At 37.5% G+C, this 56,936-nt stretch carries 58 protein-coding genes, 1 tRNA gene and 1 pseudogene (2 of these 60 cut by a window edge); 36 read left to right on the forward strand and 24 right to left on the reverse strand.

Annotated features, from left to right (window positions below; translation table 11 throughout):
* The 3 genes from SHI21_RS10545 to SHI21_RS10555 all read left to right on the forward strand — a co-directional run.
* On the forward strand, positions 1-724 hold the end of the coding sequence (locus SHI21_RS10545) for a polysaccharide biosynthesis protein (protein ID WP_323576454.1). It extends 1,172 nt beyond the left edge of the window; 724 of the gene's 1,896 nt are visible here — the last part of the coding sequence; its start codon lies beyond the left edge, outside the window; it ends in the stop codon at positions 722-724.
* A gap of 87 nt (positions 725-811) precedes the next feature.
* Positions 812-1,315 carry a hypothetical protein gene (locus SHI21_RS10550; RefSeq protein WP_323576455.1) on the forward strand — a complete coding sequence of 168 codons (504 nt, stop codon included), beginning with the start codon at positions 812-814 and terminating at the stop codon, positions 1,313-1,315.
* 584 nt (positions 1,316-1,899) lie between these two features.
* Positions 1,900-2,169 (forward strand): XRE family transcriptional regulator, encoded by a 270-nt coding sequence (locus SHI21_RS10555; protein WP_323576456.1) that lies wholly within the window; start codon positions 1,900-1,902, stop codon positions 2,167-2,169.
* Between the two features lie 54 nt (positions 2,170-2,223).
* On the opposite strand, the gene SHI21_RS10560 is transcribed toward SHI21_RS10555, so the two are convergent.
* Positions 2,224-2,421 (reverse strand): hypothetical protein, encoded by a 198-nt coding sequence (locus tag SHI21_RS10560; protein WP_323576457.1) that lies wholly within the window; start codon positions 2,419-2,421, stop codon positions 2,224-2,226.
* A gap of 47 nt (positions 2,422-2,468) precedes the next feature.
* Between SHI21_RS10560 and SHI21_RS10565 the strand changes: the two genes are divergently transcribed.
* From SHI21_RS10565 to SHI21_RS10615, 11 genes are all read left to right on the forward strand, one after another.
* Positions 2,469-2,987, forward strand: coding sequence for a TlpA disulfide reductase family protein (locus tag SHI21_RS10565; RefSeq protein ID WP_323576459.1), 519 nt, complete (start codon positions 2,469-2,471; stop codon positions 2,985-2,987).
* Between the two features lie 144 nt (positions 2,988-3,131).
* A complete protein-coding gene (locus SHI21_RS10570) occupies positions 3,132-3,743 on the forward strand; it encodes a transposase (RefSeq protein ID WP_323576461.1) in 612 nt (203 codons plus the stop codon).
* Between the two features lie 126 nt (positions 3,744-3,869).
* Positions 3,870-4,187 (forward strand): toxin-antitoxin system TumE family protein, encoded by a 318-nt coding sequence (locus SHI21_RS10575; protein WP_323576463.1) that lies wholly within the window; start codon positions 3,870-3,872, stop codon positions 4,185-4,187.
* Complete coding sequence (locus SHI21_RS10580) at positions 4,168-4,542, forward strand: HVO_A0114 family putative DNA-binding protein (protein WP_323576465.1); 375 nt, start codon at positions 4,168-4,170, stop codon at positions 4,540-4,542. The genes SHI21_RS10575 and SHI21_RS10580 overlap by 20 nt, the downstream gene beginning before the upstream one ends.
* A gap of 75 nt (positions 4,543-4,617) precedes the next feature.
* Positions 4,618-6,009 carry a twitch domain-containing radical SAM protein gene (locus SHI21_RS10585; RefSeq protein ID WP_323576468.1) on the forward strand — a complete coding sequence of 464 codons (1,392 nt, stop codon included), beginning with the start codon at positions 4,618-4,620 and terminating at the stop codon, positions 6,007-6,009.
* Positions 6,006-7,115, forward strand: a complete 1,110-nt coding sequence (locus SHI21_RS10590) for a radical SAM protein (RefSeq protein WP_323576470.1) — start codon at positions 6,006-6,008, stop codon at positions 7,113-7,115. The genes SHI21_RS10585 and SHI21_RS10590 overlap by 4 nt, the downstream gene beginning before the upstream one ends.
* Positions 7,116-7,118: 3 nt before the next feature.
* Positions 7,119-7,796 (forward strand): glycosyltransferase family A protein, encoded by a 678-nt coding sequence (locus SHI21_RS10595; protein ID WP_323576471.1) that lies wholly within the window; start codon positions 7,119-7,121, stop codon positions 7,794-7,796.
* On the forward strand, positions 7,793-8,380 hold the full coding sequence (locus SHI21_RS10600; protein WP_323576472.1) for a hypothetical protein: 588 nt from the start codon (positions 7,793-7,795) through the stop codon (positions 8,378-8,380). The genes SHI21_RS10595 and SHI21_RS10600 overlap by 4 nt, the downstream gene beginning before the upstream one ends.
* Positions 8,381-8,388: 8 nt before the next feature.
* A complete protein-coding gene (locus SHI21_RS10605) occupies positions 8,389-9,282 on the forward strand; it encodes a hypothetical protein (protein WP_323576473.1) in 894 nt (297 codons plus the stop codon).
* A complete protein-coding gene (locus tag SHI21_RS10610; protein ID WP_323576475.1) occupies positions 9,279-10,403 on the forward strand; it encodes a radical SAM protein in 1,125 nt (374 codons plus the stop codon). Before SHI21_RS10605 ends, SHI21_RS10610 begins: the two co-directional genes overlap by 4 nt.
* A gap of 1 nt (position 10,404) precedes the next feature.
* Positions 10,405-10,974, forward strand: coding sequence for a hypothetical protein (locus SHI21_RS10615; RefSeq protein ID WP_323576477.1), 570 nt, complete (start codon positions 10,405-10,407; stop codon positions 10,972-10,974).
* On the opposite strand, the gene SHI21_RS10620 is transcribed toward SHI21_RS10615, so the two are convergent.
* Both SHI21_RS10620 and SHI21_RS10625 read right to left on the reverse strand, forming a co-directional pair.
* Positions 10,971-11,723, reverse strand: coding sequence for a heparin lyase I family protein (locus tag SHI21_RS10620; protein WP_323576479.1), 753 nt, complete (start codon positions 11,721-11,723; stop codon positions 10,971-10,973). The genes SHI21_RS10615 and SHI21_RS10620 overlap by 4 nt on opposite strands.
* Positions 11,720-12,898 carry a twitch domain-containing radical SAM protein gene (locus tag SHI21_RS10625; protein ID WP_323576481.1) on the reverse strand — a complete coding sequence of 393 codons (1,179 nt, stop codon included), beginning with the start codon at positions 12,896-12,898 and terminating at the stop codon, positions 11,720-11,722. Before SHI21_RS10625 ends, SHI21_RS10620 begins: the two co-directional genes overlap by 4 nt.
* Before the next feature lie 255 nt (positions 12,899-13,153).
* Here SHI21_RS10625 and SHI21_RS10630 point away from each other — a divergent pair, with 255 nt between their 5' ends.
* From SHI21_RS10630 to SHI21_RS10645, 4 genes are read left to right on the forward strand one after another with little or no spacing between them, the layout of a single operon-like run.
* Positions 13,154-15,718, forward strand: coding sequence for a CRTAC1 family protein (locus SHI21_RS10630; protein ID WP_323576483.1), 2,565 nt, complete (start codon positions 13,154-13,156; stop codon positions 15,716-15,718).
* 55 nt (positions 15,719-15,773) lie between these two features.
* Entirely contained in the window at positions 15,774-17,879 is a 2,106-nt protein-coding gene (locus tag SHI21_RS10635) for an FG-GAP repeat domain-containing protein (protein ID WP_323576485.1), read from the forward strand.
* 2 nt (positions 17,880-17,881) lie between these two features.
* The gene (locus SHI21_RS10640) at positions 17,882-18,727 is read left to right on the forward strand and encodes a sterol desaturase family protein (protein WP_323576487.1); all 846 of its coding nucleotides are present in this window, start codon (positions 17,882-17,884) and stop codon (positions 18,725-18,727) included.
* On the forward strand, positions 18,728-20,074 hold the full coding sequence (locus SHI21_RS10645; protein WP_323576490.1) for a twitch domain-containing radical SAM protein: 1,347 nt from the start codon (positions 18,728-18,730) through the stop codon (positions 20,072-20,074).
* Here the strand turns inward: SHI21_RS10645 and SHI21_RS10650 are convergent.
* Positions 20,059-20,952, reverse strand: coding sequence for a hypothetical protein (locus SHI21_RS10650; RefSeq protein ID WP_323576492.1), 894 nt, complete (start codon positions 20,950-20,952; stop codon positions 20,059-20,061). The two genes, SHI21_RS10645 and SHI21_RS10650, sit on opposite strands and share 16 nt — an antisense overlap.
* A gap of 134 nt (positions 20,953-21,086) precedes the next feature.
* Here SHI21_RS10650 and SHI21_RS10655 point away from each other — a divergent pair, with 134 nt between their 5' ends.
* Both SHI21_RS10655 and ung read left to right on the forward strand, forming a co-directional pair.
* Positions 21,087-21,437 carry a hypothetical protein gene (locus SHI21_RS10655; RefSeq protein WP_323576494.1) on the forward strand — a complete coding sequence of 117 codons (351 nt, stop codon included), beginning with the start codon at positions 21,087-21,089 and terminating at the stop codon, positions 21,435-21,437.
* Positions 21,438-21,523: 86 nt separating this feature from the next.
* Positions 21,524-22,204 carry a uracil-DNA glycosylase gene (ung, locus tag SHI21_RS10660; protein WP_323576495.1) on the forward strand — a complete coding sequence of 227 codons (681 nt, stop codon included), beginning with the start codon at positions 21,524-21,526 and terminating at the stop codon, positions 22,202-22,204.
* 45 nt (positions 22,205-22,249) lie between these two features.
* Here ung and SHI21_RS10665 read toward each other — a convergent pair whose 3' ends face one another.
* Positions 22,250-22,516 carry a hypothetical protein gene (locus SHI21_RS10665; protein ID WP_323576497.1) on the reverse strand — a complete coding sequence of 89 codons (267 nt, stop codon included), beginning with the start codon at positions 22,514-22,516 and terminating at the stop codon, positions 22,250-22,252.
* 107 nt (positions 22,517-22,623) lie between these two features.
* Here SHI21_RS10665 and SHI21_RS10670 point away from each other — a divergent pair, with 107 nt between their 5' ends.
* Positions 22,624-23,301, forward strand: coding sequence for a hypothetical protein (locus SHI21_RS10670; RefSeq protein ID WP_323576499.1), 678 nt, complete (start codon positions 22,624-22,626; stop codon positions 23,299-23,301).
* On the opposite strand, the gene SHI21_RS10675 is transcribed toward SHI21_RS10670, so the two are convergent.
* The gene (locus SHI21_RS10675) at positions 23,298-26,450 is read right to left on the reverse strand and encodes a DEAD/DEAH box helicase (RefSeq protein WP_323576500.1); all 3,153 of its coding nucleotides are present in this window, start codon (positions 26,448-26,450) and stop codon (positions 23,298-23,300) included. The genes SHI21_RS10670 and SHI21_RS10675 overlap by 4 nt on opposite strands.
* 252 nt (positions 26,451-26,702) lie before the next feature.
* On the opposite strand from SHI21_RS10675, the gene SHI21_RS10680 reads away from it, so the two are divergent.
* Positions 26,703-27,989 carry a sensor histidine kinase gene (locus SHI21_RS10680; RefSeq protein WP_323576502.1) on the forward strand — a complete coding sequence of 429 codons (1,287 nt, stop codon included), beginning with the start codon at positions 26,703-26,705 and terminating at the stop codon, positions 27,987-27,989.
* Between the two features lie 39 nt (positions 27,990-28,028).
* Here the strand turns inward: SHI21_RS10680 and rpoD are convergent, their stop codons facing one another.
* The 4 genes and pseudogenes from rpoD to trmB all read right to left on the reverse strand — a co-directional run bounded on the left by rpoD (position 28,029) and on the right by trmB (position 32,418).
* Positions 28,029-29,459 carry an RNA polymerase sigma factor RpoD gene (rpoD, locus tag SHI21_RS10685; protein WP_410198825.1) on the reverse strand — a complete coding sequence of 477 codons (1,431 nt, stop codon included), beginning with the start codon at positions 29,457-29,459 and terminating at the stop codon, positions 28,029-28,031.
* Positions 29,433-29,795: pseudogene (locus SHI21_RS20680) on the reverse strand (RNA polymerase sigma factor region1.1 domain-containing protein); the annotation flags it as partial. The gene rpoD and the pseudogene SHI21_RS20680, both read right to left, overlap by 27 nt.
* Positions 29,796-29,809: 14 nt before the next feature.
* Entirely contained in the window at positions 29,810-31,729 is a 1,920-nt protein-coding gene (dnaG, locus tag SHI21_RS10690; protein WP_323576505.1) for a DNA primase, read from the reverse strand.
* On the reverse strand, positions 31,729-32,418 hold the full coding sequence (gene trmB, locus SHI21_RS10695; protein ID WP_323576506.1) for a tRNA (guanosine(46)-N7)-methyltransferase TrmB: 690 nt from the start codon (positions 32,416-32,418) through the stop codon (positions 31,729-31,731). Before trmB ends, dnaG begins: the two co-directional genes overlap by 1 nt.
* A 142-nt stretch (positions 32,419-32,560) precedes the next feature.
* On the opposite strand from trmB, the gene SHI21_RS10700 reads away from it, so the two are divergent.
* On the forward strand, positions 32,561-33,409 hold the full coding sequence (locus SHI21_RS10700) for a hypothetical protein (protein ID WP_323576508.1): 849 nt from the start codon (positions 32,561-32,563) through the stop codon (positions 33,407-33,409).
* A gap of 38 nt (positions 33,410-33,447) precedes the next feature.
* On the opposite strand, the gene SHI21_RS10705 is transcribed toward SHI21_RS10700, so the two are convergent.
* The 6 genes from SHI21_RS10705 to SHI21_RS10730 form a co-directional block, all read right to left on the reverse strand.
* Positions 33,448-34,572 (reverse strand): DegT/DnrJ/EryC1/StrS aminotransferase family protein, encoded by a 1,125-nt coding sequence (locus tag SHI21_RS10705; protein ID WP_323576510.1) that lies wholly within the window; start codon positions 34,570-34,572, stop codon positions 33,448-33,450.
* 139 nt (positions 34,573-34,711) lie between these two features.
* Positions 34,712-34,921 carry a hypothetical protein gene (locus tag SHI21_RS10710; RefSeq protein WP_323576512.1) on the reverse strand — a complete coding sequence of 70 codons (210 nt, stop codon included), beginning with the start codon at positions 34,919-34,921 and terminating at the stop codon, positions 34,712-34,714.
* 5 nt (positions 34,922-34,926) lie between these two features.
* Positions 34,927-35,154, reverse strand: coding sequence for a hypothetical protein (locus tag SHI21_RS10715; RefSeq protein ID WP_323576517.1), 228 nt, complete (start codon positions 35,152-35,154; stop codon positions 34,927-34,929).
* A 143-nt stretch (positions 35,155-35,297) separates the two neighbouring features.
* A complete protein-coding gene (locus SHI21_RS10720; protein ID WP_323576519.1) occupies positions 35,298-36,281 on the reverse strand; it encodes a hypothetical protein in 984 nt (327 codons plus the stop codon).
* Positions 36,278-37,162: a hypothetical protein gene (locus SHI21_RS10725; protein WP_323576521.1), complete on the reverse strand. Its 885-nt coding sequence runs from the start codon at positions 37,160-37,162 to the stop codon at positions 36,278-36,280. The genes SHI21_RS10720 and SHI21_RS10725 overlap by 4 nt, the downstream gene beginning before the upstream one ends.
* Entirely contained in the window at positions 37,159-37,587 is a 429-nt protein-coding gene (locus SHI21_RS10730) for an NUDIX domain-containing protein (RefSeq protein ID WP_323576522.1), read from the reverse strand. The genes SHI21_RS10725 and SHI21_RS10730 overlap by 4 nt, the downstream gene beginning before the upstream one ends.
* Before the next feature lie 134 nt (positions 37,588-37,721).
* Here SHI21_RS10730 and SHI21_RS10735 point away from each other — a divergent pair, with 134 nt between their 5' ends.
* The 4 genes from SHI21_RS10735 (at position 37,722) to SHI21_RS10750 (ending at position 42,186) form a co-directional block, all read left to right on the forward strand.
* Entirely contained in the window at positions 37,722-38,381 is a 660-nt protein-coding gene (locus SHI21_RS10735) for a site-2 protease family protein (RefSeq protein ID WP_323576523.1), read from the forward strand.
* A complete protein-coding gene (locus SHI21_RS10740; RefSeq protein WP_323576524.1) occupies positions 38,381-39,403 on the forward strand; it encodes a segregation and condensation protein A in 1,023 nt (340 codons plus the stop codon). The genes SHI21_RS10735 and SHI21_RS10740 overlap by 1 nt, the downstream gene beginning before the upstream one ends.
* A gap of 8 nt (positions 39,404-39,411) precedes the next feature.
* Entirely contained in the window at positions 39,412-40,941 is a 1,530-nt protein-coding gene (gene scpB / locus SHI21_RS10745; protein WP_323576526.1) for an SMC-Scp complex subunit ScpB, read from the forward strand.
* 114 nt (positions 40,942-41,055) lie between these two features.
* The gene (locus SHI21_RS10750) at positions 41,056-42,186 is read left to right on the forward strand and encodes a pseudouridine synthase (RefSeq protein ID WP_323576528.1); all 1,131 of its coding nucleotides are present in this window, start codon (positions 41,056-41,058) and stop codon (positions 42,184-42,186) included.
* 61 nt (positions 42,187-42,247) lie between these two features.
* Here the strand turns inward: SHI21_RS10750 and SHI21_RS10755 are convergent, their stop codons facing one another.
* The gene (locus SHI21_RS10755) at positions 42,248-42,568 is read right to left on the reverse strand and encodes a hypothetical protein (protein WP_323576529.1); all 321 of its coding nucleotides are present in this window, start codon (positions 42,566-42,568) and stop codon (positions 42,248-42,250) included.
* A 143-nt stretch (positions 42,569-42,711) separates the two neighbouring features.
* On the opposite strand from SHI21_RS10755, the gene SHI21_RS10760 reads away from it, so the two are divergent.
* Positions 42,712-42,788 (forward strand) — tRNA-Met (locus SHI21_RS10760).
* Between the two features lie 320 nt (positions 42,789-43,108).
* On the opposite strand, the gene SHI21_RS10765 is transcribed toward SHI21_RS10760, so the two are convergent.
* Both SHI21_RS10765 and SHI21_RS10770 read right to left on the reverse strand, forming a co-directional pair.
* Positions 43,109-43,399 carry a hypothetical protein gene (locus SHI21_RS10765; RefSeq protein WP_323576531.1) on the reverse strand — a complete coding sequence of 97 codons (291 nt, stop codon included), beginning with the start codon at positions 43,397-43,399 and terminating at the stop codon, positions 43,109-43,111.
* 105 nt (positions 43,400-43,504) lie between these two features.
* Positions 43,505-44,938 carry a hypothetical protein gene (locus SHI21_RS10770; protein WP_323576533.1) on the reverse strand — a complete coding sequence of 478 codons (1,434 nt, stop codon included), beginning with the start codon at positions 44,936-44,938 and terminating at the stop codon, positions 43,505-43,507.
* Between the two features lie 130 nt (positions 44,939-45,068).
* Between SHI21_RS10770 and SHI21_RS10775 the strand changes: the two genes are divergently transcribed.
* The 5 genes from SHI21_RS10775 to SHI21_RS10795 are packed head-to-tail and all read left to right on the forward strand — an operon-like array spanning position 45,069 to position 49,573.
* Positions 45,069-46,304 (forward strand): hypothetical protein, encoded by a 1,236-nt coding sequence (locus SHI21_RS10775; RefSeq protein ID WP_323576535.1) that lies wholly within the window; start codon positions 45,069-45,071, stop codon positions 46,302-46,304.
* Between the two features lie 28 nt (positions 46,305-46,332).
* A complete protein-coding gene (locus SHI21_RS10780) occupies positions 46,333-47,187 on the forward strand; it encodes a glycosyltransferase family 2 protein (protein ID WP_323576537.1) in 855 nt (284 codons plus the stop codon).
* The gene (locus SHI21_RS10785; protein ID WP_323576539.1) at positions 47,184-48,122 is read left to right on the forward strand and encodes a phosphoglycerate dehydrogenase; all 939 of its coding nucleotides are present in this window, start codon (positions 47,184-47,186) and stop codon (positions 48,120-48,122) included. The genes SHI21_RS10780 and SHI21_RS10785 overlap by 4 nt, the downstream gene beginning before the upstream one ends.
* A complete protein-coding gene (locus SHI21_RS10790) occupies positions 48,123-48,857 on the forward strand; it encodes an SDR family NAD(P)-dependent oxidoreductase (RefSeq protein ID WP_323576541.1) in 735 nt (244 codons plus the stop codon).
* Positions 48,858-48,901: 44 nt separating this feature from the next.
* Positions 48,902-49,573, forward strand: a complete 672-nt coding sequence (locus SHI21_RS10795) for an acylneuraminate cytidylyltransferase family protein (protein ID WP_323576543.1) — start codon at positions 48,902-48,904, stop codon at positions 49,571-49,573.
* On the opposite strand, the gene SHI21_RS10800 is transcribed toward SHI21_RS10795, so the two are convergent.
* Positions 49,509-50,723, reverse strand: coding sequence for an aminotransferase class I/II-fold pyridoxal phosphate-dependent enzyme (locus tag SHI21_RS10800; RefSeq protein ID WP_323576545.1), 1,215 nt, complete (start codon positions 50,721-50,723; stop codon positions 49,509-49,511). The genes SHI21_RS10795 and SHI21_RS10800 overlap by 65 nt on opposite strands.
* Positions 50,720-51,712, reverse strand: a complete 993-nt coding sequence (locus SHI21_RS10805) for a radical SAM protein (protein WP_323576547.1) — start codon at positions 51,710-51,712, stop codon at positions 50,720-50,722. The genes SHI21_RS10800 and SHI21_RS10805 overlap by 4 nt, the downstream gene beginning before the upstream one ends.
* Positions 51,713-51,782: 70 nt before the next feature.
* On the opposite strand from SHI21_RS10805, the gene SHI21_RS10810 reads away from it, so the two are divergent.
* Positions 51,783-52,928, forward strand: coding sequence for a twitch domain-containing radical SAM protein (locus SHI21_RS10810; protein ID WP_323576549.1), 1,146 nt, complete (start codon positions 51,783-51,785; stop codon positions 52,926-52,928).
* Here the strand turns inward: SHI21_RS10810 and SHI21_RS10815 are convergent.
* The gene (locus tag SHI21_RS10815) at positions 52,876-54,015 is read right to left on the reverse strand and encodes a DegT/DnrJ/EryC1/StrS family aminotransferase (protein ID WP_323576551.1); all 1,140 of its coding nucleotides are present in this window, start codon (positions 54,013-54,015) and stop codon (positions 52,876-52,878) included. The two genes, SHI21_RS10810 and SHI21_RS10815, sit on opposite strands and share 53 nt — an antisense overlap.
* A 138-nt stretch (positions 54,016-54,153) precedes the next feature.
* On the opposite strand from SHI21_RS10815, the gene SHI21_RS10820 reads away from it, so the two are divergent.
* Both SHI21_RS10820 and SHI21_RS10825 read left to right on the forward strand, forming a co-directional pair.
* The gene (locus SHI21_RS10820; protein ID WP_323576553.1) at positions 54,154-54,921 is read left to right on the forward strand and encodes a fumarylacetoacetate hydrolase family protein; all 768 of its coding nucleotides are present in this window, start codon (positions 54,154-54,156) and stop codon (positions 54,919-54,921) included.
* Positions 54,918-55,592, forward strand: coding sequence for an acylneuraminate cytidylyltransferase family protein (locus SHI21_RS10825; RefSeq protein WP_323576556.1), 675 nt, complete (start codon positions 54,918-54,920; stop codon positions 55,590-55,592). The genes SHI21_RS10820 and SHI21_RS10825 overlap by 4 nt, the downstream gene beginning before the upstream one ends.
* Here the strand turns inward: SHI21_RS10825 and SHI21_RS10830 are convergent.
* On the reverse strand, positions 55,589-56,182 hold the full coding sequence (locus tag SHI21_RS10830) for a D-sedoheptulose-7-phosphate isomerase (RefSeq protein WP_323576557.1): 594 nt from the start codon (positions 56,180-56,182) through the stop codon (positions 55,589-55,591). The two genes, SHI21_RS10825 and SHI21_RS10830, sit on opposite strands and share 4 nt — an antisense overlap.
* A 30-nt stretch (positions 56,183-56,212) precedes the next feature.
* Positions 56,213-56,936 carry the 3' portion of a glycosyltransferase gene (locus SHI21_RS10835; protein WP_323576558.1) on the reverse strand. Its footprint extends 506 nt past the window's final position, so the window shows 724 of its 1,230 coding nt (coding positions 507-1,230); the start codon falls outside the window, past its right edge; the stop codon is at positions 56,213-56,215.

Here is a 56,936-nt window from a genome sequence, read left to right on the forward strand (position 1 = left end):
AGAAACAAACATCAAAGGGACTAAAACTGTTGCTGAAACGGCACTAAAATATGCTGCTGAAAAATTTATCATGATTTCAACAGATAAAGCTGTTAACCCAACAAACGTGATGGGAGCTAGTAAGCGAATCGCTGAAATGGTCATTACTGATATCTCTAAAAAAAGCACCACAACTAAGTTTATCTCAGTCCGTTTCGGAAATGTTCTCGGAAGTAACGGTTCAGTAATCCCACTTTTCAGAAAGCAAATCGAAGATAGAAAAGACATCACAGTTACACATCCAGATATCATCCGTTATTTCATGTCTATCCCAGAAGCTTGCCAGCTTGTACTTCAGGCCGGTTCAATGGGCGAAGGCGGAGAAATTTTCGTATTAGATATGGGAGAGCCAGTTAAGATTGTAGATCTAGCTCGTGAAATGATTCGTCTTGCAGGAATGATAGAAGGTCGTGACATCAATATCGTTTTCTCAGGTCTTCGTCCTGGTGAGAAACTTTATGAAGAATTATTCAGCGACAAAGAAGCTTACGAGTTCACTCACCACGGAAAAATTCGTAAGGCATTGTTCAGAACTTTAGATGATACATTTCATACTAATTTAAATAATCTTTTATCTCTAGAATCAGCTGAACCAGACACAGTCGTTTATTTAATTAAAGACCTTGTTCCAGAGTTCACGCACTTTAGATTAAAAAATTCATCGGACATCGAAGCCCAACAGTAGAATGTAAGACCAAGATATTTTTTGTAAGCTTTACGTCGTATTTTTTTCCATATAGCCTTATGGCTTATTTATTCATGGAGATTTAATATGAAAATTTGTCTTACAATCCTAGTATCTTTATTCGCAGCTACTACTTCTTTTGCAGCACCACTTTCAGATGTTCTAACTGGAAGTACAAACGCAAACCTTGTTCTTGCTCAAGATTCAAACGATGACTATAAAGCATCTTTCAACGCAGCTTTTGGTTATGACCATGTTTATGCAAATGGTTTACAAGTAGGAGCTACTATCGGTGGAAGCTTCAGCGATGATTACAATACTTTCACAGCGCTAGTTGGACCTGGTTACAACTGCAGCCCAGAAGATATCGGAAACTCTTTCAACGCTGACGTTAAAGTTGGATTCGTTAGAACGAACATCGGTAACCACACTGAAACAGAATTCGCTGCTACAGTACAAGGTGGAAAAAGATTTAAACTAGCTGAATCAGTTAGCTACGCTCCAGGTATTGAAGTTTCTAAGATCTTCGCTGATAACGCTAAAGATCCAACGATCACTTTCAATATCTTTAAATTCGCATTCCTTTTCTAATTTAAGATTTCATAGCGCTCAAGCTTAAACTTGAGTGCTTCTCTAAAGGTGCCAGCAGACTTGTGGTAGAGCAATTGTCAAAAAATGAAATAAGCTATTAATCTATTTCCCTTGAACACCTTTCATTCATTAAAAAATCAATAAGTTAAATTTTTATATTTTATAGGAAATCTGCATTTCTAATCTTTATTAAGCCATTGTTGGCAAATTTGCCAACAGGGTATATAGTGGAGTTAGAAGGTGATTAAGCGACCATTAGGGCTAATTTTTTGTGAAACCAACTTAATCTTTAACTATAGTTATTACTTAAAGTTCGAAGTAGATCTCGATCATATTAAGTTAGGTAAAAGCCAAACTAGATCATCACCCTTAACACTCGCTACTGTTATGGAAATTTCGGAGTTATTTATAAATAATCAATTCCTTTATCCTGAAAGTGAAACTAAGTATGGGAGTGATCTTTGTGAGTATTTTTCTATAATAAATAATTATAAAACAAAAAAATATAAACTAGTGTTTTGCATTTGCACAGATCGTCCTCATGCTATTGGCATTTTAACATTACATCGTATTTGAGGTAAAAAATGAATCCTTACAAAGTAGATTATAGCAAATTCAAAGGCTCTAAAAAAATCACAGATCAACGAGACTTATTAAAGTTGCGCTTGATGGCCCAGCTTAAAGAAGTAATGGCCGGAATGGAAACGCAGGAAATTTTAAGTATAACTGGATTAGATAAGTCAGACCTATCGAGATTAAGAGTCTCAAGCTTTGAAAGGTTTTCGATAGATAGATTGATTAAAATTTTTGACCAACTGGGATTTCAAGCAAATTTCTCAGTTACTAAAAAGTAGATAGGTGGCAGACTTGTGGTAGAGCAGTTTGCTAAACCACAAGCCTTGCCGAAATTACTTTTTAACTTCTTCAGTCTTTGTTTCTTTAGATTCGTCTTTCTTCATCGCACATTGACCTTTATCGCTACAACATTCCTTTTTCCCATCTTTCATAGAACACTGAGACTTATCATCATGACATTTTCCATGGTGAGCACATGACGTTACTGTTAAAAGAATAGCAAGTGCCGAAAGCTTTAAAATCGATTTCATCCAAACTCCATTTTTGTATTATTTGATTTTTAAATTATACTAGAGGGATGAAACCTTTCAAGCGCCAAACATTTTTGCCTTATGTTTTAAGCCTATTATTGGTCATTTTCATGACAATCGTTAGTTTCACAGCTTCCGCAGCTGAAAATGCTGATTATGCTCGATTTGAAAAAGTATTCAATTCACTTGAAATGGAGACCATTGAGCATACCAAGATTAAGCTTAAGGATTTGCCCTCTCAAATTGTCATCGTGAATTTTTGGGCCTCGTGGTGCATTCCTTGTTTGCATGAGATGCCATCTTTGATTACTGTTTCGAATAAGTTTTCTAAGAAGGAACTTGCGGTGGTGGCGATTAATACGGATGAAGAGGATCAGTTAAAAAATATAGCGAAGATTAAAAAGAAACTCGATTTTCCCGATGCATTTATTATTGTACCTGACACAAAATTTAGAATTGCAGATGAGTTTAAATTTAGCGCAATCCCAGTCACTGTTATTTTTAAAAAAGGAAAGGTTATCTATTTCAATAATGGCCCGGTCGACTTCCTCAAGGTCCCCCTCTAGGTGCCAGCAGACTTGTGGTAGAGCAAACGCATAATATTTTTTTGATTATCTATTTATCAATCTTTGATTATCAACTCATCCTCACCGAATATTAATAATCACTTACCAATCCTAATTTTTATACTTGCCTGCAAAGATCAATGCATGCCGAGAAAAACTTTAATCCGATCAAATAATTTACCATACCACGTGACGGCCAGGTCTAATAACAAGGAATGGTTCACACTACCAATGCCTGACATGTGGGATTTGGCCCAAGAGAGCCTGCGCGAGGCAATTGGAGTTCACAGAGTAGAGGTCATTTCATTTGTATTAATGGGAAATCACTACCACATGCTTCTCCTAACACCAGAGGCTAATTTAGATAATTTTATGTATGAGTTTAACAAGCGCTTTGCTTTGAAAATTAAAAATAGGACAGGTCAGATTAATCGAATTTTCGGAGGAAGATATAAATGGTGTCTTATTCAATCACAGCACTATTTAATTAACTGTTACAAATACGTTTATCAAAATCCTGTGCGTGCAGGGCTGGTTCAAAGTTGTGAGGATTATCCTTTTAGTACTTTGAGGAGTCTGATTAAGAATATTAAATTCAGCATACCAATTCATGACAAATATGGATTTAAGGATGAGTTTGGATTGCGGTGGCTGAATCAGAAAATTGATAGTGAAGAGGAAAAGGCGCTGAAGAGTGGATTATCGAAGGCGGTTTTGGTTACCTTGAAAGATAGAGATAAGAGAGAGAAAATTTAATCTTGAACCGTTCACTTAAATCAATAACTTACTAATGGGGGCACCTATGTCTTTTCATTTAATGGGAGAATTATTTTTCCAGTTTTAAACTATGTCATTTCATGACATAGTTATAGGAGATCTGTTATGAGTAGAGGTAGGGCTGAGTTACTACTTAGATCTAAAATTGTTTTGTATTCAGGTCATGTGAGAGAAGTAGTCATATGGAAAGTCCCGATTAGTGAATATTTTCCAGCGGGAGTGAAATATCGGTTAGTGCTAGCTGATCCTGTCTGGAAAAAAGTATTGTTGCTTTTTGATAACCATGCCCCTAAAAGGCATCATGTGCATATGATTAATGGCCAAGAACATAATTATTATTTTAGTTCAGTGAAAAATTTAATCGAAGATTTTTTACTCATGGAAGATAAGCTGGAGAAAGATTATGAAAATAATGAAAATTAAGATTAAAAATAAAAGTGATGCTAATAAGGAATTAAGAAACATCGCTAAATTAATTGATAGTAAGAAATTTAATAAAATTAAGCCGGTAAGTGGAATTTATTTTGAATCGTTGGCAGCTGTGAGGAAAATTTTAACTGATAAGCGTTTGGATGTTTGGAGAGCGATTAGGGATTTTCAACCTAATTCTATCACTCATCTTTCTGAATTATTAGGAAGGGGATTTCGATCAGTTCACAGGGATGTAATGCTTTTGGAAGAGTTAGGGCTTATTAAAATGAGTGAAGGTCCAGGGACGCGTGGGAATGTGCAGGTGCTGACCAGTTTATACGATGAATTACAATTGGCGGTCGCCTAGGATAACTCTTACAATTTGCAAAAATCTTGTGCATTGTAGCTACCACAAGTCTGCTGGCACCTTTATACTTTCCCAATGGAAAACACTCAGTCTTCTACATTCTGCATCCTCCCTTGGATCCACCTCTCAACGAGACCCAACGGACATATGCGCGTCTGCTGTACAGCAAACGCCAGCTCTGTTGGCGCAACCAACGATAAAGTTTATGGCGGCGAAGTCGGTATCCTAAAAAACGACGACGGAAAACCAGCTAATTTCAATCATACTGACCTTCAAGTAGCATGGAACAACAACTATATGAAGCAAGTCCGCCTGGACATGCTCAACGATAAAATCCCAGCATCATGTACAAAGTGCTTTAAAGAAGAAGCCGCCGGCCACAAAAGCAAACGCCAATGGGAAACAGCTTTCTGGTCAAAACAAGTCGACGTCAACAAACTAATCGAAGACACTGAAGCAGATGGAAGCGTCCCTCCAATGCTTCAATACATTGACCTAAGAATGGGAACAAAGTGCAACCTAAAGTGTGTCATGTGCTCGCCACACGATTCATCTTTATGGGTAAGCGACTGGCATGAACTCTATCCAGAAATCGAAAACCCATCTTTAAAAGAGACAATGCAATGGCCGAACGCCGGGAAAAACGATGGTGCTAGTTACAACTGGCATTTAAACAATCCAGAATTCTGGACTCAGCTCTACACTCAAATCCCAAACATGAAGCAATTGTATTTCGCTGGCGGTGAACCAACCATCATCGAACACCACTACAAGCTTCTCGAAAAATGCATTGAGATGGGTTACGCAAAAAACATCCAATTAAGATACAACTCAAATGGAATTGAATTACCTCAAAGGCTATATGACTTATGGGAACATTTCGGAAGTGTGCGTTTCCATTTTTCTATCGACTCAATTTTTGAGATGAACGATTACATTCGTTTCCCATCAAAGTGGGAAACAATAGAAGAGAATCTTCATATTCTTGATAAAACTTCAAAGCACATCGAAGTCACAATTGCCTGTGCAGTTCAAATGCTGAACATGTATTACATCCCAGATTTTATCAAATGGAAGATCAATCAGAATTTTAAAAAGATTAACATCTGGCCACTAGGAGCTGGGTTAATTAATTATCATTTCGTTTATCACCCAGGACATTTAAACGTTAAGGTTTTTCCTCAGTACTTCAAAGATAAGATCGAAGCAAAATACAACGACTTCTACCAATGGCTTGAAGACAATGTAGCTGATCAAGGAAACGGTTTATACTCCCGATCAGATTTCATAAATGCCGAATACGGAATCAAACGCCTAAAAGGTATGGTTCAGTTCATGCAATCAGAAGATTGGTCTGTACGTATGCCAGAGTTCCTGGAGTACATTGAGAAGCTAGATAAAATCCGCCAAACAACATTCGTAAGAATCTTCCCAGACATGGCCGAACTAAAAGAGTTCCGCCTATGAGTGATTCAAAATTCTCTGAATATGATTTTTCTCAGATTCCTTTCGGTGATATCAAATCATTCGGACAAAGAAGTCTGCTCTATAGAAACCTGTTCAATGTCTCATGGCTCCTAGGACGTTTCTGTAATTATAAGTGCAGCTATTGCTGGCCTTACGCTAGATCAGATGTAAAAGATCATCGTCCTACTGATTTACTCATTAGAACAATGGATGAAATCAAGAAGCAGGCGAGAGCTAATGACTTTAACTCATTCCATTTTTCATTCTCTGGGGGAGAGCCGACTCTACACCCGGGATTCTTAACTCTTTTATCTCATCTATCAAACGATAGTATGAATAGCGATTATCAATCTACACACATGACTTCAAATCTTTCACCGGGAATCGGTTGGTTTAAAAAATACATTGAAACAACTGAGAACTTATCCCGCGTAAGTATCACAGCTTCATGGCATAGAGAGTTCGCCAACAAAGAAGACTTCAGAGACAAAATTCACCTAATGCAGGAAAACGATATCCACGTAACTGTGAACATGGTTATGGTTCCTACTTTATTTGAAGAGTTTTACAAAGAAGCGCTATTTTTTCATGAGAATAATATCAACGTAACACTTAAACCTCAGTCCAATACGAGTGCGACTAAAATCGTTGATGGATATACAGAAGAACAATTAAAGCTTCTTCATAACGGAATGCCTCAGCGAAACTATACCGAACATAGAATGGGACAGAAGAACATTCAGTCTAAAAGAATTCAAACGAAAAAATTAGATCATGGGATTAGTTTAACAACTAACACTGAGACAGCTCCACAAAGTATGCAAATCGAACTCACAGATAGATCCGGGAAAAAGTGGTATCTCGATCAGGCCGAAAGATTCAATGCTTTTGAGTTCAATAAGTTTAAAGACTGGTACTGCCACGCTGGATTTCAGGGAATTGTTATTCGTGAACCAGATGGAGCTATCAAACGTAGTTACAGCTGTCACGATGAGCCTTTAGGAAATATCGAAACAGGGTTCCAGATTTTTAATCGTCCAATGAAATGTAATACTCCAAGCTGTGTCTCAAGTGTTGATAACAAAATGCCGAAGTTCAGGGATTAAACTATGTACGATGTAGTTTTCATTTCATTCAAAGAATCAAATGCCCAAGAAAATTTAAACCAATTAAAAAAGCTTTCTCGCACCGTTCACCACGTTCAAGGTGTTGTCGGTATTGCCAATGCTCATTTAGAAGCATCAAGACTAGCTTCAAGCGATCATTTTTTTATCGTGGACGCTGATAATTATGTCCATGATAACTTCAATTTTAATCAAGTTGCTGATTTAGAATTACACCCAAATTCAGTTCATGTCTGGAGATGTATCAATCCAGTTAACAAACTTGTTTATGGATTTGGCGGTGTAAAACTATTTCCAAAATCACTTTTCAAAAACATGCCTGAAGATTACTTAGATTTTACGATGACTCTGGCAAAGGCCGGATATTTTATCCAAAAAGAAACTGCGAGTGAAACGAGATTCAATGCTACTCCTTTTGAGGCCTGGAAAGGTGGATTTAGAGAATGCGTAAAGCTCACGCTAGAGTTAGATAAGAAGTTTTCAGATATGACCCAATCCAGATTAAATACATGGAAAACTCATGGGCACGAAGCTTTAAACGGAAGTTGGGCCATTCTTGGCGCATCGATGGGAAGTGAGTTCGCAAAAGAACATCCAGCTGAAGTTCGAAAGATAAATGACTTCGCTTGGCTGCAAGAGACATTTAATACAGTAAAGCTATGATCAAAAAACAGTTCACATTTAATAATCTAAATTATCTCATCAAAGAATTGGATGAGACTGATGATGCTAAGTTAAAAGAATACTGTGAAACATGCCATGCAGATGGCGTTCCAAATAACTCATCAATCTCCAACATGAAAGTGAACCGTTGGGGAACAGACAAATGGTGGGGGGTTTATAATCTAGAAAAAGACATCATCGTATCTGCAAGTGGAGCTCATCCTTTTGAAGAGTATGCACCCGGACATTGGAGAGTCATGTTTAGACTTGCCACGATAAAGGAATTCCGCGGAAAAGCAGGGCCATTCTCAAAAGATCAAAGAAACTGCTTCGGATGGGGACACATCCTTCCTTTTCAAATCGAATACTGTAAGCAAATGGGTGCCAAAAATATCGTTTTCACCACTAATTGCGATGAAAATGGCGATGCCAATAGTATGAAACAAGATAAAATCTGCTCTCTCGTCTTTGAGAGGCTAAATATGGCCCAAAAGATCGATCAAAAAATCATTTTTAATACCAACCAAAATATCTGGAAAGTCTTGATTGAAGATGTCATGACTAAGAAGCCGCTCGTGCTATAATTATTTCCATGAATGATAGTTTATTAAAAAAGAGTAATGAGATTGAATGGGCGGAAGCACATCGCTTTTTACAGTTCTCGCGCTTCAAACCTATTTACGATCGTGCTTTTCATCGTCTGCTTGAAGACTTAATGGAAAAAGGCAATAATTTGTCTGATCCAGCAGCACTTCGCGAGCAATACCTCTCTCAGATGGATAAATGGATCAATTCAAGCCAGATTAATTCAATTAGTGGTCTTGAAGCTTTTCCAGATAGAGATGTCATTATCGGCGTTACACATACCTTAGATGATCTTCATATCACTCACCATCAATCGATAGTTATTCTTGATAAAACTTATGCTTATTACAAAAGAATTCGCCCTGATATTCCTGTAAGAACAATCGAAACTTTGCAAGCTGGCGATGTATTAGTCTTTGAAGCACCCTTTGCTCATTACGGTGATCTTCACCCTCATACCACTGAAATTTTAAATCGTTGTCACGAACTGAGCATCCCAGTCCATATCGATGCTTCTTGGTATGGTTGTTTAAGAAATTTCAATTTCGATTACTCTCATCCTGCAATTCAAAGTATCTCTTTTAGTTTATCAAAAGGGCTAGGTCTTGGTTCACATCGAACAGGAATTCGTTATAGCAAAAAAAGATGGCCAGGTCCTGTGAGCATTTCAAACGATTTTAATATGAATATTATAAGCAGCATGTGGATTGGCATGAAGTTTATGGAAAAATTCACTATCGACTACGCTCAAGAAAAATATGGCGAAGCTTATACCTTAGTTTGTGAGAAATTAAACTTAACACCAACAAAAGCACTTCATATTGCTTTTCAAGATAATGTACCAGTCGGAGTAAGACCTTTCCTAAGAACATTAGTTGACGATGTAAACGAGTTAAAATGAAGTATCTAAACACTGAAGACATTCGATACTTACAGGTTGATCATAATTCAACTTGTAATTTGCGTTGCCCTCAATGTGCAAGAAACCATAATGGCGAGACAATCCCAGGCCTACCTCAGGTAGAGCTAACAATCGCAGACTACCAAAAAATGATTACACCTAATCTTGAAACAATTATGTTTTGTGGAAACTATGGTGAAGTTATTGTCTCAGAAACTTTTCTCCCAGTTGTTGAATGGCTTGCTAATGAAAGTTCTTTTAAAGGAAAAATCATTGTTACAACTAACGGCAGTGCTCGAGACACAAAATGGTGGGTTGAATTAGCACGCTTACTAAAAGGAAGAGGGAAAGTTAATTTTTCAATTGATGGATTATCGGACACGAATCACCTTTATCGAGTTAATAGTAATTTCAATAAAATTATTGAGAATGCGAGCGCTTTTATCGATGCCGGAGGAAAAGCTCGTTGGGACTATTTGGTATTTGGCCATAATGAACATCAAGTCGATGAAGCAATTAAAATGGCACAGGCGTTAGGATTTGAACAATTCCAGATCAAGCTCACTAATAGATTCATTAATGATGAACATTATCAAAATAAAAAAGTGTATGCAGATAATCTTCAGTCAGTTCAAGGCAAGAGAAGCAGACATGTTTTAAATATGCCAGTGCTTCAAAACTTTCAAGGTAAAGGTAAAGAGCAGAACGAACGTATTCTTGAAGATTTCGGATCGTGGAAAAATTATGTCAATCGCACAGCTATTTCATGTAAGTGGCAAAGTAAGGGACAAATATTTATAGATTTTGAAGGTCGAGTATGGCCTTGTACGTGGACTGCAAGTGGATACTATCATCACGATGAAACCAATACTCAAAAAGTTCAAGCGAGAAAGATTCTCGATCACTACGGTTGGAATTTTAATAGCGTAAGACATCACTCGCTAGAAGAAATTTTAAATCACGAGTACTTTGCTGAAAAATTATGCAATAGCTGGAAAGGCTCTACTGAAGATGCAATTCCGAAGCTCATTGCTTGTGGAAGAACATGCGGCACTCATTATGAGTTCTCTAGTGCTCATGGTGGCAATAATCAATTAATCGAATTTAACAAAGAGTTATAATATGAAAGTTTTAATTGCAGGTAATCCTGAATATGGTTTAGCGCAGGCCTTGAGTCAGAAATTCAATGCTGATTTCGCCAGCAGATCCCATGGTGATTGGGATTTAAGCAATTCTGAAAAACAAAAAGAATTTGCTCAAAAAAGTTTAAACTATGATGTGGTTATCAGCGTGAGCTGCTTATGGGGATTTAATCAAACTAATCTTGTTCAAGAAGTCGCAACGAGCTGGATGAAAAATAAAAAAGAAGGGCATTTGATTGCTCTAGGCTCTTCTGCGGATACGCCAGTGAAGGGGACGACTTGGGTATACCCAGCAGAGAAAAAAGCATTGAGGGCCTATTGCAGACAGGTTAGCCAGATGGTTTCGAGCAATGACGATGTTAAATTTAAAATGACTTATTTATCTCCGGGAAATATGCACACTCCAAAGCAAGATGAAAAAATGCCAGATGCACCCAAATTAGAGTGTAATGATGTGGTCTCAGTCATTGAGTGGTTATTAACTCAGCCCCAGTATGTAAACATTAGTGAGTTATGTCTTGATCGCATTCCGAATATCTCAAAGTCTTAATTCTTAGGTAGAAGATCTTTTTGTGTTTTTCCCATTTTTACATTGGAAAAATAAATGATCTGAGTGGGAATCTTTGTTGGTTTTTTCCATCGACTTAAAAAAGAGCGATAGAGTCCGTATTTAAAATAAAACTCGTTAGACTTAAATGTTGCTCCATTGTAAGTGAAAACCTGAGTACCATCGACCCAGATATTTAATTTTCCATCAGATTTTCTTGAACTAATCATTTCCAATTGAATCGTGTGCCATTTTTTAACTAGCTCAGACTTTTTAACTAAGAGTTTTACTAATCCGGCCTTATTAAATTGATTATCAATATACAGGCCATTTTCATTCAATTGAAACATCCAGACAGGTTCAGAGGCACCTTCATCATAGAACTGCGCTATTGAGAGTTTTACAGGAGAAACGTCCTGATAGTTCTCTGGTATGTAAAAAGACCACCCATACCAATGTGTTTGATGATCAATGAATGAAGAACTCTTCTGCTTTAATTCGATCCTTTCTCTGTCGTTAGTACAATCATTCCATGATTTATCTTTAAAGCAATCTCCCTGGTGAAGCTCAAAAGCTTCTATAACTTTAGATGGTGCTAGTGCTGTTAAATCTTTTGAAATTTTGTAAGCATAAGGTCTAGTGTTATTAAGTGAATTATTAAATTCACCAAATAGACCTCTGTCTAAACTAAGCTCAGCACCTAAACATGATAAAGAGAAGACAAAGAGAAAGGTCGCAATTATTTTTTTCATAGTGATTTCTCTAATGCAGAAACAAGTTCAGGTTGTAGATCGTAAATAGAAAATCCTCTGGAGTCATTCATGAAGCCGGTCCATTTTCTGGCAGTCTCTATAGAAGTTTCAGGAAGTCGTGGAAGCTCCAGGACTTTTAATAAGTTTTCATAATTTAAAAATAAAGCAGGATCTTTATCAAAGACAAGGGACACTTGTTCTTTAACTTTCATTCGACTTTCCAGCGTAAGGCTTAATGGACTTGCATAAAATTGCTGTACCCATTGGAAAACGGCGCATTCTTTAAATTTAGGTGTTTCATTTTTAAGTGCTAGAATATTTTCGAAAAATTCAGGAAGATGGAAGCAGTTATAAAGTGAAAAAGTAAAATCGACTGTAATTTCTTGGACCGATGGGTGATTGGCCACGGTTTTAAAATTTTTTAACACTTGATCAAAACTAGTTCCTCTAATCCAGTCTCCAACTTTCCCCCAACCATCAAGACTAAAACCGACTTCAAGCTTTAGGCCTTCAGTGCAAGGAAGCCATTCAGATGGATCTCTTGTCCCGTTTGTCTGAATAAAAACTAATGGACTATTTTCAAGACGTAATTTTCCAAGTCTCTGCAGGAACTCCAGACATAGAGGCTCAATCGTGGGCTCGCCACCTTTTATAATGACGAGATCAAATTCAGAAGCATGAGTTAAAATTTGTTCCATCGTTTCTTGCGACATGCGATTCACTGTCTGATAAGGACGAGTGAAGTCGCGAAAGCTGAGACCAGAATCAAGTGCTTTCTTATCAAGCTTGATCCAGCTTGAAGAAAACTCTGAAGAGCACATGGCACATGTAATATTACAAAGATTAGAAAATGTTATTTCTAAATGTCGAATGTAAGGTTCTTTTTGCTTGGCCAACATTTCAACTGATTCAGCTTCACCGTATCTTGATATTTTTCTTTCCCAAGTGCGCGTCCTTCGACTTTGGATCCCCTGGCCTTCTTTGAATTTGCACGATTTACAACTGGAAGGCCATTCACCATTTAATAGTTCTTCATGAATTTTTATTCTTTGAAAATTAAAATCTTCGGAATTTTTTATAGAAGGCAGTGTTGAAGTTAAGCAAAACTTTCTTTCACCATGTGGGTGAACTGCTAATGCATTCAGAGGTAAAAAGCAGCCTTTGTGATTATTCATTAATAAAAATTCCGATGGTAATAATTTATTTAAAAGACGTTATACAAACTATTATATCTTAAAAATTCCAATGATAATAATTCTTTTGGAATACGCCACGCTAATTAGTCTATTTTAAAGAAATTTTTATTCTTGATGTTTCTCATCTTATAATAACTTTATCAGGTTAGCGAGATTCTCCCAGTGTACGTGCAAAAAATCAAAAATAAATTATAATAATCCTATATGTAATTTTAGTTACTTCAATGGAGAATTATGAAAAATAATACGACAATATGCTTAGCTGTTTTAGTGTCCACTTTTTCAGTTAATGCATTTTCTGAAACAATTGACTATCAAAGACCTGGTGTAAAACCTATCACCCAAAAGCAGGCCGAAACCAAGTTAAAACAAATTATTTCTGATGGAACTCCAACTGTCAGGGCCATAAAAAATATCAGACGTATTGATGGAGGATTGCAACAATCCCCAAACCTTGAAAAATTATCTCCACAAGAAAGAAGAAATTTTTGTTACACAGATGAAAGTCGCTTTGCGATTATTCAGCAGAAGTTAATTGATCATTTAGAAATAGCTTTTGAAAAAAGCGATATAGAAAAAATCTTATCTCTTGTTGAGAAAGATACTAGCTGGTCAAAACTTGAAATAGCACTTAGTAATCCTAAGAAAATTAATAATATTGATTTTTACGATATTAAAAATAATGAAGAGGTGAAAGGCAAAGCAGATTTAAAATCAAACCTCGTTTCTTTTTTTGGTCATTTTAACAATATTCAATACGTTGATTTCAAGGTCAATAAGTTTGTAGCACCAAAAGCTTATAGAAAAACAGATAGCTTTGACTTTAAAGAGATTGATGTTGAAATGAATTTTGATATCAGAGGGACTGATAAGAAAAATGCATTAAGACAGGAAAGAGGTATTTGGAATTTGAAATTAAAGCTTGATGGTAAAGAATGGAAAATTGCAAAACTATCATCAGGTGTTCATGAAATTTTGGTTAATAGTAAACCCTCATTTAAAGATGTCACCAAGGGATCTGGTCTTGATGGTGTTATCACATACCAAAGATTAGAAGCTATTAGACGTGGTGGTTATGCTATCGCGATGGAAGATTTTGATAATGACGGAATTGTTGATGCGTATGTTGGTTCATATGGCCCTGGGAAGTTATTTAAAGGTCAAAAAGATGGAACTTTTCAGGAGTTAGTAGACTCCGGAATTAAAAAGGAAAATTATGTAAAGTCAGCCGTCTGGGCAGATTTTGATAATGATAATAAAAAAGACCTCTTGATTGTAAAATTCATTCCAAATAAGGCAGTAACAGCAGAAGATAATTTTTTTGAATATAACAATTCTGTAGTTCTTTATAAAAATCTAGGAAATGGAAAATTTGAGAAGAAGGGTGGATTAACTGAGAACGATCACACAACTGATGCTATGCCAGCAGCAGTTGCAGATTTTAATAACGATGGATTACTTGATATTTATATTGGTTTTCCTGGTTCAAGAGATTTTACTGATTACTCTTATGTCAGCAATGAGGGATTAAAGGCCCAGGGAATTTATTTAAATAAAGGAAGTTTTCAATTTAAAGCAGAAAATATGTCCGCTCTTGAAGAGTGGAATTTTGAAAAATTTAGTGCAAATCAAAAAGTTTTTCCACATTCATCTACGGCCATCGATTTTAATCAGGATGGGAAAATGGATGTTGTTGTTGTTGATGACCGTGGCCACTTGAGTCCTGCTTATGAAAATGTTGGAAATGCAAAGTTCATCCAATCAAATGCTTCTATTGGTATACAAAACTATTCTATTGGAATGGGAGCGGCTTATGGAGATATCAATAATGATGGGCTAATTGACCTAATGCTTTCAAGTGTTACTACTAAGGCCCAGGAGAGGATTGAAAACTCTTGCGCAATTAATTGGGGACAACAGATAAATAATTTAAACAACAGTTTAAAGTTATTTGTAGGAATGAAAAATGGCGATAAGAAAACTTTCACAGAAGCCGCTGCCAATTTTGGCCTGAAGGATTTGGGCGAGGGACTAGGAGCGGTTGAATTGATTGATTATGACAATGATGGGTTGCTGGATATTTACGTTGCAAATGGATTATGGAGTGGAACTGATAAGAGACAAGAGCTTTCAAGTATTTTTGCCAGATCTTCTACATATGGTCATGAGCGCGCATTAAGAGAAGAAAGAAATAAAACGACTCAATCCGCGATTATGTCAGTCTTATCAAATTACAAAGGGGACCTAACAGGAGAATCAAAAAAAGAAAGATTGTCTCTGGCCGGATTTCAAAGAAATAGATTATTTAAAAACAATGGTAATAATACTTTTACTGAAGTCGGATTCCTGGAGGGAGTAGACTCAATTGCTGATGGATATGTTGTATCAGTAGTAGATTACAACAATGATGGACGTCAGGATTTAGTTTTAAGAAATGCTGACCCAGGCACAATGGATATTCATTATTCTCCTGTTCAGTTAATGCAAAACAATAATTCAAATTCTAATAGCGTAAGAATTAAGCTCTTAGGAAATCAATCTAACCGAGATGCTATTGGTGCTGAAATATCGGCGATTAATGATAAAGGATTAAAACAAACTCGTCAGGTCATTGGAAATAATGGAACTGCCCAATCCGAAATGACTGTTCATTTTGGTCTAAATGATTCTAAAATTATGAAAGAAGTTAATATTAGATGGCCTTCCGGTCTAAAGACAGTATTAAAAGATGTTAAGCCTGGACTCATTCAAGTTGAAGAGCCCGGAAGTAATAGCTCTAAAAAAATTGCTGGAAAATAATATTAAAGATATCAGGCCACCTTCAGGTGGCCTTTCTTTTTCTCAAGGTATGATTATGTTCATTTTATTGTTAATTCTATTCATGAATCCACTTCAGGCCCAAACTGCTCCTGGTACTTTAGAGAAAGGTATAATCTCTTTCTTACGAGAAATACCGACGGAGGATAATAAGGAGTTACTTGAATTAACATTAAAAAGAGAATCAAAAAATTTAGCGACTCGATTTAAAGCTGCTGCAGTTTTTGGAACAGTCTATGAGTTAGCAGAATATTGTTACTTAGGTGATAAACTAACATGTGATCTATCCGCGGCGATATTAAATGATGCCAAAGATGACTGTCATAGTTTCAGTTCGGAAAATAATGTATTATGTAGTGATGTAAGGAATACTAGATTAAATCAATGTGAAAAAATTAAAGACCCATTCTTAGCGAGTGTATGTTTTAAGAAGCTCCTACCAGCATGCCGCTCTGATATGGTTTGCTTGATTGCATGGTCATTTGCTTTTAGAGAGGATGCTGAAAGACTAAGAACATCTTCTCCTACGATTATTAAAGTGTTTAATGCTGACTTCAAAGAATCGAAAGAAATATTTTTAAGCGATTTGAAAATTTTCCCCGCAAAGAAAATCATAAAACCAGACATTGTAGAAGCACCAGGCTTTCCTGCACCCGTGAGAATGACTGATTTTATTACTGCAAAAAAAGAGAAATCAAAAGTAGTAGCTAAAAATAAACCAAGCTTTAAACCTTTAACGATTCTCAAAGGTGCGTTTTCTCCAAACCTGAGACAGCTTATTCATCCTTGGACAAGAGGTGAGGGACTTACCGTTGTCGATTGGGATGGAGATGGATTTCTAGACGTTTTTACTGTTGATGGCGAAAATCTTTTATTCTTTAAAAATATTAACGGCACTGAATTTAAAAAATTCTCTATTAATTTTCCTGCCTTCGGACTAAAAGGTTTTCTAATTGATGTTTCTGTGGCTGACCTTGATGACAATGGAGTGCCTGCTATTTTAGTACAGTCATATCCAAAAACTTTATATGTACTTAGATGGTTTAAAGAAAGAAATTCATTTTTAACTGAAATTGTCACATTACCAAATCAATCTCGAACTCATGCGCTGGTAAAATTTAAAAGTGGACTGGGAATTGTATTTCCAGGATGGAGTGCAATCGGTTCGGCACCAAACCCTTCTGCCACTGACTACATTGCAAGATATAATAAGAGAGATTGGACATTTGAAAAACTTCCTTCATCTGAAGCACCAAGTCTGGGTGTAAGTGTTATAGAAAGAGCACCAGGGCAATCCACTTTAGTTATTAATAGAGACCTTGAAGGTGGTACTGATTTCTATGATGTGCAAGGCGATAGTTTGGTTAAACTTCCTGATACAAAAAAAATGAATTATTTTTCTCACTCTGCTGCTCTTCTTAGAACTTCTAAGAATGAAGATTTATGGGTAACTGCAGGACTTGGTGGACTAGGTAAAGACAGTGATAGCGTAAAGAGAGAGGGGCAAGCTGCTCCTAGGCAATTTGAAGAATGTCAAAATAACTGGAAAGATGAAGAGAAAGAATTCTGTGTAATGAGATTGAGTAGAACTTTAACAAGTCTATGGCCTTCACTCTGCACTTTAAATAAAACTCAAGAGCTAGCTAAGATATGTCTCGCACAAAATGAAATACCTGGGATTAGAGGTGTGAAAATGCCGAATCCATTTAAATTTAAGCTTCAATTTTTTAAAAATCTTACAGCTCCTGTAATTGATGAAGGGGCCACGAAACTAGGAAGTGAAGTGGGACAGATCTGGCATGTATCGCCATTGCAGTCACCATCAATGGAAGGATTTTTAATGTCTGAAGCACGCACAAATGCGAGTAAAGCTAGAAAATTATGGTGGATGGGCGTAACAAAAACTGGGATGCAAAAAGCAGAATTAACTAATTCTTTAGGTCTTCAAGCTCCATACGATGCTACACAATTTGCTCTTGGAGATTTTGATAAAGACGGTCAGTTAGATATGGCCTTTAAGTCAGGAAACGATATGGTTTTCTTAAAAGGTGATACTGGTGGTGATTCAAGTTTAACAAAAAATTTGCAGTCAGGTCATCAAAGTAGAACGCTTATTAAAATTCCTGTTAATTTCAAGGAATAAATTTGCTATACAGCTGGGATTCATGGGTTCATTCAGTTACTGAAGCTGCCTTACCTATCTTAGGAGGGATGATCATTGTATTGTCTCTCGAATTTTTTATTCAGGGAAAAGACAATAGCTGGAATGTCCTAAAAAAATCTGCAGGAAAAAGTGTAGATATTTTTTCCATACTAATGTTTATTTTGCGCCTTCATCCTATCTTAATTGATCTCCTTCTTGTCGGTACTTTAGTTAAGTTAAAAGCATGGGCCCATATCAACTCATTGAGTATGTATATGGATGATAGTTTCATAGCTTCATTTTTTACGATTGCTTTAAGCTTTATCATTTATGACTTCCTTTTATATTGGAGCCATCGCTTAAAACACAATATAGACGGACTATGGTTTGTTCATCGTTTTCACCACTCATCATCAGATTTAAACGCCTTCTCATTTATCCGTGTTCATACATTAGATTATCCTTTCAGGGCCATCAGTGTTGCAATTCCAATGCTGTTTATAGCAGGACCCAGTTTTGGTAACTTAATATGGTTGTGGTTTGCAGAAACGATTATTGATATTCTTTCGCATAGCCGTTTAAATACCGGATATAAGTTTTTGGGAAAAATCTTTGTAAGCCCAAGATTCCATCGTCGCCATCACGATATTGATGATCATTATTGTAACTATGGTCTCATCTTTTCGTTCTGGGATAGAATATTTGGTACTTATAAAGACGAGAGTGACGCTTTTGCAAGGCAAACAGGCTCTCACGAATTGTCTGACTCAGGTAACGTTGCTAAAATTTATTTTAATGAGTATGTTCATCTTGGTAAATGGTGCCTTTCTAAAGTGGTAAGAAAATAAATGACTGAAAAATTTTGTCCATTACCATGGATTATTCAGGCCATCAGGAATGATGGAAATATTCGTGCTTGTAGTAATTCTCATTCATCTATATCAAAAGGCCTTTTACATAAAGCAGATGGCTCAGTTTACAACGCCGGCGTTGATAATTTAGCTGAAGCCTTTAATAGTGAAGATTTAAAATCTCTTCGCTTAAGTATGCTGGAAAACAAAACCAATCCCATTTGTGCCCGCTGCGATCGTGAAGACGCTCAAGGTGTTCGTAGCAGAAGAAAAGTTGAATCTGAAAACTGGTCACAACAATTTACGATTCAAGATGCCAAGGCCATAACAAGTGTTGATGGCACTGTCTCTGCGATGCCGATCTATTTAGATATGCGCTTTGGAAACAAGTGCAATTTGAAATGCAGAAGTTGTAGTCCCACTGATTCTAATTTTTGGTATGAAGATCATGCTGAACTTTGGGGACAAACATCTTTCAATGATGGAAATAAGAAAATCAATCTCATTCGTGAAGGCTCAAAGCTTGTAGAAGATACAGAAATGTATCGTTGGTATGAGAATCCAGGCTTTTGGGATCAAATGTTTCAACGTCTACAAAATGTTGAACAGATTCATACAGTAGGGGGAGAACCACTACTTATTGATCAGCATTTCACTCTACTGGAAAAATGTATTGAGATGAATATCGCTCATAAAATTACAATTGAGTACAATTCTAATATTACCGTGATTCCAGAAAAGGCATGGGCACTTTGGAGCCATTTTAAGAGAATCAATATCGGTGCAAGTATAGATGGTGTTGGACGAGTGAATGATTACATCAGGCACCCAAGTAGATTTGAAAATATTTTCAATAATCTAAAAAAGATAGACCAATCACCTGATAATATTTTTTGTTGGATTGCTACGACTGTTCAAGTTTACAATGCTCATCATCTGCCAGAGCTAATGAAGTGGGTTGTAAAAAATAAGTTTAATAAAGTTCAACGTTTTTTAGGAATGCCAATTCTTAATTGCCATCCACTTCATAATCCACAATTTTTAAGTACAAAGATTTTTCCAACACCAGTAAAAGAATGGATTAGCGAACTATACGCTGAGTGCAATATTTGGATGGAAGAGAATGCTCATTTATACCTGGAAAAAGAATGGGCAGAAGCGACTGTTCTGCATGTAAAAGAAATTCTTTCTGCTTATGAAGCTCATATGCAATCAGAAGATCTATCGAACTTGCTTCCTAAATTTATGACTTATACAAGAGGTCTTGATTCGATCAGAAAGGAATCATTTGAGCATTCAATTCCTGAGCTATGGGAAAAATTGAAACCTTATACTCTTCCCTGACTTCTAGATTTTACTGCGTGCTTTAGTCCAATTCTGCAATACTTCTCATCAATCAAGAATTCCCCAGGCCATTCTTCAATCTTTCCCAATCCAATATGCATACACGGAGTAGGAGTGATTCCCAGGTCTTTGCAGACACTTTCTTGATGTTTTAAAAATTTATTAGCTATATGGTCAGGCCCAAATTTTTTCATCATATAAAGACCGATACGGGCCGTAAGAAGAACATTATGTTTGAACTTATTTTGTTGATCGATAGGATAGAGGTCAGATGTTTTTGAAAAACGTATCCCTGAGCGCATATCGCCCATGCCTAGACCTTTTGTAAGGCTAAAGCATACTTCTGTAATCGCTGGGTGGGAAAGATCGACATTAACGCCAGAGCAAGTCCCAAAGAATGCACAATCAACAATGACTGGAACATTATTTTTATGAGCATGATTTAGTAAGCTAAAAAACTCAGGATGAACATCACCAGTACTACAAAATGGTGTAGAAACAATAACCCAATCATTTTCTTTAATAGGCCCGTCTTCTATGAATACGAAGTTAGTACAAATTCTTTTGTGATAGGCATACTCACCACGATAAATGCGAAGTCTTCTTTCTTTATATCGAAAATAAGCTTCGTCAAAACATTGAGTAGTTCCGTTAATTAAAGTGCGAAAAGGGAAGTGATCAAGACCGGTGAACTTATTCTTTTCACTCGAAGCAATCCATTTAGGATAGAAGTCTACATACTCGTCCTGACAATCTAGTGGACGTCCTTCTTCTTCAAACCATTCACGCCAAGGAAGATCACGAAGGGCCTTAACGAATTCAAAATCGTAAACGGCTTCGGTTCTATTGCTGACTAGGGATTTGAGAGAGTTTTCCATTTGGAGATTGTAATTCATAAGTTTTAATTTAGAAACTGACTGAAGCACTTTTTAGTTTCTTTCATTAACTTATCATTTACTTACATTTGCTTGTGGATTTTTTGGATGGGCCTAAGCTTTTATGAGAGGTAGTTATGATTAAGACTTTATTCGCTGGTGCTTGTTTATTCCTTTCTTTTAATGCGTTTTCATTCGATTGCACAGCGATTGATAGGTATGTTGAAAAGGGTGAACATCATGAATCGAAAGCGGCTTTAGTTTTTACGCTTGAAAATGAGCATACCTTAAAAATGGAAGTTGAGCATAAAGGGCAGTTCTATTTTGTTACTTATAATAAAGAAGATGATGATGCTCTTCTTCAGATTGTGAATTCGGCCGATGATACGAAAGGGATTGTTGTTCGTGCGTCTTTTAATAAGTATGGGATTATGTCTGTGTCGAGTGTTGATGGGCAGGTGGTTCATCGTATGGAATGCTTTAAATAAGTAGTTTTTTAAGCTGTAATATTTGAACTTATAAAAAAGTTAAATTAAAAATAGACTATTTATTATTATACAAATAATTATGTATTATGAAATTATCACAATACCTCCAAGACCCATCATGGCTTGAAGTCCTAAAAGACGAATTCAAAAAACCGTACTTTAAAGACTTAGAACAAACTCTATCCCAAGCCTACGCCGAAGAAACAGTCTACCCACCCAAAGAAGACTTATTCTCCGCCCTAAACCTAACTCCATTCTCAAAAGTAAAAGTCGTCATCCTTGGCCAAGACCCATACCACGGACCAAACCAAGCAAACGGCCTAAGCTTCTCCGTCAAAAAAGGAATCCGTATACCACCCTCACTCGTGAACATCTTCAAAGAACTCCACGATGACTTAGGAATCACTCCACCAAAAGACGGCGACCTCGAAGCATGGGCACGCCAGGGCGTCCTTCTGCTCAATAACCAACTAACAGTTCTAGCAGGCCAACCAATGTCCCACAAAGACATCGGATGGAATGAATTCACAGATAAAATCATCGAACTCATCAACGAGAAAAAAGAAAACGTAGTCTTCATCTTATGGGGAAGCCCCGCCCAGAAAAAAGCAAAAGCAGTAGATACAAGAAGACATCACGTCATCAAATCAGTCCACCCATCTCCACTGTCTTCATACAGAGGCTTTTTCGGAAGCAAACCTTTCTCACAAACTAATAAATTTTTAGAATCAAAAAGTATCAAACCAATAAACTGGAAACTAGATTAGTTAAGACAGGCCCCAATGAAATTTGGGGCCCGATATATTCATAAATTATTTCTTAGCAGCTTTCTTATCTTCTTTAGCTTCCACATCTTTCGCTACCATCAAATAAGACACAGTAACTTTCGAACCAACTTTAAGTTCCCCAGTAACCTTAGTTCCAGCATCCTTTTGAATTTCCCATTTCTCTTTCCCTTTCTGAACAACAAACGATGAATCGTTAACTTCCAGAACCGGTCCAGTCACTTGGTAAGTTTTAGGAGCAGCAAATGCGCTCACAGAAGCTAGTAAAAGAGCAGAAGCAATAAATAATTTCATATAATCTCCTTAAGTTAAGACAATTCTGAAAGTATAAAAAATGATAAAGGGATTGTAAAAATTATCTAAAACGTACCCCAAATCATATTTGGTGATAGGATGCGCCCATGAAACACCCAATCCTCCTATTAACCCTAATCCTCCCTTTAAGCGCCTTCGCCACAAGACCAGGCCTTAACGAGTGCAGCCCATTACCGGCCACGAAAAAATACCTCTCTACAGACTTCCACGGCTACCCAAGAGACGTCGCTTTCGACTGCGTGTACGAATGCAACAAAGACGAAACAATCTATCCAGTTAACGCGATTTCTAAAGTTCACATCAACACAGTCGACGAAGACGCGTTAATGACAACATGCCAAGGCGTAGTGGTTAAGAAAACAAAGTGGGGATACGATTTCGATAAAGTTGTACCTTTCTACGCAGCAGATACAAATCTGGTTGAAATAAAAAAATGGGCCTTTGCTAACGTTGAATTCGATCCAGCAACAAACCCATTAGAAAAAGCAAAACTTCTAAAGCTCAAAGAAGATCTTAATCAAATAAGTACGTCATACATAATTGCTGGAACAAGTGGTGGGGAAGCGACAAAGTATTTCCTTGAAGCAGGAAAACTTCTAACAGAAATCGCAAAAGGACTTCCAATGAATACAAAATTATTGGATGAAGTTCTTCAAAAAATTATTGAATCAAAAGGTGAGACTAAAGCTCCTGGAACTTCAGAAGCTTTAGTAGAGATGATGCTTTCAAGCGCAGCTTCTTGGCGTATTCCACCACAAAACTAAGAAAACAACATCTCAAAGTCTTTCATCGTTAATCTACCCGAGAACGCCTGATCATCAGCATCCGAAGATAATAAATCCTGGAATAACTGCTTCTTCTCTTCCTGAAGTTTTAAAACTTTCTCTTCAACCGAGCCCTTAATAATCGGACGATACACCGTAAGCGTATTCTTCTGCCCAATTCTATGCGCTCTATCGATCGCTTGAGATTCAACTGCCGGGTTCCACCAAGGGTCCATAATGAACACGTAGCTTGCTGCCGTTAAGTTTAGACCCACACCACCGGCCTTAAGAGAAATAAGGAAGATTGGAGTTTTCCCAGACTGGAACTGATCAACTTGTTCCTGACGTTTATTAATACTCTGGCTTCCATCAATACGAGAGAACTTCCAATGCTTTTCACGGAAGTAATGTTGAATGATATCTAAGTATGTCGTGAACTGAGAAAAGATAATTGCTTGTTGGTCTTCAGCTAAAATCGTTTCTAACGTTTCCATTAAAAATTCAATCTTAGTCGAATCCATATGCTTAACGTTGTTGTCACCCGAACGGTTCTGCCATAGACAGTTCTGTCTTAACTGTAGAAGTCCACGAAGAATCTCTCCGTACTTCGCTGAAGTCGTCGAGTTCTGAATACGTGCACGAATCGACACAATGTTTTGCTGATAGAATTTATTTTCTTCTTCACTAAGCTCAAGATACACATTGTTCTCAATTTTAGGTGGAAGATCGTGAAGAACCTGAGACTTCGTACGTCTTAGAATAAACGGAGAAGCAGTTCTTCTGGCAATCCCACGAGTTTTTGTGTTCGATACAGCTCTTACGAACTGTAGATCTCCCCAAATACCAGGAATCGATAAATCTAGAATGTTATAGAATTCCGAAAGGTCGTTTTCAACCGGCGTACCAGTTAAACACACTCTGAAGTCTGCGTTGATCTTACGAGCAGAGAATGCTCCTAATGATCGAACGTTTTTCAGGTGCTGAACTTCATCCAGAACCAAAATATCAAAGTTGATATTGGCGAAGACGGCTTCAGATTCTTTTTTCATAACTCCGTAAGAAGTTAAGATGATTTTTTTATCATGAGGGAATTCACGAGATCCACCGTGATAGATATGCATATCCATCTTCGAGAACTTCTGAATTTCTTTTTCCCAGTTAAGTAGGATCGTCACCGGACAAACAATTAAAACGCGTTCGATCTTATCGTAGATAGACTGAAGGAAAGTAATGGTCTGAAGTGTCTTACCAAGACCCATATCATCAGCAAGACAGGCACCAAGCTTATGCTCGTACAAGAATCTTAGCCAATTGTAACCAGTCACCTGGTAAGGACGAAGAACTCCGTTAAGCTCTTGTGGTAAATCATATGAAGGCATTTCTGTCAGATTAGAAAGCTTTTCGCATAAAGCGATATCTTCTTCTGAAAGGGCCCCTTCAATTCCTAATTTTCTTAATTCAAATAATTCGAAGATACGTGCGCGGTTGAAAGGTAAAATGAATTTCTTGAAAGACTGGCTTCCATCGATTTCAGTTTTAGTTTCAGTCGCTTCGAACTTAGTGTATTTCTGCATAAAACGAATCAGGTCTTTTTGTTCCTTCGATAGAAGGATCAGACCTTTTTTCGTAATAACCATTCCGGCCTCAAGATCGGCTTCCTGGATTACTGCTAAATCCTCTTCGTCGATGTTTAGCTCAAGATCAAACCATTTAGTGCTTGATGAGCGACGCTCGAAACGAATGCGTGAGTTCCACTTAGAAATCTCATGGCGGTCGTAATAGATTTCAATTCCAAGAATTGAAACTGCTCTATGGAATTCAGTCAAACCTGCAAAGACAACTGCTGGCTGAACATCATACTTAATTTTCTTCTCGTCTTGATCAAGGTGAGCGTATCTGAAGAACTGGTCTCCAAAATGCTGGATCATTGAAAGGAAGAGTTCGCGGATCAGTTGGTTGTCATATAAACAAACTAGTTTATTAGTTTGATCGTAAAGAATTGTATCGCGATTTTTTTGAACTTCAGCAAGAAGACTTTGAGTCTTAACTTTTCTGTTAGCTGAAACGATGAACTTTTTATAGTTATCATTGTGCCCAATCACGCTGTCTTTTACGGCAACGACGAAATCGTAAGCTTCCTGTTTCTTTTTAAAGTGAGAAAGGATTCCGTGATTGAAAGTGAAATAAGACATGAACTCATTTGGCATAACCAATAGTTCAGACTCATCAAAGAACTCAAGGCTTGCGTGAAGCAGACCTTTTTTCTCAGCAGGAGCTAATGTCACACGACACTTCGGTCTGCTTGATCTGATTTCTTCAAGAGGAGTTCCTTCAATGAACACTTCTACGTGGTTCATTAAATCAAGTTCTTGAATGTTGCTTAAAATATCATTGATCGTGTAGCTGAAAAGATTAAGACGAATTCTTTGTACCAGGATTTTTAAATCACTAGGCACATGGAGAACAGTTCCGTCTTTCCAGTTGAACAGATATAAGTTTTCAAAAAGAGAAACTTCAGCAATCGCTTTTTCTCCTCCCGGAGGATGGTATCTAAAGCGTACTTTTTCTTCGTGGAATAAATGGATTTGTAATTTCCCGCGGAAAGTTTCCGGCATTGGGAAAGGAACAACTTTTTTAGTGTGAAGTAAGTATTGTAGAGCAGAGTAGGTAGGAGCAGCGGGAGCACCAATTAACTGGTGAGGACCGTTGATGATCGTTCCGTACTCAGCAACGTTTACACCAAAACTAGAATTGATAACGATTGGTGGTAATCCACTCTCATCGTTTTCTGAAGGTGCATCACCTTGTTCTTCTAAATATTGTTGAACTTGATAAGTGATAAATAAAGCGACAACGTGAGCGCAGTGAGCTTTTTCTTTCCAATGGTGACAATCACAATTAGAAGAAAAAGGTCCTTCCTCTGTTCCTTCAAGGCGTTTTTTGTAAACGATCTTGGTTTCATGGGCGCGGTCATCGCGGACGATACCACTGACAATGTAATAAGTTTCTGCGCTTCCTTTTTTAAAAGAAATTGATACGCGAGAAAGCTTAAAAAATTTCAGACCATTTTGAATAAGTGCTGGAGTAAAAAAGCGCTTACATTCATCAGTTATTTTTTCAGGGATATTCCAAGTACGTTGTTCGCTCATGTGTCTCTTTGGTTTTAGATCAAGGAGATATTATACGCTATTTTAGAGCAATCGTGGCCTATTATATTTGATGTATATTAGAGTGCCTTCATAAGATTTCTCTTGACAAAAATCTTAGTTTTATGCTGGGGAAATTAGATAAAAAGAGATGAAATCAAAGTAGATTTTTACTTAAATTTGAGCGTAAAAATGAATTAATCAAGTAATGTCTCGCGCATTTAAGTTTCCTGTATTTTTACATATGTATTGTTTATGAAGTCTGTAACGATCGCACTCACTAAACAATCTAAAATAGCCAAAGCACGCTACGTGCGTCCGTTTACTTACTGTTTAGTAACCTTGAGTGCTTACTTCACCATTATTTATTTCATCCGTTATGAGTCCAAGGTTCTGGCATTTTCTTGTTTCTTTGCCCTTATTTGCAGCATTCTGATTCCCTATGCTCTGAAGTACACAAAATCTCATACTTTCATTGCTAACTATATCGTCACCATTTACTTCATAACTGTTCAAATGCTCACGCTTTATACTGGCGGAATTAAAGCTTCTTCCATTTGGTGGCTTGGAATGGTCCCAGTTCTTGCGGCCTTTTTACTAAACGCTTATTACAGTGTGATCTGGTTTCTCATTATGGGAAGTAATGTGGCCATAATTATGCTGCTGAAGCAGTACGATATGCTTCCGGAGAGTGTCATACCTTCAAGTGGTGTAGATCAATTTCTTAATACTTCCACAATTTTTGGAATCACAATGCTCACAGCCCTGTGCGTTCTTACCGATATTTTGCGCGAGAAAACTTCTTCCGAAAATGAGCAGCTATTAGGCAAGTCATTCCGTTTAAGTCAGCTGGCCTCTCTTGGAAAACTGGCAACGGGTGTGGCCCATGAGATTAACAATCCATTGGCCGTAATTCGTGGATCGCAGTTAAAGATTAATCGTATGATTGCGAGTGAAAAAGAAATCGATAAAGAGGCCCTTAAGCACTACATGATTAAGATCGACAGAAACGTCAGACGTATTCAGGATATCACTTCATCAATGAGAAATATCGCTGATACAAAAGGCAAGAAGATCGCCCCTTTTGATATTGAAGAAGTTTTAAAAGAGATGATTGAGAAAGGAAAAAAACAAATTGGTTCCCGCAACATTGTAGTTAAGCTGACAGTGGAAGGAGAGAATTTTTTATTCAATGGAATTTCAAACGAGATCTACAGGGCCTTCTTTAACATCTATGAGAACTCATTAGATGAATTAATAGACTTAAGTCCAGACTATGGACTCATTAATATCGACTTAGAAAAACAAGATGAAAATATCATTGTCACTTTTAAAGACAATGGAAGAGGCATCCCTTTAGACATTCAACCAAACATCTTTGATCCATTTTTTACTAACAAGATGATCGGGCAGGGGATTGGTTTAGGCCTGACGTATTCGTTTAACGTGATTTCTTTTAATGGTGGTCTACTAGAGCTGTGCTCACCAAAGGAAAGTGTTGGTGCTTGTTTTAAAGTGACTCTTCCGCAATTCAATTCTTAGGCAAAAAAAAAGGCTCCCGAAGGAGCCTTTTGAAATTTTCTAGTTGTCTACGTAAGACTTAAGAAGTTTCGCACGCGATGGGTGACGAAGTTTTCTAAGCGCCTTCGCTTCAATCTGACGAATACGTTCACGAGTAACGAAGAAATCCTGACCAACTTCTTCTAAAGTGTGATCCGATTTTTCCCCAATACCAAAACGCATACGAAGAACTTTCTCTTCTCTCGGAGTTAACGTTGAAAGAACAGCACGTGTCTGCTCAGAAAGCGTAATACTCATGACAGCGTCAGCTGGAGAGATGATTTTCTTATCTTCAATGAAGTCCCCAAGAGATGAATCTTCTTCTTCCCCGATTGGAGTTTCAAGAGAGATTGGCTCTTTAGAGATCTTTTGAACTTTCTTAACTTTATCAACTGGAAGTTCCATCTTCTCAGCAATCTCTTCCGGAGTTGGCTCACGCCCTAATTCCTGAATTAACTGACGAGATGTACGAACCATCTTGTTGATTGTTTCGATCATGTGAACCGGAATACGGATTGTGCGGGCCTGATCTGCAATCGCTCTCGTGATTGCCTGACGGATCCACCAAGTCGCGTATGTCGAGAACTTATATCCACGACGGTACTCGAATTTATCTACTGCTTTCATTAGACCGATGTTTCCTTCCTGAATTAGATCCAGGAACTGAAGACCACGGTTAGTGTATTTTTTAGCGATAGAAACAACGAGACGTAAGTTAGCTTCAACCAACTGAGCTTTCGCTTTATCGGCCTTAGTTTCACCTTCGATAATGATCTTATAAACGTTTTCAATATCAGTGTATTCCATACCAGCATCGATCGTTAAGCGACGAAGCTTACGAAGGATATCTTCCTGGTTACGAACAAGCTGTTCAATTTTTGCGTCTGTAGTGAAAAGATCTTTTGCCAGTTTTCTTTTGAATGCATCGTCTTCCATGATTTTGTCATAAAGGATTTTGTAGTCATCAGCATTACCAACTTCAAGGAATTTGAAAATACGATCTTGTTGATCAAACATTTCAGTAAACTGAAGGTAGTATTTTTTTACTGGTTCAACGAAAGAGTTGATGATTTTTCTGTTGAAAGTTAAATCAGCAAGCTCTGCAGAAATTTCGTCCATCAATTTCTTCTGAGTGATGTCTAGCGCTTTAAGCGTTCCATCAGCTTTTTCAGTTTCTTGAAGGATCACAGCAATCTGATCGATTACAGTGTAAATTCTGTCTTTAACTTTTTTGATGTCAGCAGGAGATGATTCATCATCAAGACCGCGAACAAGTTCTTTAACGAATTCTTGTGGGTTTTCTTGAGTTTCGATTTTCTCTCTTAGCTTACCAACTTCTTTAAGTGCGTGAGTTGAAGATAGGGCAGAAAGAATAATCTCTCTTTCACCTTCTTCAATTTCTTTTGCAATAACAACTTCGCCTTCGCGAGTTAGTAGAGCAACTGAACCCATACGTTTTAAATAAAGTTTAACTGGATCTGTAGAAGCTGAACGTAGTTCTGCTTTTTCTTCACGTGAAAGTGCTTCTTCGATGATTTCTGTTCCGTCTAAGCGGATCCCTTCTTCATCTTCTTCTTCTTCAACTGCCTGATCCATAACGTCGATCTTAAGTTCTAAGATACGACCCATGACTTCATCAACGTCACTAGCCAGGACAATGCCAGCAGGAAGTGCGTCGTTGATTTCTTCAGCAGTAATGAACGCCTGGTCTTTTCCTTTCGTCAAAAGACGATTGAACTCTTTTGAGTTCAGGAATTGAGCGACGACTGGGGAAATTGTATTACTCATTTTTTAGGACTCCCTTAATTACTTTTTTCGGGTTTTGAATTCTTAATTATCTGTATAGTTTTTTCTATTTCTGTTAGTTGGTTCAGAAGGCCTGTCATCACTTCTTCTGAATCACATGTCTGTTGAAGTTTTTTAATTTCTTCCTTTCTATTTTTTAACTGCTCTGTATGCAGTTTATTTTTTAGGTCGAAGAGAATACGCAACTTTGTTTTTTTGTCTGCGTCTTTTGGTTTGTAGTTATAGAATGCTGACGTAACTACTTCTCGTAAATCAATCGAGTATTCAGATGTGTTCGTTAAATTAAGCACTACTGATTCGTATTCGCGATCATCTACTTCCATAGTGATTCTACGTATTTTTCCAATGTATTTTTTTACCTCATCATTGGTAACTAAATCAAGGATTTCATTCATTTTATCCATGTTTAATAGAGAGGGAAGTTGGACTAGTTCTTGCACTAATAGCTTCTCCATTTTCGAGAGGTAAATCTCTGGTGCAGAAACTTCGATATCGAATGGTGTTTCATTATCTTCATGAGGAATAAAATCTTCATCACGGTACATAGGCCCAGAGTCTTCAATCACTTCTTTTTTCGGTTGAATAAATTTCGGCTTATCCGTCGATTTACTTAAGTGATCCTCATAATTTTTAATGATTTGAGATGGCTCGGCCTTTAGGCCTAAACGCTTAGCAAGCCCTACAACTCGCTCAGTCGCAGACAGGTCAGAACGTAGCGGGGCTACCACATCAAAGGCCTTGTGGAGGATCTCAAGCTTCCTGTCGAGGACTTCCGGAAGCTTCTCAGGAATCAAATTATTAAGTAAAACGTCGATCGCCGGAATCGCGTTCTCAATCTTCTCCTGAAGCGCTAACGCACCATGAGCTTTCAAGTAATCGTCCGGATCTTTCTGTGGAGAGAAGTCTAAATACTTTGCGACTATGCCTTTTTCGGCCAGCTGCTTATTGATTCGCTCCATCGCGATAAATCCCGCGCGGTCAGAATCCAGGGCAAGGTAAACATTTTTAGTAAGCGATATGATTCTCTCAAGGGAGCTTGTCCCAAGTGCAACACCCATAACTGCTACGGTGTTTAAAAAACCATTATGATAAAGCGCGATCTGATCCATGTTTCCTTCGACTAAGATGACACTATCTTTTTCCCTGATAGCATTTTTAGCAAGATGGAAGCCATAGAGGATGTTGCTCTTGTTGAAAACGAAAGACTCGACCGAATTCATGTATTTAGCTTTCTGATCGTCTCTGATTGCTCTCGAAGTAAACCCTACAACCTGGCCGAACTGATCCCAAATAGGGAAAATAATCCTGTCTCTGAAGGTGTCATATTGGGCATCAGGATTGTTTTTGTCTCTTCGTATTAGTCCAATATCGAGAGCTACGCTGATAGCAAAATCTCGATCTTTGGGATCTGGAATCGACTTCAAATAGTCTGTGATCGAACTCTTATTAGGGGCAAAACCTAGTGAGTAGGTTGTTGCGATTTCATCATTGAGCCCACGATTTTTAATGAAGCTCGTGTAAGGAGGAAATTGATTAGAGGCCCCGATCTTACGATATAAAAGAGCAGCTCTCGTCAGGATTTTTTTGGCCATCTCCATTTTTGGATTAACCTTTCTTTCTTCCTGATAAGAATCAAAATTGATTCCTTGTTTCTGACAAATTTCTTTTAATGCTTCAACGTAATCGAGATTTCTGTGTTTCATGACAAACGTAATGGCATCACCGGCAGCTCCACAAGCAAAACACTTGAAGATCTTTTTTGAGTCGTTGATGTTCATCGACGGTTTTGTATCGCCGTGAAATGGGCATAGCGAAACCATCGCTGAGCCTGAGCGTTTAATCGAAAGATAATTACCGATCACCGAAGAAATAGGAATTTCTTCTTTAATCTTTTGTTTCAAATCGTCTAATGACATTACTTTTTTGATCTCAAAACGAACGCTTTAATTTTGATTCCTTGTTCAAGGAAAATCTTCTCAAAGCCCGTAGTATATTTTGCAAGTAAGTGATCAGGATGTTCAGCTCGGAGGTCCTTGCTCTCAAGGAGAATTTCAAAAAGATCACATTTCTTAATCTCTTTTTCCATCCACGCTGCATAGTCATCGTGATCAGTTTTAATATAGAAAATTCCGCCCGGTTTTAAGACCTTGTTGGCAGATTTTAGGAAAGGTTCCTGAATGAGGCGCTTCTTATTATGTTTTGTTTTAGGCCATGGATCAGGAAAGAAATAAAAAATTCCATCGAGTTCGTTTTCTTCAAACATGAACTCAGTACGTTCACCCTTAGCGCGAAGGTATCTAAAGTTTTTAAATTCAAGGGACGCTAATTTTTTTGCTAAATGAAAGCTTCTCTTGAATCTATAGTCGAGACCAACAAAGTTGTGAGTAGGATGATCTACACAATAGTCTATCATGAAATGTCCGGCACCCGTTCCGATTTCTAGGAACAGTTGACCATCTCTCTTGAAAACATCTTGGTTCCATTTACCTTTATGAGCTTCGGCCTCGTGATCACGTAATACGAAATCGGAGAACTCGCCCAATTTTTCGTGGTACGGGTTTTCGTGTTTGTACTTGAAATCTTCTTTGAAAGAATAGTCTACCATTGTCTTAAAGCCTTTTAATTTTAAAGGGTTTAGTTACCATTCAGAGATCCTCCTAGCAATAGATGACCTATAAAGTTTTCACAGATATTGCAGATTTTGCGCAGTGCTGTATTGTTTGGCCTCACAACTTGGAGGCAACTGTATGAAATCTACTCTTTTAGCATTAGCAGCATTGGCGTGCAGCTTAAGTGCCACGGCTTCAATCACATCATCTCAATCTATGGATCAGTTCTGTGCTGACCGTGCGTCAATAAAATCTGTTAAGGAATTAACTCAGACTTCTGAGAACTTAATGGGATTTGCTAACCGTGGTGGAATTGGAAACGGTGGAGTTTGTTGGTGGCATTCAAGAATGCAACGTAACGCTCTTTACTTAACTATTTATAAGCCTGGTGAAAGAAGACCAACTACAGAACAAGCAAAAGTGATCGTAGAAAAAATTCGTGCAGGAAAAGACGTTGTCGTGATTCCTGGGTTTGATAATTTTAATGAATTCTCTCTTACTTATAGAAGTGTCATCCAAAGAGAGCTTGATAAGTGGCAAAAAGGCGATGGAGTTTTAAGATTCAATTGGGTTATTGGTCTTAAAGGAAGCAGCACTGTTGATGCTGATAAAATGAAAGACATGATGGATGAGCTTTATGATTACGTTGAAGTTAAGGGCAACATTGCTTACGAAAAACTTCAAATTAAAGGGATCGTTGCTCACGCTTGGTTAGTTGTTAATATGAAAAAAGTTGGAAATGGTTATGACCTTCAAGTTTTAGACAGTAACTACCAAAACCAAACACAACTTTATCAATACCGTCGAGGTATGACGAGCTTCAACCATTATTTCTATGGAAACTTTGTTCCATACTTAGAAAGAAAAGGTGAGATGACGAAGCTTAAGAATGTTATTTTGAAGAAATGTAACCCTGAAGAGTATAACGATCATAAGGGTGATGAACAAGAAGATGAGAACGTAGAAAGCAGATTAGCTAAGAACTAATAAAAAAAGGCCCGCTTTGTAAGCGGGCCTTTTAGTTTTTACTTTCCGAAGTGAGCTCTAACCGTTTTACAAACATACTCTAACTCTTCTTTTGTAATGTAAGCAAAACAAGGAAGGTTAAGTACTGATTGAGAAACGTAGTGAGCATTTCCATTGTCAATCTTTCCAGCTAAATGAGCTTTCGCTCCACTTTGCATACTCATCGCTCCCGGGTAAATTGTCCCGAAACCAATATTAGCTTTTTTAAGTGATTCAATTAGAGCAGGACGAAGATCTGGATCAATGAACCCAACTGCACAGTATCCGTTTTCTTTTACTTTAGAGTCGGCCTGAGCTGGCTTAAAAGGTAATCCTTGAAGAGCTTCAGCATAATACTTAACAGCGTTTCTTCTGCTTTCAAGTCTTGCTTCAATATGCTCAAGAGATAATTTTAAGAATAGTGATTCGTATGCACCAATACGTGAGTTCCAACCAATTAACCCGTGAGAGTAGTGGTCAGTTCTTCCGTGGTTGATTAGGATTCTGCACGTTTTGCTTAGCTCTTCATCGTTTGTGAAGATTGCACCAGCGTCTCCAGAAGCTCCAAGAACTTTTGCTGGATAGAAACTTGTTGTAGAGATTAAAGCTGAACCTAAAATCGATTCTCCGTTAATTTCTGTTCCGTAGCATTGGGCTCCGTCTTCAATTAAAAGAACGTTGTTATCTTTTGCGTATTTTCTGATTTCCATTGTGTCTGGTGAAGCCCATCCATAAAGGTGAACCATGATTGCTGCTTTCGGTTTGAATTCAGTGACAGCTTTTTTGAAAGTTTCAATATCCCAGTGACAAGTGTCGCGTGCAACATCGATAGTAACAGGATTTGCTCCAACGTTTACTACTGCTTCGAAAGTTGCCCAAAAAGTCATATCTGGAACTAAAACTTTATCGTTCTTTTCTACACCAACTGCACGAAGAGCAATTTGAATTGCATCTGTACCGTTAGCACAACCGATAGCGTATTTTGATTTTGTTTGAGCTGCAAGACCTGCTTCAAGCTCGCCAACAACCGGGCCGCCTACGAATTGAGTTTTTTCAAATAGAGTCGCAACACCACCAAGAAAATTTTCTTTGAAGCCTGCTTCGAAACGATTAAGTGTAATGAAAGGAACTTGATTAACTGACATATAATCTCTCTTGTTTTTTAATAATCAAAATTGCACCCTCATTTTCGATCCTTTGAGAGCATTTGAAAAGTAATTTAGAGATTATTTTTAGGTGGGGGAAAGTAAAAAAGGAGAGAATTAGATTCTCTCCTGATATTAGTTATTTTTTATCGAGCATTTCAGTGATGATCATGGCCGCTTTTCTTGCTAACGCAGGATCTTTGATTCTTTCTGTAATCGCTTTTTTCATACGCTCAATCTCAGCTTTTTGAACGACTGTGTTATCGTTCACAACTGAAAGGTGATTCACCTTCTTCGTTGGCGTTGATTCTGGCGTAGATTTGCAATCTGGTTTTTTTAAAGCACCCATAATGATTAAGCAGCCACTTCTGGCTTTCTCCCGTAGTGTCTTGAAACTTTTGACATATGTTCTTCAATAACTTCGAAAAGTTCAAGATTAGTTGTATGAGGATCCATTCCTGTCGGAAGGGCAGAGTAAACCATATCGCCGTTCACTTCAGTGAAAACGTACCATGTGCTTCCCATTTTTTGAAAAAGTACTTCTGAAGTTGCTTGTGTGTTTGATGATTTAGTTGCTTTCATAATTTCCTCCGTGAAATTCTGATTACTTTGTCTCTTGCATTACTTATCGTGTGTGGCCGTCAAAACTTTAGACATTTTTTTCGTTATTTTAATTTTTTTTAACATTTTTTTTACACATACCAGACTAGACTACTCAGGCTTTCTTAGTATTTCACCTGAACTCCCATGAAGATCGAAGCTTGTGCCTTCAATCCACTTGAGATCTGATTGGCCTCTCCCCAAAGTTCAGGAATTTCGGCCTCGTCCGTGGTCTTTAGTGTGTGAGGCAGGAATAGACTCAGGTCAACTCCTGTAATGAAATCTGTATTGGGTAATACATTATTGATCTGGAGAGTCGTGCTCGTCATTGGTGAGATAGAGTAGCCACTGAAAATTCTTTCTTCTGAGTTAGTTCCGCTATCCACGAATAAAGTCGTGCGGTGATAATTGAAAGTGAAACCAGTTCCAATAGACAGACGGTAGCTATCATTTTTAAAGGCATCGTAAGTTAACCAAGGGCCGCCTCTGATAATTCCGCGGCTTTCTTCTGCCAGGTTTTCATTCTTAAACTTCGTTGTATTTTTTGCAGAAGTAATAAGTCCAATAAATCCAAAATAGAAACGATCATACTTATCAAAGGCCACTTTCTTAGTGATAGTCAGTCGGCCACCCATTTCTGCGCGGAACTTCTGATCGTTAAAAGCAGAATCATACGCATAAGAAGAAGTCGTATTATTGGCGACAATGAAGGCCGCAGAGGCACGAAGAAAATTTCTGTCTTCAAATGGATAAGTTGCAGGAATAGGTTCTTCAATTCTGTAGTCAGTTGGATCATGACCTGCAAAACGAATCGGCTGCTCTTTTTCTTCCACTCTTCCAGTGACCACTTTTACATAGCGAGACGGAATAAAAGCAGGGTTACCTGCACGATCGAAAGTCGGAATGAATTCCGGCATTGTATCCAGGTCTCCAATCTCTCTTGGGATATAAACTTTTCCACCTTTTCTAATTGTCTGAAGAACAGTCGAACTTAAACTTGGGTCTCTAAGTAGAGGAGCTTCTAGCACAATAATAATCCCATCATAAGCAATGGCCTGGCCGATTGATAAGAACGAAATTGTGAATAAACTGAAAAAATATTTCTTCATAGGTCCCATTCGTATTTGTAACCGAGCATAGCTCCGATTGAATTGATTGTTATATCTTCCGGAACTGGATTAATGTCAGTGCGTGAACTCGATGTCAGGTTTAAGTTATGTCTTCTTATGTGAGCACCTGCACTCCATTTTCCAAAGCGGGTTCCCCATAAAACTTCTGCTCCCAGATCGAGCATGGTTGCATGGTATTTATCGGTGAATTCTGCTGTTGTTGTTTTATAGTTGGGCGAGTATTCGGCCCCAAATAAAATAGAAACTGCGACATCTTCTTTTTCGTACACATAATGTTGAAGATGCGGCCCAAAACTAATCGCCGAAAGTTCCATGTCGCTATCTTCGTTCGACCATGAAGCTGTCTCATAGTTGAGAGAGAGTCCAAAATTCACAGGCAACGATGAATTGTAAAGCGTTCTGAGCTCAACTCTACTTGCGAGCGTACTCGAGAACTCTGTTCCGTAAAGTGTGTTGAATGGACTTGCATCGATGTTGTCAAAATGCAGATTGAATTGAGTGTCGAAGAAAGCATGTTTGTTATTTGATCTGAAGACACTCGGTTCAGGATAGATGATTTCAGCATCGACATCGGGAAGGATCGCAATGTCTTTTTCTATTTCAACAATTCCCAAAGCTGTCGTCTCAAAAGCAGGTTTTCCAGCTTTATCATAAACAATAAAATGATCGCGCTTAAGTGGATTGGTCTCTAAAACAAAAACATAAATCCCGCGAGTGATTCTTAAGTCTTTTTGATCGGACAGCCTTGTTAAAACAGTCCCTGGTTTCAGATAAACTTTATAAGGTTTAAGTTCAGCTGCGAGGATGTTAGTTAAAAAGACCAAAAGGAAGCCTAGGCCAATCAAACACTTTTTGATCATCGTTTCTTCTCTTGGATATATTTTTTACAAGATAAAAACGCTTCGAAATTAGTAGGGAAGGTAAAATCGGATTCAATAACATCGTTCATGGGAACCCATTTAGAAAACAGGTGCTCTTCGTTCAAAACGATGGCCGGCCTTTTATCTAAATAACAAAGATAAACTTTTTCCACACAGTGCTTTTTCCAACGGTCAAAAAAACTAAACTCTTTATCGATATCAATAACCGTCGAATCAATTCCGGCCTCTTCAGCAAGCTCTCTGACGGCAGCTTCCGTAAAGCTTTCTTCGCCTTCCACGGACCCGGTAATATTCTGGAAACCAACATAGTTATTTGGTATTTGATTATTAAATTCGAAGAGCAAAAGGCTCTCTTCGGCGATAATCACGACTTGGACTTTTTTCTTTAGGGTTTCAGCATTCATATTTTAAAATTTTAACATAGTCTGACATTTTAATATTTGAGTCATAAAAAACTGCCTAATTAGCCTCTAACGCGCACCCTAATTGACCTGTAATTCGTTGCTACATGTTGACCAAAATGATATGTTTTTCCCTTATGGAAGAGATTATTTACAGAATTGCCATTTCCCTCCCGGCGTTTTTACTCGCAATCGTTTGTCACGAAGCAGCTCATGCTTGGATGGCGAAACGTTTCGGGGACACGACTGGCGAGCAACTAGGACGACTTAGCCTGAACCCAGTAGTTCATTACGATCTAATTGGTACGGTTATCTTTCCATTAATCGGGGCCATGCTTGGCGGAACGATGTTTGGATGGGCAAAGCCGGTTCCGGTCGACACTAGAAGATTCAAAAACATCCGCTCAGGTATTTTCTGGGTGAGTTTTGCAGGTCCTCTGGCCAATATCATCTTAATGGTTCTTTCAGCAATCCTGCTGGCACTAATGATTACAAAAGTGTCTCCAGCTTTTTCTTACTATCAGGTTTCATCTGACATGCTTAAGAGTGCTGTAACCATCAACGTACTTCTGGCAGTTTTCAACCTGATTCCGTTTCCACCTCTGGATGGATCGAAGATGGTGACTTCTATGCTGGATTACAACAACGCTAGAAAATACGAAGAGCTTCAACGCTATAGTTTTGTGTTCTTAATTATTTTGATCATGACTCCAATACTAAACTGGATTATGACACCGGCCTTGATCGCCAGTAACCTTATCGTGAATGTTTTCATTCACATATTTGCAGGTTTTTAATGTTAGATACATCGATTCAAGTAAAAACTGATCACTTCGACGGGCCGCTAGGACTTCTACTTCTTCTTGTCGAAAAAGAAGAAATGAACATCCGTGAACTGGACCTGACAAAGATCACAAAGCAGTATCTTGATTACCTGGCACAAATGCGTGACCTGGATTTCGATATCGCTGGTGACTACTTATTCTTAGCTTCAACACTTCTACTTCTAAAATCTAAGGTGTGTATCGCTGAAGAAGAACTAAAAGGATTAGAGTCAGAGTTTGGCGTAGAAGGATTAAACATCACTTCTCAGTCAGAACTTATCAGACGCCTGGAAGAACTTCAGTTGTACCAAAAAATGGGTAAGAAGCTTTGGGAACTGGAAAAGAAAGGTCATGAAATTTTCGTTAAACCAAAAGTAGATAGAAAAGCGATTGTTAACTCAATCCTTACTCCAATGGATTTAAATTCACTGACGATGACGATGGTGGATTTCTTATTCAGACAAAGAAGAAAATATACGGTTGTTAAGCGTGACCGTTTATCGATTAAAGAAAAGTTAAAATTCTTAAAGACCAATCTGAAACTAGGTGAACAAACTACTTTTGATACTCTTTTAGAAATGAACGGAAAGGCAGAAGAGGGGAAAGACCCAACGGATAACATCGTTATCACTTTCATCTCGCTTCTTGAGCTTTCTCGTCTTCAACGTATCAACGTTTTCCAAAACGAAGATAGAAGCACGATCTATGTAAACGTTGTCAGATCTCTTGAAGACTTCGACGTTGAACAGGCAAACGGGTTTGAAGATGAAGCGATGACTGCACCATCAGCAAGTGGTGTTCAGGAAATCAAAGAAGCCAACCTGGACGAAAGATTAGTAATTGAAGATCTTGGAGAGTACACACCTGAACCGGAAGTTGCAGCACCTGCTACAGAAGAGGGATCAGAAGAATTATCTCCGGAAGATCAAGAAGAGTATATGGAACTTCTCACTACACCCGACAGTGTAGATGCTGGGTCTAAATTAATTCAATAAGAGGATTTATGGAAAACGAAAACAACTCAGATATTCATATGGACGATATTGAAATGCCTGCACGCTTCCCAGAAGAGTCAGATTTAGAATTACCAGTTATGGAAATGTCGGCAGAAGCATCTACAGTTTTAACTGAAGAAATTTCTGAAGAAGTATTAGTGGCTTCAACTGAAGAAACTACAGGGCAAGATCTTCTTGAAGAATTAGAAGAACTAGAAATGTCAGACAGCATCGTTTCAGACGAAGTTTTATGGCAAGCTCGTACAGGATTAAACTCAGACACTCTTTGTGGGGCGATTGAGACAATCATCTTCATGAGTGACAAGCCAGTATCAATTCAAAAAATTAAAGCATTGATCGACGTTGATATGCCTTTAAAAGTAGTTCACGAAGCTCTTCAAAGACTTCAGGGCGAATACGAATTAAAGCATCATGGATTACGTCTATTAGAAGTTGCTGAAGGTTACCAGTACCGTACAAAAGCTACGTACTCAAAATACGTTCAGGATATCTTCAAAATCAACTCACTTGTATTATCGCCAACTGCTCTTGAAGTTCTTGCCATCATCACTTACAAGCAACCATGCTCGAAAGTTGAAGTTGATAAGATCAGAGGTGTAGATAGCGGTCACATCGTGCGTGCCCTTATGGACAAGCGCCTTGTTAAAGTGACAGGAAGATCTGATGAATTAGGACGTCCGGTTCTTTACGGAACAACTCCTGAATTCTTAGAAGTATTCAACCTTCCGGATTTGGCAGCTCTTCCACCTGAGCATGAGCTTGATGAAATGTCTCGCGCATCTTCAGTAGGTAAAATTGCTGACATCAAAACATTAGTAAACGACGGTGACAAAGCTCGCTTCAAGTTCGATGAAATTGAAGAGCTGGATATGTTAACTGAATCAATTAAAAATATCTCTGCTGAAACAGACTTCACAGCTTCACTAAAAGTTGAAGAGAAGAAACGTATTTCAGAAGATGGAGTAGCGGTTAAATCTGCTTTCGATCTATTAGAAGAATTCGTAAACAAGAGATTAATCTCTGAGCAAAATAAAATGGCCATCACTTCAATGCTTACAACGAACGTGATTGATCCAAGAATCATCAACGATCTTGAAGCAGGCCCATTCAACGTTCCTCATGACGATGATGAAGAAGATTTCCAGATGATCGATTTAGATACTGGTCTTCCACTTGAATACGATGCTGAATTCGATGGTGAACTTGATGAACACGGAAACTACGAAAGTGGTCTAGATGAAAGTGAATTCGATATCATCGTTGACCTGGATTTCGACAAAGAAGAATCAGAAGAAGAAGCGCTATCTAAAGCATTAGATGCAGCTTTCGAAAACCTAACAGGGGAGAGCTTAGACAGCCGCCTTTCTGATGAGGAATTCGCTTTTGGTGGAGAACTGGAAGAAAAAAGCCAGGAATTAGAAAACCTGACTAAAGATATGATCGTTAAAGCTCAGGACTTAGATCTAGACTTATCTTTCTTAAAAGATGAGCTAAATGACGAGAATAAGGATTCTTAATCCGTCCTTCCTGTCTACTTTTCAACTCAATTGACATTCAACGGACCGTAGCGTAAAACTCGGTCCGTACCTTATATAACCTAAACCGCCGTGATGGCAGATTGGAGGATCCTCGTGACTAAGTCTAAGACTAAAAAAGCCGCTACTAAAACCAACAAAATTAACAAATCAGAAACTGGTTCATCAGAACTAGAAGTACGCTTACAAAAATACATTTCAGACTGTGGGATTACATCTCGTCGTAAAGCTGAAGTGCTTATCCGTGAAGGACGTGTCACTGTTAACGGTGACGTTGTTATGGAGCTTGGAACAAAAGTTAATCCATACGGTGACATTATTATGGTTGATGGACACCTTGCTGACCTTCAAGCAGTTGAGCCAATCTACTTAATGCTTCACAAGCCAAGAGGATTTGTTACGACAACTAACGATCCAGAAGGTCGTGAAACAGTAATGAACCTTGTAAAAGAAATCTCAGAGAGAATCTATCCTGTTGGCCGTCTCGATTATTTATCAGAAGGTCTTCTTCTTATGACTAACGATGGTGAATTCGCCAACATGATTATGCACCCGAAATACAACGTAACAAAAGTTTACGAAGTAAAAGTTTTCGGATCTGTAACTGAAACAATCATCAACAAACTTAAAGCTGGTGCTTACCTTGAAGAAGGTCTAGTTAAGCCAACTTCAGTTCGAGTTATTAAGCAGCTTCCAACTAAGACTTGGCTTGAATTCCGTCTGAACGAAGGACGTAACAGAGAGATCAGAAGACTTTGTGAAGCCGTAGGTCTGACTGTTGATAAACTTAAACGTTTAGCTGTTGGTGGACTTTCAATTGAAGGTGTTGCTCCAGGAAACTTCCGTGTTATGAGTAAAGCTCAAATGCTTGGCCACATCGGATTAAATGACGATGGAACAGCTAAGAAAGTTCTTAATGCTGAAGGATTTGTTTCAAGCAAGAAGACGATCGACCTTAAGAGAAAACGTCCTCAACCAGGGACTGTTGCTGATGATGAAACATTCCAAAAATTCAGAAGAGAGACATACTTCGATTCATTAAAACAAATTGCGGATAACAAAGCGCAAGTTGCAGATAAGATCCAAACTCTTTCTGACCAGGTTTATATCGAAGAGCAAAAATCATACTTCGAACGTAGAAAGAAGATTGATCAGGTTCAGGCGACAATCAAGAACAACAACTTGAAGAAAACGAATTTTAGAGAAACTAAATCTACAAATAAATAAAATAAAAAAGGCCCGCAATCAAAGCGGGCCTTTTAATTCTACACGTGGAAAAAAACTAGTTCTAGTTATCGTAGTTCACAACTTTCGAAGCTGTTACGTACTCCTGTAAAACATCTACTGAATACTCCAATGCTTGTTGAGCGTAAGGGATATTACTCTGGTCTTTCAATTCTTCTGTGAAGCGCGCTTGTTTAATAAGAGCGGCACACATTCTCATGAATTCAGCACTTCCTTCAAAGTACTCTTCTTCACTTTCAGTGAGCAAAACATGGGCAAGCATAGTGTTGAGCGATCTGATGAGTCTCACCTGTTGTGGGGTAAGTTCACTTCCATCAATCTCAATTTTAATCATTTGCTCTTTTATTGAAGTCTGGGCCGACATAGTATCCTCGCTCTAAATTAGGGTTTCATAACGGTCACTAAAATGTTTATCGCCATATTGCGGAAGGAATTTAGAACTTTATGTTGGAGTGAATAGTTCTATTTCTTACTGGACAAACGATGTCCGGCAATCTACTATCACCTTGCGGGATGGAGCAGTCTGGTAGCTCGTCGGGCTCATAACCCGAAGGTCATAGGTTCAAATCCTATTCCCGCAACCAAAAAATAATCCAATAAATTTATGTACTTAAGACCATTCAACCCTGAATGGTAGCGTTGTTTTTTCTCTTCAGTTTTAGACCCCAAATCATTGAAATTTTTCTCCCAACAGGAATATATCTGTCGTGTATATAACCGCAAATTGGCCTGTTTTTAGGGGGTCTTTGTTGGAAATAGGGTCATATTTATTTTTTAATTATAGGAATCTTTTTTTAATTATTAGTTATTTTTTGATTAAAAATGAGCTTTGGAACTAACGACCTCATCTATAAATTAAATCTATAGTTCTTTATAGTTTAAGAGCTTTTTACCCGCTCTATAATCAGGTCTTCCAGTTAGTATGCACGTGCCCAGGTTTTTTTGGAATCTGATGGGGCGGGATAACTGGAATCTCAATATCGTGTTCATGGAATTCACCATCTTCATCGACATCGTTAAAAATAAAATTTCTGTGGTATTCAGGTTGATGTTTCTTTTTGTGTGTCTGACTTATCTTAGGATATCTTTGATGTCTGTCTTGATACATGAAAGACATGAGCATCCCTAATGGAAATAGAAACCAAACGCAAAGAACAGAAACGGTAATGATTTTTTCCAGAGTAAAGCCTTCCATAGATCCTCCCGAGATATTCTCTCACTTAGAAGATTACGCCTATGAAATCAAAGTTGAAATTTAATGAAATGAAGCTTAAGAGAAATTAATGTTGATCATAGTAATTTAGTAAATAGTTTTTGAGGTCACTGAGTGTTCATAACCGCGAATACATTCAGATGTGCTGTGTTCATCATTTAATAACAGACAAAGATTTTTCCCTAAATCGTTTCTGTAAAAGTTTTGCACTCCAATACCGAAATAAAATAATCCATCAATAGGAACAAGAGACTTGATTCGAGTAGGGTCTTGCTCGCGGGCATTACATCCACGTATGGCGATTTCTTTTTGTTCCGAAGTGAAATTATAATTATTAATAGCAGTGATACAATTATCAATCGTATCCATTTTAGGTCTTGGATTAGGACGATCGAAGTCGAGATTATAGGCCTGAAAATTATTTAAGTTACCGCTGTAATAGAGAGTAAACATTAAAGTGAATGCAGTCAGGAGTAGGTAGCTTACAAAACTCATTTTGATGTTTTTTATGAAGTTGAGATTAATGACAATTAAAAAGAGAGTGGCGTAAAACCATAGTTGCCAGTATTCGCTGTTGATTGCAAGAGTTCTTGTGGCGTAAGGCTCATCTGTTTTTAGGTAGTAGAAAATAAGAGCGTAAACGAAAAAATAAATTGAAATGCCGGCAATCTCTTTTGACTTTTTTGCTAAGGGGCGTTTGATAATCATGGAAAGAAATATCAAAAAAATCATTAAAAGGAATAATCCAAAAGCAGCTACATTTAAGGGCTTAACTTTTAAAAGTAAAAGTGAGTGCTCGCCAAGGAAATGCTGATAAGAAGTTTGAAGGGCCCAGTCTAAATTGTAATGAGAGATCCTATCACCTAAAGTGAGTGTTTTTTTGACTAACTTTAATAGAATAAAAGATTCAAATAAGATGAATAAAGAGACAATAAAATGAAAGAGAGAAAATCTTTCTTTGAATAAGACTGTTTTAATTTTTTGTCTATAGGGAATAAGAATATAGAGCGCTAAAGGCAGAAAACTTACGTCAATAAGAATAGCGATAAGAGAAATGAAAGTAGCCTTTCGATAATCGTCATTTGAAATCATTCTATCTAAAAGTAAGAAGAAGATTAGAGAGAGTGTGGCATTGCCGGCAGTATCACTGGAAATACTGGTTATGATAATTCCAATAGGAGCGAGGATAAAACTTATGAATAACCAACGTGAAGTATTTTGGTTGTAATGTTTCGTGGCCATATTTAAAACAAACCATAGAGTGATGGTTTGGATAAATATAATGCTAAGGAAAATACCAGCTTCATTAGTAGGCATAAAGAGATGGAAAGGGAGAGTGATAAAAGCTTGAACCAGAGTGCCGAAATAGTGGTGGGGCTGAACGTAGTCGAATACGGCCGAAAAATGACCTTTAAGAATGTTTTGCAACATGACATTCATTTCATACGATTCATCGCCACCTAAAGTGATCGGGGCCTTGATTAAGAAAGTTAATCTATTAATGAAAAAGAGAATGACCATGATAAGGATTTCGTAATGAAATTTTCTATCGTTTGCTGCTGGCTTAATTCTTATACCTTGATGAAAGTTTGTTTGTTATTATATGCTTCAGGTAAAACGAAAATTTGTCAATTAAGTTAAAGGCAATGAAATGAGTGGACTCTATCTAGGTCTGGGTTCTGTAAGAAAGAAGGATAATTCCTCTCTGCGGGCCGGAATGTTTCATGATTTGATTCAGTCGCGCTTAATTTATAAGATTGTTTATAAGTGGGCGCAGGCACCTGTAATTGGAGTTCCTGCTTCGCTAGCTTTTACTTTTTATGCTCTTTGTAGAATTTTCCATGTTCATATTCAATTGAATCGTCGCCCAGGTCTCATTGCTGTTTATCAGTACGACAATGAAACAAGATGTATTAAGGCCCGATCTAAAAGACCCATTGAAGAATTTGTCACGTTTAAGAAATCTTTCTTAGAGGCCAAACCTCTTTTGGCAGTTATCTCATATTGTTTGAAATCACTTTCAAGTGTTCCTAAGACAATGAGAGTCTCTCAGAAGCTCATTAAAAAATATGGAATTCTCATTGGGACCAGACAAACTCAAGTGATTTGCGTCTACGCCTTTTTTAAAGATTATTTTTCATGTCTTGATATGAGTGAATCGCGCATTGTGATCTCTACTGAAAGTAATCCAGATGTGATTGCGGTGGCCTTAGCGGGCAGGCTCTATCAGAGCAAGGTCATCTATGTGAATCATAGTTTTCTTGATTCTCATCTTGGATTATTTTTTCATGATGAACTGGTTGTGCAGGGAAAAGCGCTTTTGAGTATTATTGAGAATAATCTTACTGCGAAGAAGGTACCTGTCGTGAAAATGATTGGCCCTTATTTTGACACTGAGCCTCTTCGTTTGCCGTTAAGTCATGTGAAAACAGTGGGGATCGTTTGTTCGCTTGGACCTAACGTTGCTCAAATTGAATTGCTGATCTCTCAACTGACAAAAAAATATCATAATGTTGAAATCGAAGTGAGATTACATCCCAATAAGTTATTATCCGGGTATTTGATTGAAAGATTGGAAACCTATTCTGCAGTAAAAATAGTTCCTTCAATGGATTGGGCCAAAGCAGATTATCGACACTGGGATTTTGCGGTTGCTGCTAACACCAGCGCCCATATTGATTTGATTGGGAAAGGCATACCAACGGTAGGTTATGATTTTGATAATCATCCAGATGATATGTATGACTTTTATACCAAGGGTTTTGTGCCTAAGGTTCAGGATGTGATGAAAGTTGAAGAAACAATTAATTTGTTTTACTCTAATGTGGATTGGAAGAATATATGCTTTTCTTATCTGCCGGAATCAGAGAAAAGCCTGGAATTGTAACTTGAGTTAAATCCCTGGGGTCATAAGTATGCAAAGCCCTCATGTCGCTATCATTATTCGCACGTTCAATGAAGATAAGCACATCAAGAAATTACTGGAAGCTTGCTTCTCTCAAAAAACTCAATACTCGTTTGAAGTGATTGTTGTTGATTCTGGTTCAACTGATAAAACATTAACTATTGTAGAAAATTATCCTGTTATTCTAGAGTCTATTAAGTCGTCTGAATTTACTTATGGGCGTGCTTTAAATATTGGAGCAAGAAAAGCTAAGGCCGATTTGTACGTATGTATTTCAGCGCACTGTTATCCAAGTGATGAGAATTGGCTGGAAGAACTTATTAGACCATTTGAGAATAAGAATATTGCCATGGTTTATGGAAGACAGATTGGTGATGACAGGACGAAGTTTTCTGAAGAACAAATCTTTCAGCAATACTTTCCCAAAACAGTTTCAAATGATCAGGATGTCGTTTTCAGTAATAATGCGAATTCAGCATTTAGACGTGAGTGTTGGGAGTCGGTTGAGTTTGATGAGAGCTTACCAGGACTTGAAGATATTGACTGGGCAAAAAAAATGTCAGATTCAGGAATGAAAATTTATTATAGTCCAGAAGCGTGTGTTTATCACATCCATGAAGAAACTTATGCTCAAGTTTACAAAAGATACTATCGTGAAGCTTTAGGATTAAAGACGATTTATCCAGATTCAGGATTTAGTGTTGTGACTTTTATTTCTAAGTTTATCGGTCATAGTTTTTCAGATTTAATTAAAGCTTTGAAGAATAAAGTCCTTTTTAATAATTTATTATCTATTTTTTGTTTCAGATACTGTCAGTTTGCCGGAACAATGTCTGCTTATAAGAATTATGGAAAAGTGAAATGAAAAAAGTTTTAATCACTGCCCCTTATATGTTCCGTGAATCTGAAAGATCTAAAGTTGAAGAGATGTTGAAAGCTCATGAGTTTGATACAACTTTTCATCCAGTTTTAGAGCGAATGAATGAAGCTGACTTACTCAAGGTTATTTCAGACTACCATGGAGTCATTTGTGGCGATGATCAGTTCAATGCCCGAGTGTTGGATGAAGCTCGCAATTTAAAAACGATTGTGAAGTGGGGAACTGGAATTGACTCTATTGATGTTGTAGAAGCAAATAAACGTGGAATTTCGGTTTATCGCAGTGAGAATGCTTTTACTTATCCAGTGGCCGATACAACTCTTTCTTATATTCTAGCTTTTTGTCGAAGTATGCCAGCAAATGATTCTCTGATGAAAAATGGTCAGTGGGATAAACCTCAAGGTTTTTCTCTTTTTGAAAAAACAGTAGGGATTGTTGGATTTGGGGATATTGGTAAAGCTGTTGCGAAAAGGCTGAAAGCTTTTGACTGTGAAATATTGGTTAACGATATTGTGGCAATTGATGAAAGTATTGCAAATGAATATGGTGTGAAGTCGGTGAGCTTTGATGAGCTTATAGCTCAGTCTGATTTTATTACGATGCATACGGATTTAAATCCCACTTCTCGATATTTATTAAATCAAAACTCATTTAATAAAATGGTGAAGAGACCTTTTATTATTAATACAAGTCGTGGTGGCGTTATTAATGAAGCTGATTTGGTTGCGGCATTAAATTTCGGATTGATTTCTGGGGCAGCTCTGGATGTTTATGAAGTAGAGCCACTTCCAGTTGATTCGCCTTTAAGGTCAATGAAAAATACAATCCTTGCTTCTCATAATTCTAACTCTAGTCCTACATGCTGGATGAAGGTGCATGAAAATTCAATTCGCATGTTACAACTAGGATTGGGTGGATAAGTGAATAATCAAAAAGTCGTTATTGTAACAGGGACATCGAGAGGAATCGGAAAAGCGATCGCTCTTTATCTTCATGAAAAAAATTATAAAGTTATTGGTATTGATAAGACGGAATGTGCTCAGGTTTTTACACAAGTGACTTGTGATTTGAAAAATTGGCAAGAAGCCTCTGTTGTGATTAAGCAAGTTCTTGGAACAGGATCAAATGTCGTCGGACTTGTGAATAATGCTGCTATTCAGATTGAAAAGGGGATTTTAGAGACTTCGCTTGAAAATCTTAATGATATTTTTTCGACTAACGTCTTCTCTATTTATTTGCTGACTCAATTATTAGGGCCTTCTTTTAGTGAAGATGCTGCCATCGTAAATATATCTTCTGTGCATGCTCATGCGACTTCACGGAATCTTTCTTCGTACGTAGCGACGAAAGGAGCTGTTTCTGCTTTAACTCGTTCAATGGCCTTGGAGCTTGGTGAAGAAAAGGGCATTCGTGTGAATTCTATTTGTCCTGGGGCGATTGAAACAGAAATGTTGATTCAAGGATTATCTCGCAACTCTAATCCTGATCAAGCAATGAATAATTTAAAGAAGAGTTCTCCTTTGAATAAAATTGGATCTGGTACGGATGTGGCAAAGCTTGTGCATTTCCTTATTGATGGTGAATTGTCGGGAAACATTACCGGACAAGAGTTTGTGGTTGATAGTGGTGTTCTGGCCCGTCTGGCCTCTGAGTAATTATGGTAAAAACTAATTATCCTAAATTTACTGCACTTTTGCCTATGAAGAAAAACTCGGTAAGAGTTAAAAGTAAAAATACGAGAATTTTTTCAGGTGCTTCTTTATATACTTATGTTTTAAGCACTTTAATAAAACTGGATTGGATTGATGAAATTATCATTAATACAGATTCAGAAGAAATAGGTGAAGCCGCGATTGATTTTTCTCCTAAAATTAAGATTCATTGGAGAGATGAGCTTATTAAAGGTGATGATGTTTCAATGAATAAAATTATTGAAAACGATTTCAAAGTATCATCAAATGAATTTTTTCTTCAAACTCATGCAACTAATCCTCTTTTAAGCGCAGAAACTCTCAATTTAGCAAAAGAGTTATTCTTAATTCAAACACGAGCAGACAAGTGTGACTCTTTATTTGCAGTCAACCAGCTGCAGTCGAGATTATACAATTCACAGCTTTCACCAATTAATCACGATCCATCTCGCTTGATTCCGACTCAAGACTTAAGTCCTATTTATGAAGAAAACTCATGTTTCTATTTTTTTAGTAAAGAATCATTTTTGAAATCTGGTGCACGTATTGGAATGAAGCCTACAATTTTTCCCGTTCCAAAGAATGAAGCGGTTGATATCGATACAGAAGAGGATTTCAGGCTTGCTGAGATGATGATGAATTACCGCAAAGAAGTGCATCTGTCGCATTTATCGCTTTAACAATTCTTTCTAAATCTATTTTTGTCAGAGAATCATAATTAGGAATCATTAGATAAGACTTGTGTGCGGCCAGACACCCTGGAAGATTCTCTTCTGGTCTCATGATCTCCATAATACTATTCCCACATCCAGTATCAATTCCATATTTCAAAAGCTCTGCGCGGTATTTAGGAGCATCTGGAACGATTGCTATGTGATTGTAGTAAACATCGCCATCTTTTCTTTCAAGATATTTGATTGAAGTGTTTTCTTCAATGAATCGGGCCTTGTCAGATTTTCTTTTTAATGTTGTTTCTAGTTGGCCCAATTGCTTCAGCCCTTGAAGAGCTTGAGTATTAGAGTATTGGAAAAAATTAAGAACCTTTTTCCTGGTTAAGTAATTAAGTCCGTTCTTTATTTTCTTTAATAGGTGATTAGATTTAATAATAGGAGCGCAAAGAAAAGTAACAAGTGGAATGGCCACAAAATTTTCGGCATGTCCTAAGAGTAGCTTTCTTAATAACTGCTTTCTAGTAGGAAAGGGAGTCGTCGCTAAATTCTTTAGGGCAAAATTTCGAAGTTCGTCATTGTTAGTTAATAACATCCCACCAGTATAAGTATTGATGATTTTAGAATAACTAAAACTGAAAAATGCAGCATCTCCCAGACTTCCTAATGGCCTTTCATTGGTAAAAGCACCGTGCACGTGAGCACAATCTTCGATAATGAGTAAATTGTGATCTCTAGCGATTTGAATAATTTCTTTGGAGCATGAATTGCCAAGAAGATGGGTTACAAGAACACCTTTAGTCTTTGGTGTAATCTTTTTTTCAAAATCGAGAGGGCACATCGTCCCTCTGGTAAGTTCAATGTCCACACATTGATAAGAAATGTTCATTTCATCCAGGCATCTTTTTACAACCATTGCTGTATAGCCAGGAATCAGGATCTCGTTGTCTTGATTAAAATTATAGAAGTCGAGAGCTAAGGACATTGCATGGAGACCGTAGGAAGTTGCTATCGCGTGTTTGACGCCGATTTTTTTAGCATACTCTTGGTTGAAGTGATTAATGTAGTCACCTTGAAACCATGACGAAGAAGAGTAGGTCTTCCAAAAATCATTTAGGTATCCAGGATATGTTTGAGATTTCCTGCGGATAATATTTCTCATGCGCTTTTCAGACCCAACTTTAAAGAACCTTGAACTGTGCAGTTATGGCACTGAGGAAAAGACCTAAGTTTAAAAAATGAGTGTGAAAATTTCTGTTCCATCACTTGTTTATAAGGAATGACTTCAGTTACTCGAGAGCATTTACGGATATCTCCATTAGGCTCGACTCTTAAGAAGATTTCACCGGCACGGCAATCGACTTTTTTAGAACTAAGTACTTGAGCTTTTAAAACTTCAAAGTACTTATAAGGATTTTGAATCGTCTTTGGTGATTGAATTTTTAAGGCCATCAAATCATCAAGACATTTTAAAATATCGACAGGAAGAAGTGTTTCTTCATGAGAAGAGAAAGTGGCCAGTGTTTTATCGAAAACCAATTGGTAAGAAAAAGGTGTTTTGATTTCTTTTGAATAAGAAACAATATTTTCTATATTGTAGGCCGAGCTTTTAGTAATGACACAGGTAACGTGATGACTGATTCGATGTTTTTTGAGCAGAGTAATAGCGGCCAGTGCTTTTTGAGAAGATTTTTCACCACGGATTGGATCATTAACTTCCGGAGGTCCATCAAGGCTGATGGTCACCTGATAAAAATGCTTTTTGATAAAATCAATGTTGGCCGGAACCATAAGACCATTGGAATTAAGATTAAGCAGTATTCCTTTTTGTCTGGCCCTTAAAACAAATTCTTTAAAGTGAGGTGAGATTAATGGCTCTCCTCCAGTAATCGAGATGACTTTCAGGCCTTGTTCTGAAAGAGTATCGAGAAGGCCTAGAAGATTTTCACGACTTAGTTCTTTATGTTCAAGATGTGGGAAGCCACAGTAGTGACAATCCAGGTTGCAGCGATGAGTAAGACTCCATGTCACAATAAGAGGTTTATTCACTTTAAAAATATAGTATTGAATAAGCTGGTTTACGATTCCTGACATTGTAAGAATATTTTTTACTTCTCTTAAAGGATACGGAATGTAACTCATGATCTTCATTGTAGTATCTTAAATCACTCCGGGCCGCAGTTCAAAGATTTTAGGTTTCCTCTCTCGAAATATTATGGGTATGATTTTATCAATCACACTTGGAAGATTAGAAGCAATGGACATAACAAAAAACTTAGAACAGGAAACGAATAAGCATTTTTGTATATTGCCATGGGTTCATCTTGACATACAGCCCAATGGGGGCTGCCGTACTTGTTGCCTTGTGAGGCAAGACACTTTCGGAAATATCAAAGATCAAAAAATTAAAGACATCGTAAACTCTCATGAGCAAAAAAATCTAAGGTCCAATATGCTGGCCGGAAAATTTAGTGATTCATGTATTGAATGTCATAAAGATGAATCTTCTGGGCATGTCAGTCTAAGGCAAAGGGCCAATAAGGCCTTTTATAAGAATGATGGAATGCTGGAAGGGACGAAGGAAGATGGAGCTGTTGGCAGTTTTAGTTTAAAGCATGTGACACTGAGATTTTCTAATCTATGTAATCTTTCTTGTGTTTATTGTAGCTCACTTTATTCGACAGCGATTAAAGATGAGGCCAATACTGGTTATATTAAATCTTTTGAGAGTAAGATCGAATTAGAGCAGTTTATCGATGAGAATTGTGAGCACACTGAGGTTTTTGATTTAATGGGGGGGGAAGCAATCCTAGATCCTCTTCACAATGAATTTTTAAATTTAATGATTCAAAAAGGTAAAACTAATATTACGCTTTTATATACAACAAATCTTAGTATTGATTTGAGTACGAAAGCGGGGCTTCTGGAAAAGTGGAAGCAGTTTAAAGAAGTAGGTTTTATTGTAAGTTTGGATGCTGAAGAAAAGTTAGGTGAGGAAATTAGAAAAGGATTAAAGTGGGATATTGCTCTTAAGAATATTGCCTATGTTAAAGCAAATCTGGATTTCAGGCATTTTATTATTCAGCCAACGGTTTCAACTCTTAATATTTTCAATCTTGCTAAGTTCATTAATTACCTGCTTAAAAATGAATTAGTGTACCCATCTAATATCGTCTTTAATTATCTTTATCGCCCAATGAAATACAGTCTTGAGTCTCTTAATAAGTATCAATGCATTGAGATCGTCAAATCACTAAAGGATTTAAAAAAGAATTTAGTCATGGATTATGAGATTAATCAGGTCGCAGGTCTAATTAAGAATTTGAATGCTTTAATTGTAAGGCTTGAGCAAGGGCAAGAGTCTTAACCGTCCATTCTTCAGCACTTTCTTCCAATGAAATATTAATATTGACCGTTTTAGAAAGCAGATCGATTGTCGGGAAGAAATTGATTTTTGAATTTCTTTTATCTGCTGGGATTAGGTGCAGCCACTGCCAGACATTGTGTGCTGGGCGAAGAATAGGTGAGGTCGCCTTGAGTCCAACTTGGTGAAGTTTGATGATAGTGTCTTTAACATCATTAGGTGAAGATAAATAAAACCTTGTCGTTGTTCCACATTCGCCAGAGTCATATGCGGGAACTAAGTTCACATTATATTTTTTCAGTTCTTCTTCTAGAATATTTTTTCTTTCTTTTAAGTCTTGAATGATTGTATCGAGACGGCCAAGTTGAACTCGAATCATGGCACCTTGAATTTCAGAGACACGCATTGATCTTCCGACAAAAGGAGTAATAGTGTAAGTCTCTTTCATCGTCGGGCCAAATTGATTGCAAGTATCGTGAAACATCATGGATCTTTGATAGAGCTCCTGGTTTTTTATAAAAATGGCGCCGCCTTCTCCACAAGAGATGACTTTATCGACATTAAAAGAAAAACAGCCAGCATCACCAAATGTACCAAGGGATTGGCCTTTAAATTTGCCACCGACAGCTTGAGCAGCGTCTTCAATAAGAAATAAATTATGTTCCTGACAAAAGCGAACGATAGAATCCATATCACAAGGATAGCCGTCCATGTGAACTGGAATGATTGCTTTTGTTGCAGGAGTTAAGGATTTTTTTACTTCGCTCAGGTCGAGATCAAGATGAGTATTTACATTGACGATAATGGGTTTCGCACCAACTTCTAAGATGGCAGCTAAGGTTGCAAAGAATGTATAAGCAGGGACGATGACTTCATCACCAGGTCCGATATTTAGAGAAGCAAGTGCAGTGACAAGCGCATTTGTTCCACTTGAAAGTAAAACACTATGTCCGTTGCCGAGATAGTTAGAGAACTCTTTTTCAAAAAGAGAGCATTCCGTCTCTACGTCTTTGCCTTGATAGCGAAAAAGCTTCTTCTTGCGAAGAACATTGCTAATGGCCTGAATTTCAGCTTCATCGCTGTAATACATAATTTCCCAATGAAAATGGACTCTGGAAATGCTAACAAAGACTGTCCCTCTAAGTAAATTAGATAATTCAAAGTAGGCATTGAAAATGACTGAAGTTCTTTGTTAGAATGAATGGTGTCAATTTCCATGGTGCTTTGAATGAAAATTTCCAGGTTTTCGATTAACGATGAAATTTTTTATGGCAAAATTGACCAGGATAAAGTGACTAGATTGAGATCTCTGTCAAAAGGAGAAATCATCCTGGAGCTTACTGGTGATATTTATCATTTAAATGATCTGACTCAGATGTCTCCGGTGAATCCATTAAATATTTATGGAGTGGGGGACAATTACCCTCGTTCGAAAGACGATCAATCAATTCCAGTTATTTTTAAGAAATCGCCAAAATCAATTGTGATCAATCATTCAAAAGTTGTACTTCCTTTTGGAAAGCAGGTTTGGCCTGAACCTGAAATTGGAATTGTGATTAAAAAAGAACTTATTGGATTAAATGAGGAAAACTTTGAACAGTATATTTTTGGTTATGTATTAGTTAATGATGTGACTTGCATAACTTCAGGAGAGGATTCAGACACTCATACTGATGAGTCGAAGAACCAAATCGGTTTTTGCCCGGTTGGAAGTTTTATTCAAACTGAATTTAATTTTCAGGAAGCCGATATTAGCAGTGAAATCAATAAAACTTCTTATCGAAATGGTAAAGCGGATTCTTTTAAATGGAAGTTGCACAGGCTTCTTAAAGAAGTGAGTTTGAAACATAATATATCTGCAGGTGATTTAATCATTACCGGGTGTCCCGCCAGATTAGATAGTCATAAGACTTTACTCGCAAAAGGTGATGTGTTCACTGCTCGAGTTGAAGGACTGGGAGAATTAGTGACTCATTTTGATAAGGAAGAACGATGAAGATTATTGCTCATATGCCAGCTCGTATTGGAAGCAAGAGATTAAGTTTAAAAAATCTTCAAGACTTAAATGGCCAACCGGTCATGCATTATGGAATCAAGACGGCTTTAGCTGTTGAGAGTCTATCAGATGTTTATGTTAATACAGAGTCAGATATCATTATTAATGCAGTTAAAGATTTGCCTGTGAAAATTTATAAAAGAGATCCAGAACTTTCTATAGATTCAGTTACGCAAGATAGATTTAACTATGATTTTATTTCTAAAAATCCATGCGATTATTTTTTATTAATTAACCCTATTTGCCCATTGATTACGAAAGAAGATATCTCAAACGTGATTGATTTTTGTATCAAAGGAAATTTTGATTCAGTTTTTACAACAACTAAACATGAGACTCATGGGATTTTTAAAGATGTACCATTAAATTTTAAAACAACTGGTCATTTAGAGAGAACTCAGGATTTAGCACCTTACTTTTCTATTAACTGGGCGATTAATATGTGGAAGCGTGAAGCTTTTATTGAAGCTTATGAAAGAGATGGATACGGAGTTTTCATTGGTAATATTGGGTATTTTGAAATCCCAAATCCACGTGGTCTAAAAATTAATTATGAGCATGATTTAATGTTGGCAGAAGCTCTTATCAGGCTTCAGACGAGTAAGAACTAGTTAAGCTTGTATTCGATGTAGTAACAGATCAGATGGCCTAGAATCATGTGAATATCTTCTGTGACACCTAATTGCAGATCATCAGTTGAAATCAATAAATTTTCGTGGTTCTTTTTTAATTGTCCGCCATCTGATCCAAGCAGAGCAAATGTACGAACGTTTTGTTCTTTCGCAAATCCTAAAGCAGAAATAACATTCTTTGAATTTCCTGAGACAGAAAGTCCTACGACCAGGTCTTCTTTATTCATGATCACATTGAGTTCTAATTTAAAGATATCTTCAAAGCTATAGTCATTCGCAAGGGACGTAACAAGTGAAGAACTTGCACCTAGTACACACGTCTTAATGGGACGATTCCATTGTTTCGTAATATAGCCTACACCCATTGCAAAGTGCTGGGCATTGGCATGGCTGCCACCGTTTCCAAGAAAAATAATTTTTCCACCACGATCACGGCAGTCTAAAAATTCCTGAATAATTGGGGCAAGGTCATAGTTATTGAGTTGTTCAAGTGTTTTTGAAAAAAGAGATAGATAAGATTTTTTAAAATCATTTATATCTGAAGATTTGGTAACGAGGTCTTTGATCATGCCTAACTTTACTCGCGGGCAGAATTGATGTCAAACCTGCTGCTTCAGGCCGTAGGCCTTGAAAAGCTCTTGAGCTAAGGGGTCATGATAGTCGTGAAAAATTTTAGTTTGGTGTGTTTTAAATTGCACTCGTCTTTCTATAATTTTATTGAAAAGCGAAGTTAGTTTTAGAGGAGAATTGGCCTCTGTAGGAGTTGAAAGCAGTTGGAAATACTGCTTAGAAATATTATTTTCAAAATACTGCGAAGGAATAGGAAATGGAGAGACATTCTTCGTGAGCGTTTTCATTATAGCATTGGCAACCTGCTCAGCTTTACACGTCAGTCCATTTTCATTGTGAGGAATAATATCGACATATTCAATTTGTGAAGGAAAGTACTGTTGATAGTCAGTGTGTCCACCCCAGTCGCTCAAAATCAGTCTTTCTCCTCGGCAAAGAGAGCGAAAGGCCGCGATTCCAAAGTTTTCATCCGAGTGTGCACTTGGGCTAATAAAGATTTTTCTAGTTTTTAGTTTAGATTGATAAAGTTCAGTACGATCTACTTTTCCATGAAAAATGACAGAGTCATGTAAGTTGTATTTTTGAACTAAATGAACAAGTTCTTCTTTGTAGTTTGGATCTTTCACACCCATGTTGGGGCTTCCAAGAAAATCTTCATCACCAAAGATATGAAATTTAATTGAGATCTTTTTTTGGTTTAAAATATGAAGTGCTTCAATAATAGAATGAAGATTCTTTTGGCGAGAAATTCTT

The sequence above is a fragment of the Bacteriovorax sp. PP10 genome, from assembly GCF_035013165.1.
Lineage (GTDB): Bacteria > Bdellovibrionota > Bacteriovoracia > Bacteriovoracales > Bacteriovoracaceae > Bacteriovorax > Bacteriovorax antarcticus.

Bases quoted from the DNA above. Each gene is read 5' to 3' on its own strand.
- SHI21_RS10550 (WP_323576455.1), top strand. From the start codon at position 812: ATGAAAATTTGTCTTACAATCCTAGTATCTTTATTCGCAGCTACTACT.
- SHI21_RS10555 (WP_323576456.1), top strand. From the start codon at position 1,900: ATGAATCCTTACAAAGTAGATTATAGCAAATTCAAAGGCTCTAAAAAA.
- SHI21_RS10560 (WP_323576457.1), bottom strand. From the start codon at position 2,421: ATGAAATCGATTTTAAAGCTTTCGGCACTTGCTATTCTTTTAACAGTA.
- SHI21_RS10565 (WP_323576459.1), top strand. From the start codon at position 2,469: ATGAAACCTTTCAAGCGCCAAACATTTTTGCCTTATGTTTTAAGCCTA.
- SHI21_RS10570 (WP_323576461.1), top strand. From the start codon at position 3,132: ATGCCGAGAAAAACTTTAATCCGATCAAATAATTTACCATACCACGTG.
- SHI21_RS10575 (WP_323576463.1), top strand. From the start codon at position 3,870: ATGAGTAGAGGTAGGGCTGAGTTACTACTTAGATCTAAAATTGTTTTG.
- SHI21_RS10580 (WP_323576465.1), top strand. From the start codon at position 4,168: ATGAAAATAATGAAAATTAAGATTAAAAATAAAAGTGATGCTAATAAG.
- SHI21_RS10585 (WP_323576468.1), top strand. From the start codon at position 4,618: ATGGAAAACACTCAGTCTTCTACATTCTGCATCCTCCCTTGGATCCAC.
- SHI21_RS10590 (WP_323576470.1), top strand. From the start codon at position 6,006: ATGAGTGATTCAAAATTCTCTGAATATGATTTTTCTCAGATTCCTTTC.
- SHI21_RS10595 (WP_323576471.1), top strand. From the start codon at position 7,119: ATGTACGATGTAGTTTTCATTTCATTCAAAGAATCAAATGCCCAAGAA.
- SHI21_RS10600 (WP_323576472.1), top strand. From the start codon at position 7,793: ATGATCAAAAAACAGTTCACATTTAATAATCTAAATTATCTCATCAAA.
- SHI21_RS10605 (WP_323576473.1), top strand. From the start codon at position 8,389: ATGAATGATAGTTTATTAAAAAAGAGTAATGAGATTGAATGGGCGGAA.
- SHI21_RS10610 (WP_323576475.1), top strand. From the start codon at position 9,279: ATGAAGTATCTAAACACTGAAGACATTCGATACTTACAGGTTGATCAT.
- SHI21_RS10615 (WP_323576477.1), top strand. From the start codon at position 10,405: ATGAAAGTTTTAATTGCAGGTAATCCTGAATATGGTTTAGCGCAGGCC.
- SHI21_RS10620 (WP_323576479.1), bottom strand. From the start codon at position 11,723: ATGAAAAAAATAATTGCGACCTTTCTCTTTGTCTTCTCTTTATCATGT.
- SHI21_RS10625 (WP_323576481.1), bottom strand. From the start codon at position 12,898: ATGAATAATCACAAAGGCTGCTTTTTACCTCTGAATGCATTAGCAGTT.
- SHI21_RS10630 (WP_323576483.1), top strand. From the start codon at position 13,154: ATGAAAAATAATACGACAATATGCTTAGCTGTTTTAGTGTCCACTTTT.
- SHI21_RS10635 (WP_323576485.1), top strand. From the start codon at position 15,774: ATGTTCATTTTATTGTTAATTCTATTCATGAATCCACTTCAGGCCCAA.
- SHI21_RS10645 (WP_323576490.1), top strand. From the start codon at position 18,728: ATGACTGAAAAATTTTGTCCATTACCATGGATTATTCAGGCCATCAGG.
- SHI21_RS10650 (WP_323576492.1), bottom strand. From the start codon at position 20,952: ATGGAAAACTCTCTCAAATCCCTAGTCAGCAATAGAACCGAAGCCGTT.
- SHI21_RS10655 (WP_323576494.1), top strand. From the start codon at position 21,087: ATGATTAAGACTTTATTCGCTGGTGCTTGTTTATTCCTTTCTTTTAAT.
- ung (WP_323576495.1), top strand. From the start codon at position 21,524: ATGAAATTATCACAATACCTCCAAGACCCATCATGGCTTGAAGTCCTA.
- SHI21_RS10665 (WP_323576497.1), bottom strand. From the start codon at position 22,516: ATGAAATTATTTATTGCTTCTGCTCTTTTACTAGCTTCTGTGAGCGCA.
- SHI21_RS10670 (WP_323576499.1), top strand. From the start codon at position 22,624: ATGAAACACCCAATCCTCCTATTAACCCTAATCCTCCCTTTAAGCGCC.
- SHI21_RS10675 (WP_323576500.1), bottom strand. From the start codon at position 26,450: ATGAGCGAACAACGTACTTGGAATATCCCTGAAAAAATAACTGATGAA.
- SHI21_RS10680 (WP_323576502.1), top strand. From the start codon at position 26,703: ATGAAGTCTGTAACGATCGCACTCACTAAACAATCTAAAATAGCCAAA.
- rpoD (WP_410198825.1), bottom strand. From the start codon at position 29,459: ATGGGTTCAGTTGCTCTACTAACTCGCGAAGGCGAAGTTGTTATTGCA.
- dnaG (WP_323576505.1), bottom strand. From the start codon at position 31,729: ATGTCATTAGACGATTTGAAACAAAAGATTAAAGAAGAAATTCCTATT.
- trmB (WP_323576506.1), bottom strand. From the start codon at position 32,418: ATGGTAGACTATTCTTTCAAAGAAGATTTCAAGTACAAACACGAAAAC.
- SHI21_RS10700 (WP_323576508.1), top strand. From the start codon at position 32,561: ATGAAATCTACTCTTTTAGCATTAGCAGCATTGGCGTGCAGCTTAAGT.
- SHI21_RS10705 (WP_323576510.1), bottom strand. From the start codon at position 34,572: ATGTCAGTTAATCAAGTTCCTTTCATTACACTTAATCGTTTCGAAGCA.
- SHI21_RS10710 (WP_323576512.1), bottom strand. From the start codon at position 34,921: ATGGGTGCTTTAAAAAAACCAGATTGCAAATCTACGCCAGAATCAACG.
- SHI21_RS10715 (WP_323576517.1), bottom strand. From the start codon at position 35,154: ATGAAAGCAACTAAATCATCAAACACACAAGCAACTTCAGAAGTACTT.
- SHI21_RS10720 (WP_323576519.1), bottom strand. From the start codon at position 36,281: ATGAAGAAATATTTTTTCAGTTTATTCACAATTTCGTTCTTATCAATC.
- SHI21_RS10725 (WP_323576521.1), bottom strand. From the start codon at position 37,162: ATGATCAAAAAGTGTTTGATTGGCCTAGGCTTCCTTTTGGTCTTTTTA.
- SHI21_RS10730 (WP_323576522.1), bottom strand. From the start codon at position 37,587: ATGAATGCTGAAACCCTAAAGAAAAAAGTCCAAGTCGTGATTATCGCC.
- SHI21_RS10735 (WP_323576523.1), top strand. From the start codon at position 37,722: ATGGAAGAGATTATTTACAGAATTGCCATTTCCCTCCCGGCGTTTTTA.
- SHI21_RS10740 (WP_323576524.1), top strand. From the start codon at position 38,381: ATGTTAGATACATCGATTCAAGTAAAAACTGATCACTTCGACGGGCCG.
- scpB (WP_323576526.1), top strand. From the start codon at position 39,412: ATGGAAAACGAAAACAACTCAGATATTCATATGGACGATATTGAAATG.
- SHI21_RS10755 (WP_323576529.1), bottom strand. From the start codon at position 42,568: ATGTCGGCCCAGACTTCAATAAAAGAGCAAATGATTAAAATTGAGATT.
- SHI21_RS10765 (WP_323576531.1), bottom strand. From the start codon at position 43,399: ATGGAAGGCTTTACTCTGGAAAAAATCATTACCGTTTCTGTTCTTTGC.
- SHI21_RS10770 (WP_323576533.1), bottom strand. From the start codon at position 44,938: ATGGTCATTCTCTTTTTCATTAATAGATTAACTTTCTTAATCAAGGCC.
- SHI21_RS10775 (WP_323576535.1), top strand. From the start codon at position 45,069: ATGAGTGGACTCTATCTAGGTCTGGGTTCTGTAAGAAAGAAGGATAAT.
- SHI21_RS10780 (WP_323576537.1), top strand. From the start codon at position 46,333: ATGCAAAGCCCTCATGTCGCTATCATTATTCGCACGTTCAATGAAGAT.
- SHI21_RS10785 (WP_323576539.1), top strand. From the start codon at position 47,184: ATGAAAAAAGTTTTAATCACTGCCCCTTATATGTTCCGTGAATCTGAA.
- SHI21_RS10795 (WP_323576543.1), top strand. From the start codon at position 48,902: ATGAAGAAAAACTCGGTAAGAGTTAAAAGTAAAAATACGAGAATTTTT.
- SHI21_RS10800 (WP_323576545.1), bottom strand. From the start codon at position 50,723: ATGAGAAATATTATCCGCAGGAAATCTCAAACATATCCTGGATACCTA.
- SHI21_RS10805 (WP_323576547.1), bottom strand. From the start codon at position 51,712: ATGAAGATCATGAGTTACATTCCGTATCCTTTAAGAGAAGTAAAAAAT.
- SHI21_RS10810 (WP_323576549.1), top strand. From the start codon at position 51,783: ATGATTTTATCAATCACACTTGGAAGATTAGAAGCAATGGACATAACA.
- SHI21_RS10815 (WP_323576551.1), bottom strand. From the start codon at position 54,015: ATGTATTACAGCGATGAAGCTGAAATTCAGGCCATTAGCAATGTTCTT.
- SHI21_RS10820 (WP_323576553.1), top strand. From the start codon at position 54,154: ATGAAAATTTCCAGGTTTTCGATTAACGATGAAATTTTTTATGGCAAA.
- SHI21_RS10825 (WP_323576556.1), top strand. From the start codon at position 54,918: ATGAAGATTATTGCTCATATGCCAGCTCGTATTGGAAGCAAGAGATTA.
- SHI21_RS10830 (WP_323576557.1), bottom strand. From the start codon at position 56,182: ATGATCAAAGACCTCGTTACCAAATCTTCAGATATAAATGATTTTAAA.